Here is a 55,912-nt window from a genome sequence, read left to right on the forward strand (position 1 = left end):
CGCTATGAACTGATGCTGCCGCACCAGATCCGAAAGGCAATCGCCCAGAATTGGCCGGTCGCGCTGCCGCTCGGCGTGCTGGAATACCATGGCGAGCACATGGCCGTCGGCATGGATACGCTGGCAGTCATCAAGACGCTGGAGCTGTTCGAAAAAGAGAGCGATGTCGTCATCCTGCCGCCCTTCTACTATGGCGCGGCGAGTTACGCGGTGGCACCGCCGGAAGGCAGCGGCTCCGTCCAGGTCGGCGGCAATCAACTGGCGCCATTCGGCGAGGCGCTGTTCTACAGCCTGCTGCGCATTGGGTTTCGCAACATCCACGCCATCATTCATCACCAGACCGAGAATTTCGCCGCCGGCATGCCGACGGATCTCGCCTTCAAGACCGCAGGCAGACAGGCGATCTTCCGCTTCCTCGAGAAGCAGCGTGGCGAGGGCTGGTGGGGTTCAGAGACGATGGCCGACTATTATGCCGGACATGCCGAGGGCGAAAACTTCTTCAACTGGGTGCAGGTGCACCCGCTGATGCCGACCGCCATGAACGGCAAATATCCGTTCGACCATGCCGGCATCGGCGAGACATCGCTGATGCTGGCGCTATGCCCGGAAGCGGTGGACGCCGCGCATTTCGCGGACAACAAAAGCTGGTATACGGCAACTGCGGCGGAAGCCTCGGCAGCACTTGGACAGAAGGGCGTCGCCATGATCATGGATCATCTGCGCGCGATCCTGAAGGCTTAGATTAGCGCGACCTTTCTCCGACCGAGGGGAGGTGAAGACGCCCGGTCACTTCACCGCGCCAGCGGTCATGCCCATGATCAGGTAGCGCTCCAGGGCGATGCCGATGACCGCCAGTGGCGCGATTGCCGCCGTGGCAAGGGCTGCCATCGACCACCAGTTGATGCCCTGCGAGCCGGTCTGGCTCGCCACCATGACGGGAATTGTCTTGGCGTCCGTGGACGTCAAAAGGGCGGCGAAGAAGTACTCGTTCCAGCACAGCACCATCGCCAGGATGAAGGCGGCCACCATGCCCGGCAGCGCGATCGGCATGACGATACGGAAAAAGGCGCCCCAGATCGACAGGCCGTCGACGAGGGCTGCTTCCTCGAGTTCGACGGGGATGGAATTGAACTGGTCGCGCATGATCCAGATGACGATCGGCAGCACCATCAGCGTGTAGAGCAGGATCAGCCCGACGCGGGTATCGAGCAATCCGACTTCGCGGTAGAGCACCAGGAAGGGCAGGGCCAGCACCACCGGCGGCAGGATGAGCTGCGACAGGAAGAAGAAGGAGATGTCCTCGTTCTTGAACCAGGCGAAATGGTAGCGGTAGCGGGTCAGGCCATAGGCGGCGAGGCTGCCGATGATGATCGCCAGGCTCGACGCGCCAACCGAGGTGATGACCGAATTCATGAAGCGCTTGAGGAACTCGTCGCGCACCGTCGATGTCTGGAAGATCGAGTCCGGTGACAGGCCAAGCGATCGCCAGCCTTTCCAATCCGGCTGGAAGTCGACGAACGGGATCAGGTGGCCCTGGGTGACATCCACCGCCGTCTTGAACGATGTGGTGATGGTCCAATAGATCGGAAACAGGCAGATGAAGCCCCAGCAGGCGAGCGCGCCATAGATGAAGACGCGGCTGGCGAGGAAGCTCGCCGGCGAGCGGATTTCGGATGCGACGTAGTCGGTGGTCTGAACGCTCATCTCTACCTAATTCACATTGCGGACGAAACGACCGGCGAACTTCAACAGCCAGGTCACGAACACCACGATGATGACGAGATAGGCCATCGCCAGCATGGTGCCATAGCCAACATTCGAGCGGTCGCGGTATTCGCGGTAGATGAAGCTCGAGACCGAATCGGTGGCGCCGCCCGGACCGCCCGAGGTGACCGTGATGATGATGTCGGCAAGCTTCAGCTTGAAGATGATGCGCAGGATCACCGCCGTCACCGACACCGGCAGCATCAGCGGGAAAGTGACCTGCCAGAAGGTTTGCCAGGCCGTGGCGCCGTCGACACGTGCCGCCTCCAGCACCTCGCGCGACATCGCCTGCAGCCCCGCCAGCAGCATGATCATCATGAAGGGGATGAAGGTCCAGGCGTCCAGCAGCATGATCGAGATGCGGGCGGTGATCGGGTTCGAGAAGAAGGCCGGGTCTTCCCAGCCGAGATGGCGCGCCAGCGTGGCTGCCGGTCCAAAGCGGTATTCCATCAGCGACTTGCCGATCATCCACGACACCGCGACCGGCGACAGCATGAGGGGCATCAGGAACACCACCCGGAAGAACTTTCGAGCCCGGATCTGCGCGTTGAGGAGCAGTGCCAGGCCAAAGGCGATGACATATTCGACCAGCACCGCCAGCACATAGAGTACCATGTTGAACAGGGCGTTGCGGTAGTAGGGGTCGGCGAGCATCTGCCAGAAATTGTCCAGCCCGTTGAACCTGCGGCCGCTGAAGGAGGAGAGGTTCCAATCGGTAAGCGCGATGTAGAAGCCGAACAGGGTCGGGAAGATCACCATCGCAATGGTGAACAAAAGGGCCGGCAGCAGGAACAGCGCGCGCTGGCCGTCCTCGCCGCGTGTAAGAACCTGGCCGATGCCGATCGCCACACCCCACAGCACATAGGCGTAGACCACGGGCCGCCATGTCTCGAAGCCGATCGTATCGACCTCGGTCTTGTAGAGGATCTGCACCACGATCGTCGCCAGCAGGCCGAACGTGGCAATCGCCATCAGCGCCCATCCCAGACGCCTGCGGCCCGGCGGGATCAGATCATTGGGGGCGGCGTCTGCCGGCCACCGGGTCGCGGTCGAAGTCTGGTCAGTCACAAATCTCGCCCGTTTGGAAGGGAAGGCTGTGGCCCGGCGCTGCCGCCGGACCACGGTTCACAGGGCAGCCTACATGCCGAGCGAGGCCTTGTAGAGCTTGATCTGCTTGTCGCGGCCAATCTGGTCGGTCAGCTTCTCCCAGGCGGCTGCGATGGCATCGGCGCCTTCCTGCGCCTTCATCTTGCCGGCGAAGGTGTTGGCCAGGATATCCTCGGCGGCGCTGTAATACTGGAAGATGCCGGGGATGCGCGGCTCGATCGCCGCGTTGGGATGGTTGTAGCTGTCGCCTTCCGACTTCAGGTATGAGGTGATGAACGCCTCGTCGTAGCCGGCCGCCACCCACTCCGGAATGTCGAAGTGCGAATTGCGGTAGGGCTGGAAGCCCGACGGATACATCGCCGTCCAGATCGACAGGTCCTTGCCGCCGAGATGGGCGGCGGCCGACCATGCCGCCTTCTTCTTCTTTTCGTCGCTATCGACGCGGGCCATGACATAGACGCCCCAGCCGAGATAGGCGCAGTTGGGCGAATAGTTCGGGCCGCTGGCGAGCTTCTCCCACTTGCCGGTCTTGGAGTTGTAGACATCGTCGGAGCCCGGCAGGATCGAGAAGCCGGTGACATCGCCGATGACCGAGCTGTCATTGGTCTTGACGTTCGAGCCGACGTCGCCCCACCAGGGGATCATCGAGCCGGTGCCGGCCAGGAACTGCTGGAAGGCGGTGGTGTTCGGGTCGGCATTGATCTGGTCGGCCGGCTCCGACGGCAGGGCGTCGATGACGTCCTGGATGGCGCGTACCCAGGCCGGATTGTTGATGCGAGGCTTCATCGTGTCGGCGTCGAACAGCCAGGCCTTGTCGTCGGGATGCTTGGCGTAGGCGGTGGCACGGCTGCCCAGGAAATAGAAGCCGAACCCGCCCCAGGGCTTGGGCGCGTCGAGGTAGCCGTAGACATCCTGGCCCTTGAACTTCTTGCCTTTCAGGAACTTGGTCACGGCCTGAACCTCTTGCCAGGTCTTAGGCACGCCCCATTCGCTCGTCGCCCCGCCATCCTTCCACTGCTTGGCGAGGTCGGCATCGGCAAACACGTCGGTGCGGTAGTTGAAATTGTGCGCGTCGCCGTCGATGGTGACCCGGTACTGCTTGCCATCCCACGTGCCGACGGGCGGCTTGAGGTAGTTGACGAGATCGTCGAAGTCGATCTGCTTCTTGACCCAGTCGGGCATCTCCGAAGTCAGGCCTTTGCCGCAGACGTCGCCCTCGAACGGCGCGCCCATCTCGATAATGTCGAAGTCGACGGTGCCGGTGGCGATCGACTGCTGCAGGCGGGCGTTGTAGTCGGCCTGCGCCAGGTCGATCCAGCTGATCTTGGCGCCGGTATAGGTCTCCCATGGCTTCAGGAAACCACGGAACAGCACATTGTGCAGGTTCTGGTTGTTGAGTCCCATGAAGGTGAGCTCGACGCCGGCGAACTCGCCTTCCTTGACATTGGCCTTGGTCGCCTCCAGGCAAAGCTCGCCGACCTTCTGGAAGTCGGCGTCTGTCGGCTGGCCTTTGCCAACCCCGGGGATCTGCAGGATTTTCGAGCGCAGTTCGCTTGCGGCGGAAGCCGGGCGCGTCAGCGCGCCAAGTCCGGCGCCGGATGCGGCGGCGATCGCGGCCATCGAGGCCGCGCCCTTCAATATGTCGCGCCTTGTGGCGCCGGCACGTACCAGTTTGTCGTAAAGACCTACTCGCATGGACTATTTCCTCCCAGAACGTTAGTCGTGAATCGAAAGTGCCAATCGTGCCGGGCGCTGGCCTTTTTAGAAGCGAAATCAGGACCCCGACCTGCGTCGCTTCGCGTTCCGTTTTTTCGGGTAGAGTACCGGCGTTCGGATTGGCGCTCGTCACTATTCTCACAACCAAACGCCGTGTCAACGAGGACGGGTTTTTATCTATAAGAGACCGACTTGCCCTGACCGGTCGCGTTGGTTAGCTTCTGCGCCTACGGCCAGTGGAGCCGATGGGGGAACGATGGCTCAAGTCGCGATCAGCAATGTGGCCAAGGCGTTTGGAACCGTCAAGGTTCTGCACGAAGTCAGCGTCGACATTGCCGATGGCCAGTTCGTCGTGCTTGTCGGCCCGTCCGGTTGCGGAAAGTCCACGCTGCTCAGGATGGTGGCCGGGCTGGAGACCGTCTCCGGCGGCACGATCGCCATCGGTGACCGTGTCGTCAATCACCTGCCGCCCGCAAAACGCGACATCGCCATGGTGTTCCAGAACTATGCGCTCTACCCGCACAAGACGGTCGAGCAGAACATGGCCTTCGCCCTCAAGCTGCGCAAGACCGATCCGGCCGTGGTTGCCGAGCGGGTCAAGCGCGCCGCCGACATCCTCGACCTCAGCCCCTATCTGAAGCGCTACCCGCGCCAGCTTTCCGGCGGCCAGCGTCAGCGCGTCGCCATGGGGCGCGCCATCGTGCGCAATCCGCAGGTATTCCTGTTCGACGAGCCGCTTTCGAATCTCGACGCCAAGCTGCGCGTCCAGATGCGCACCGAGATCAAGGAACTGCACCAGCGGCTGAAGACCACCACCATCTATGTCACCCACGACCAGATCGAGGCCATGACGATGGCCGACAAGATCGTCGTCATGCGCGATGGCCGCATCGAACAGGTCGGCGCGCCGCTGGAGCTTTTCGACAGGCCGGCGAACCTTTTCGTTGCCGGCTTCATTGGCTCGCCGTCGATGAACCTGCTCAAGGGTACCGGGCGCAAGGGCGGCGTCGAGATTGCCGGAACGCTATTCCCGGTCGCTCCGAACAACACCGTCGAGGAAGGGCGCTCCGTCGTCTATGGTGTGCGCCCCGAACATCTCGAAATCCATCCCGAAGGCGTGCCGGCGAAGATTTCCGTGGTCGAGCCGACCGGCTCGGAAACCCTGGTGTTCCTCCGCTTCGGCGACGGCGAGATGGTGGCGCTGTTTCGCGAGCGCCATGACTTCAAGCCCGGCGATACGCTGAAGCTCCGGCCAAGGCTCGACCATATCCATCTGTTCGATGCCGAGACCGGCAAGCGTCTCTGATCTCAAACGCACTCCACGAGGACCATCATGCTCAAAGGGATCGATCCGTTGCTCAATGCCGACGTGCTCCAGGCATTGCGGGCGATGGGGCATGGCGACGACCTGATCATCGCCGACACCAACTTCCCGTCCGATTCGGTGGCGCGCCAGACGGCACTCGGTCGGGTGCTCCGCATCGATGCGCCGGCGGCGCGAGTGGTCAAGGCGGTGCTGTCGCTCTACCCGCTGGACACGTTCGTCGATGATTCCGCCGCCCGAATGGAGATCGTCGGAAAGCCGGACGAGATCCCAGCCGTGCAGAAGGAAGTGCAGAAAGAGATCGACGCCGCGGAGGGCAAGTTCTGGCCGATGGTGCCGGTCGAGCGTTACGCCTTCTACGAGCGCGCCAAGCAGGCCTATTGCGTCATCCAGACCGGCGAACGCCGCTTCTACGGCTGCTTTGCCTTCCGCAAGGGCGTCGTGCCGCCGGATGCGGAGTAGCGGCATGGCCTCGGGCAAGCCGGTCGTCATCCTCGGTGTGTTTGTCGCCGACACGGCCTACAGGGCCCAGCGCCAGCCGCGCATGGGCGAAACGATCCTTGGCAATTCCTTCAAGCTGGGGCCAGGCGGCAAGGGGTCGAACCAGGCCGTGGCCGCTGGCAAGCTGGGGGCCGACGTCGCGTTCCTGACCCGCCTCGGTGTCGATGCCTTCGCCGACATGGCCAAGCGGACCTGGAAGGATGCCGGCGTGAAGAGCGCCGCCATCGACACGCCGGACAGCTACACCGGCGCCGCCTATATCTTCGTCGAGGAGGGGAGCGGCAACAATGCCATCATCGTCAGCCCCGGCGCTGCCATGCTGATCACGCCCGAGGACATCGAAGCCAATGCCGACCTTATCAGGGGGGCCGGAGTTTTCGTGACGCAGCTCGAACAGCCGATCGATGCCGCGATGCGGGCGTTGGAGATCGCGCGCGGGGCCGGGGTGGCGACCATCCTCAACCCGGCACCGGCGGCAAAGCTTCCCGATCGCACCTACACACTGTGCGACTATCTCACACCGAACGAGACAGAGACGGAGGAATTGACCGGGCTGAAAGTTTCTTCGGTCGACGAGGCCCGCGCCGCCGCCGGCAAGCTGCTCGAAAAGGGCGTCGGCACGGTCATCGTCACGCTGGGCGAAAAGGGCGCGCTCCTGCACACGAAGGATCGCTCCGAGCATGTTTCCGCCATCAGTGCCGGCCCTGTCGTCGAAACCACCGGCGCGGGGGACGCCTTCAACGGCGGCTTGGCCGCAGCACTTTCGCGCGGCGTGGAGCCGCTGGAGGCGGTGCGCTTCGCCTGCGCCGTGGCCGGCATTTCGGTGACCCGTCCAGGCACGGCACCGTCTATGCCGATATTGCAGGAGGTCGAGGCGTTGCTGGCCAAGCGCTAAGGCTGCCCAAAGCCCGCGGAGCCCCCGGAGCCCAGACCGTTCTGGCCTCCGGGTCAGTGGGCGTTGAGAAGCTACTGCATGACGTAGCAGCGCTTTCCCTGGTCGGGAGCGGGATCGCCGAATGCATCGTTGTCGCATTGGACGCCATTGCGGAACACGTCCTGCGTGAACCGGCCGCGGGCGCCATACCTGACCACCTTGCGGCCATAGAAATCGCAGAATTCGCCTTCCTCGGCGCAGACCGCCCACTTCTCGCGGCGTGGCTGATCGTAGTCGTCGTTCGACTCGTCACGGTCGCGCTTCACGATGAAGCAGAACTTTTCCTTGCCCGGCGCGGGATCGCCGAAAACGCGGTTCGAACAGGGTACCGCGTTGCGCTCGATGTAACGCGAGGTCGTGCGGCCCCTGGCGCCGTAGACGACCTCGGCGGGATAGGGCAGGCGGCAGATCTCACCCTCGCGAGCGCATCGCTGCAGCCGGTCGGCCGACGCGGCGGCGGGAAAAAGGACGGATGCGGCCGTCGTCGCGCCACCCAGGCAAATCAGCGTGAATATCGTGCGCGTGGAAATGTTCGGTGCAATTGACATTACGTCCTCCATGCCATTCCGGCAGCATACTGCAATGTGGCTGCCTGCGGCATGAATCGAGCGTTTTGTGGGCGGTTGCGCAAGCAGATTCGCAACGACCAAGTCGTCCGCTGTCCGCAGGGCCTCTTCGTCCGTTGCTTGGCGACCCACACGAATCGCGTCGTGGATTCCAAGGCATCGCTCATGCAAGGGCGATTTTGGAGCCGAGAAGAACGGGGCCGAAGAAGGTCTTCGGACGCTGTTCCTGGAGAGGTCTTTGACAATTTTGTCGGCATTTCCCCGGAGCCAAGGATCATCGTCCTTGAGGGGAAATGGCGCGAGTGACGGGGCTCGAACCCGCGACCTCCGGCGTGACAGGCCGGCACTCTAACCAACTGAGCTACACCCGCGCATTGACGAGCACGTGTCAGCCGTGTTCGTCGTTGGGGCGCTGGATAAGGGGTTCGCTACCGGGTGTCAAGCGCACCAAACCATCATAACGCCAAACAGGAGAAGGTTTTTTGACAGCCGGCATTTTGTTCGCAAATCCGGCCTGCGAACAGGGCATCCCGCACTCATTTGGCCTTGCGAAGCAGGTCCCGACCGCTTAAAGGTCCGGCCCGGAGCGGGCGATTAGCTCAGTTGGTAGAGCGCTTCGTTTACACCGAAGATGTCGGCGGTTCGAGCCCGTCATCGCCCACCATTCAAACTCACATTTCAAGTCAGCTGAGACCCGGCCGCTGGCGCGTCGGGTATCACGGCGGCACCATACGGAAATCCTTGCCCTCGGGCAGCAATTGCCCGCCATCGACCACGATGGTCGTTCCCGTGATGTAGCTCGCATCGTCCGAGGCGAGGAACAGGAAGGCGTTGGCCACGTCGCGTGGGCTGCCGAGCCGGCCGAGTGGGATCGAATCCTCCATGTTCTTGATATAGGCGGCGCCGCGATGCTCCTGGATGGCTTCGGTGAGGATATTGCCGGGTTCGACGCCGTTGACGGTGATGCCGTAGCCGGAGAATTCCAGCGCTGCGGCGCGAATGAAGCCGTTGATGCCTGCTTTCGTCGCCGAATAGTGGCCATGGCCGGGGCTGGTGACATGCGGGCCGGTGATGGAGGAGGTGTAGAGCATGCGGCCAAAGCGCTGCGCCTTCATCGGCACCAGGGCTGCGCGGCTGGCGTTGAAGGTGCCGCGCAAATTGACCGCCATGACGCGGTCCCAGTCGTCGGCGCTGGTGTTCTCGATCAACTGCCAGGGATAGATGCCGGCATTCTGGACGATGATGTCGAGGCGGCCATGGTGTTTCAGCGAAAGCGCCACGGCGGCCTCGGCGTCGCTCATTTGCGAGATGTCGGTGCGGATGAAGGGAACGCCAAGCTCATCCGCACTTGCCCGCCCGGCCTCGGTCTCGGAGTCGGCGAGCACCAGCCTTGCACCTTCCTCGGCGAAGCGCAGCGCGATGCCCTTACCGATGCCGCGCGCGCCGCCGATGATCAGCGCCACCTTGCCTTCCAGTCGTCCTGTCATGCGAGCCGTCCTGTCACGCCAATCCCCGTCTCACGCCAATCGTTGGCGAATGGTTTGCTTGAATGCATCGAGCAGCACGGCCGCCAGCACCAGCAGGCCATGGATGACCTGGGTGAAGTTGGCGGGCAGGCCCATCAGGTTGATCGCCGTGTTGATGGCAGAAAGCAGGAGCACGCCGGCGTAGACGCCGGGCAAGGTGCCGACGCCGCCCTTCAGGCTGACGCCGCCGATAACCACGGCCGCGAAGGCGTTGAACAGAAGGCCGACGCCCAGATTGGCGGTGGCGCCCGAGGTGCGGATCGCCAGCAGCCAGCCGGCCAGCCCTGCGATGGCGCCGGCGAGCACGAAGGCGATGATCAGGTTGCGGTTCACCCGGATGCCGGCACGGAAGGTCGCGGTTTCATTGCCGCCGATCATCACCAGGTGCCTGCCGAACGGGGTCTTGGCCATGATCAGCGAGAACACGACGAAACAGGCCACCGCGATCCAGGCGGTAAGCGGCAGGCCGACCAGGCGCTGGATGCCGAACCAGCGGATGGCGGGTGCCAGATCCTGCGCCGAGCGGCCGCCCGAAATGACCAGCACCAGGCCGCGCACCCAAATGTAGGAGGCGAGCGTGATGATAAAAGCGCTCATCTTGACCTTGACCACGAGATAGCCGTTGAAGGCGCCGATGAGGCCGCCGACGGCCAGCGCCAGCAGCAGCGAGACCGGAACCATCAGCCATTCCGGGTGCAACTGCACGCCGAGGCCGATGCCCGAGGAACAAAACAGGATGCCCACCGCCATGGCGCTGAGCGCGGCGACGGATTCGACCGACAGGTCCATGTGCCCGGCAATGATGACCAGCGCCAGGCCGATCGACATCACACCGAGCACGCTCGACGCCTCGATGATGTTGGCGAAGATGCCGAGCTGGAAATAGTTCGGGATGAACAGCGAGAAGACGACCAGGACAAAAAGCAGCATGAACCAGACGAGGTTGTCGAGGACGAACTCCAGGGCGTGGCGTGTGCGAGGGTTCATGTGTCGATCCGGTTGGCGTGCGGGATCAAGGCCGCGGCAGGTTGCCTGCGTCTCGTTTCATGCGGGCAGGGCAGGGCTCCGGGCCTGGTATGGCCCGGAGCGGTCGGGCCGCCTGTCTATTCGACCGGCTTGACGGTATCCGTCGGCGGCTTCTGGTTGCCCCAGAAAGCCGGGTTGTCGACGTTTTCCTTGGTGATGGCGGCACCCGGGATCTTGATGTTGGGGCCCCAGGCTTCCTTGGTGAGGGTCGATTTCAGGCCAAGCACATCGTATTCGCCGGGCTTGATCTCTTCCTTCTTGACGACCTTGTCCATGAACATGGCGACGGCGGCGGCCTGTGCGTAAAGCGGCTGCTCGACTTCGACGTTGAGCCAGCCCTTGCGGATCAGGTCGAGGCCGACCGGTGCGCCGTTCGAGCTCATCAGCATGACGTCGCCCGGCTTCTTGCCGGCGGCCTCGAGCGAGGCGACGGCGGCGACCGACAGGTGTGCGGCATGGCTGAAGATCAGGTCGATGTCGGGGTTGGCCAGCATCTGGTCGGCAACGATGGTGCCGGCGTTGCTGGCCTCCCACTGCATGGCCGGCAGCGAGATGATCTTGACGTCCGGGAACGCCTTCATCTTCTCCTCGAAACCCTTCTGGATGTCCAGCGTGTAGGGATCGCCGGGATCGCCAAGCACCTGCAGGACCTTGCCCTTCACCGAGCCGTTCTTGGCTTTCAGAAGCTTTTCGGCCTGCTCGGCGGCGACGTAGCCGATCTCGACGGTGCCCGCGACCGACGTGAAGTCGGACGGTGTCGACGTGATCTGGCGGTCGAACTCGACCACCGGAATGCCGGCCGCGCGCGCGGCCTCGATCGATGGTTTCAGCGCATTGAAATCGACGGCGGCCAGGATGATCGCCGCCGGCTTCAGCGCGATAACGTCGTTCATCTGCGATTGCTGCGCGTCGGTCTTGTTGTCGGCGTTCAGCGTCTTCATCTCGTAGCCGGTCTGTTTCAGGAACAGCTCCAGCGCGCTCACCGAGCCGGTCTGGAATTCGTCGAGCAATGTCGGCACCATGTAGTAGACGATACCCTTGGACTGGGCGAATGCCGGCGTAAGCGTGGCAAAGGCCAGTGCCAGGATACCGAAGACAGCAAGAAGTATTCGCTTCATGTCGTTGGCTCCCTGTTAAGCCGGACCCCTCTTTGTCCCTCAGCCCGCCGGTCCGGCACCGGCAAGCGTCTCTCCGGTGATCATGTTGATCACCGCATCGGGACTTGTCTTGTTGCGGGCGACATCGCCCGCCACGACGCCTTGCCGGATGACCACGATCCGGTCGGCGACCTGAAAAGCCTGCTGCATGATATGGGTGATGATGACGACGCCGATGCCCTGGCTCGCCACCTGGCGGATCATTTCGAGACCGCGCCGGGTTTGCTCGACGCCAAGTGCGGCGAACGGCTCGTCGAGAAGCACCAGCTTGCCGCCCCAATGCACGAAGCGGTTCAGCTCGATGGCCTGCCGCTGGCCGCCCGAGAGATGCTCGACATTGGTGCGCAGTGAAGGAATGCGGGTCCCGGCGCTGGCCAGCGCCTTGCCGACGACGGCTTCCATGGCGCGCTCGTCGAGCACCGGAATGCCGAGCACCTTTCTGGTGATCTCGCGGCCCATGAAGAAATTGGCCACCACATCGACATTGGTGCACAGCGACAGGTCCTGGTAGACGGTCTCGATGCCTGCCGCCTTGGCTTCCGCCGGGGACCGGGCCAGGAATTCCTTGCCCTCGAACAGCATGCGGCCGGAGGTCGGTTCGAGACCGCCAGCTATGATCTTGACCAGCGTCGACTTGCCGGCGCCGTTGTCGCCGAGCAGCGCCACCACTTCGCCCTTGCCGATGGAAAAGCTGATCCCCTTCAGCGCTTCGATCGCGCCGTAGTTCTTGGTCACGTTGTCGAGCACCAGCAGGGGTTCGCTCATGCGGCAATCTCCCTGCCCGAAAGTATGTCGCGGCCGCGCTCGCGTTCGGCGGCGAACATCTGCCCGAAGCGTGGCGACAACACCCCTGAAACGGCGAGCGCCGCCGCGCCGCGCAGCACGGCATGCTGGCCGCCGCTGGCGACGATGACGCGCGGCGTCTTGCGGTCCGCGCGGGCCGAAACCGAATTGTGCAGCGGTTCGGCCGCGTCCGCCAGGCGCTCGAGCAGTTCCGATGCCGCCAGGCCGCCGAGCACGACCGTCTCTGGATCGAAGAGGTTTTCGATGATGGCGATGGTGTTGCGGAAGATCGGGCCGACTTGCGCCACCCAATCGGCGTCGCTGCCGGCCCGGCGGCCCCGCGCCTCGAGCGAGAGATAGCGCTCGAGGCAGCCTCGGTTGCCGCAGGGGCAAAGCTCGCCATCGGGGACCACGGGAATGTGGCCGATCTCGCCCGCATTGCCCCAGGCGCCGCGCAGAACGCTGCCGTCATGCATCATCGCGCCGCCAAGCCCGACGCCGAAATAGAGATAGTAATAGTCGGAATGGCGGGCTCCGATGCCATAGAGCCGCTCGCCCATCGCGGCCGCGGCCATGTCGCTCTCGAAGAACGCCGGCAATCCTGTCGCGGCCGTCAGCCGCTCACGCAGCGCCACATGCTTCCAGCCGGTCATCGTGGTCGGGCCGACAAAGCTCATGGAGTCCACATCGAACGGGCCGGGAAGCGCCATGCCGACGCCGATGACGCGGCCGCCGGGCCGCTTGCCCGTCAGGTCGCGGACCATGGCGCCGATCTGGTCGAACGCGTGATCGGGCGTCGCGTTGGACGCTTCGCGGCGTGAACTCTCGATAACGTCGCCGCTGAGATTGATCAGCGCGGCGTCTATTCCAAGCGGCGTCAGGTGGATGCCGACGGCATAGCCGCCTTCCGGGTTGATGCGCAGCGTTGCCGGTGGCAGACCACGCCCCTTCGGCTCTTCGCGCACGGACAGGATGTAGCCCTGTTCCTCCAGTTCGCGAACGATGGTCGACACGGTCTGCACGGTGAGCCCGACGTGCCTGGCGATGTCGCCGCGTGCAATCGGGCCATGACGGCGGATGGACTCAAGCACGATGCGCCGATTGTATGGCCGCCCGAACTCCTGATTGGTCCCCCGCAATGCCATGCCTTGCGCCCCCACTTGACGTAAGGTTCGCATCAAATATTTATTCAGTCAAATGGAATTCAAAAATAATCCGGAAGCTGAGGAGCCGCGATCCTATGGCGGTTTACGGCGTGCGGGATATCGCATGACGGGGAGAGGTGTGCTCGACCGGGACCGACGGCTCCGGATTCAGCAAGCGAGCGGCTGATCTTGCTAGAGATACTGGGCGACTTTCTTGCCGACGGTCAGGAAGCGCAGCGGATCGATCGCCTCGCCATTGTGACGCACTTCATAGTGCAGATGCGGGCCGGTCGAGCGCCCACTGCTGCCGGTCTTGCCGATGACGGCGCCGGCGTCCACTTTCTCGCCTACCGTCACGTCGATCTCGCTGAGATGTCCGTAACGCGTGGCAAAGCCATTGCCATGGTCGATCTCGACCATGCGGCCATAGCCGCCATTCCAGCCGGCCTTGGTGACGATGCCGGGCGCGGTGACCTTGGCCGCCATGCCGATCGGCGCCCTGAAATCCATGCCCGAATGCAACGCGGCCGTGCCGAGAATGGGATCGGTGCGCACGCCGAACGGACTGGTGACGGAGTGGCCAGGGGCAGGGTTTGCAAGCGGCAACCGGCGCGCTTCCTTCTTGAGGTGATCGAGCGTATCCAGCGCCTCGTCCAGTTCCTTGACCTTGCTGTCGAAGATCATCGACGAGTCGAGCGGAATCAGCGGTCCGCCGACATCGCTTTCGTTCTTGCCGAAATCACTGTCGACCGGCAGTCCGGCCGTCTGCAGCGCCTGCTGGATGGCATCGGCGCTTTTGTAGGCGTTGTCCGCGAGCGTGTTGATGCGGCTGAGCTGTTCATTCTCGATGGATTTCAGCGACTGGTTGATCGAGACGAACAGCCTGTCGGCGCGATCGGCGGCTGAGTCGCTGGGCAGCGGATCGGTGCGGGTCGACCACAAGGAGAAGGGCCTTGTGTCGGCGGTGCCGAGGTCCGCGCCCAGGCTGGCAACCGCGTAGTTCCGCGCTGGCTGGCTGATGCTGCCGGTCACCTCGGCGCGCTTGTCCGGCTTGGCGGGCGCGGCCGGATCTTCGGCGGGCACCGTTCCGACATCACCTTCGGCGCGTTCGAGCAGTGGGCCGAGACGGCCATGCCGCTGGCTGAGCTGCGTCTGGCGCTCGAGCAATTCGCTGACTTTGGTCTCCATCAGTTGCTGGTCGAGCAACTGCCTGCTGGTGATGCGGTCGACCTGGGCGCGAAGCGCCGAAATGCGGTCCTCGTAGGCCTGCTGCATGCGCGCCTGGCGCGCCGTGGTGGCGCCGATCAGGTCGTCGCGCAGCACGAGATAGGATGTGGCCAGGAGGTAGCCGATGGCAATGGCGGCGAGTGCTGAACCGATGAATGCCGCCAGCCAGGGACGGATCGTGAAGTGCCTGATCTCGTTGCCCCGGGCGATGATGATCGTGTGCGGTTCCTTGCGCCTGCCGAAGACTGCGGACTGACCGGTTGCGTTCACGGGACCAAGCTTTCGTTACGACACCACGACCGCCTGATTACACATTATTAGGGTTAACAAAGGCTTGCCGTATCGGCAGCGCGACGCCGAATGCACGCAATGCAGGCGAGAGGTTGCATGGAAATCGCCAGCTACGGCCGCTACGTCGCGAAATCGTTGGCGAGGAGCACCAATGTTCCGCCAGCAGCGGTCAGTCACGCGCTGAGCAAGCTCCAGGTTTCTTAACTGTATTCGATTGCATTTAATTGACTCTTTTCGAGTAAAGACCTGCTGGTATTTCGGATTCACCGTGGCGGTAGGAATGCTGGACGACCTGGTTGGCAAGATCCTCGACAAGATTTCGGGCACCAGTCTGCTGGCGACCGGGCTTTTGCTGCTGACGACCCTTGTCAGCGCGCTCGTGGCCTATTGGCGCACGGTCGAGGAGAAGAGCTGGAAGGAATTTTTCGAGTTCGTCGTCCCCCATGAGGTCATCACCCATCCCTCCGCGAAGGCCGACCTGCTGTTCTGGGTCACCAGGAAGGCCCTGATGCCTTTCCTGATGCTGCCCGCCGGAATTGTCTTCGTCACGGCGGTGGGCTACGGGACCAACTGGCTGTTTTCGACACTGTTCCAGTTTCAGCCGCCTCTGATCGAGGGGCCGGCAGGACCGGTGACGGTGCTGATCTTCACCATCAGCATGCTGCTCGCCTACGACATTTCCTATTATCTCTATCACGTCGCCCAGCATCGCTACCCCCTGCTTTGGGAACTGCACAAGGTGCATCACTCGGCCGAGGTGCTGGTCGGGATCACCAAGGACCGGGTCCATCCGCTCGACGAGTTGATGAACCGAGCCTGGGACGGGCTTATCGTGGGGCTGTGCTTCGGCATCTGGTCGCTGATTTCGCTGAACCTTGTCGAACTGACCGTCTTTGGCGTTAACGTCTATGTCATGCGGAACATCCTGATGATGGATTTCGTCAGGCACACGCATTTCAAGATCTCGTTCGGCCCGCTCAACAACTTGATCCTGTGTCCTCATTGGCACCAGCTGCATCACAGCGTCGATCCGCGCCACTACGACAAGAATTTCGGGCTGCTCTTCTCGTTCTGGGACCGGCTCTTCGGAACATTGTGCGTGCCGAGGCCCGACGAGGACTTCAAGTTCGGACTGGTCGACCGCGATGTGCGCGACTACCAGTCGCTCGCCGGCCTTTATGTCATGCCGCTGAAGCGGATGTGGGGTCATGTTGCCAGGCGCATCCGGCCTGGAAAGCGACAGCCACGGACTGCGCGACCATCGGAAGGGACACGGCCATGAACGCTCCCGTCACGCTCTCCATCCCGCGGACACGCACCTTCGAAATCGTGACATCGGCGGTGCGCCTGGCCGAGATCGCACCGGCCTGGAGCGCGCTCTGGCAGCGGGCTGGCGGGCTTGTCTTCCAGCATCCCGACTGGATCGCGGCCTGGTGGCGCACCACCCCGCATCAGGAGCGGCGCGCCCTCAGGATTGGGCTTGCCTGGAACGGCGACCGGCTCGAGGGCGTGATAGCGCTCGCGACCTTCAGGCGCTCCGGCATCCGCATGCTCGAATGGGCGGCGAAGGATCACAGTGACTATGGCGACGCGCTGGTTGCACCCGACAGCGACCCGCAGGCGATCTCCCGCCTTTGGCAGCATGTCTTCGATCAGGGCGGCTTCGACCTGATCTACCTCAACCGTCTGCTGCCGGATGCCGGGGTTCATGCCCTGCTGCACCCGGCCCATGGCAAAGCGCTTCGGCCCAACCACCGCGGTGAAATCAGCTATCGTGTCACTGGTCCCTGGCAGAGTGGGGCGGAATGGTTCGAGACGTTGTCGAAAAAGGGCCGGCAGAACTATCGTCGCGGCCGCAAATTCATGGAAGAGAGCGGCGCATTGCGTTTCCGCCTCCTGGATGCGGATGACCCGCGCGAGCCGGTGCTCGAGCGGGTCGCGACGCTGAAGCGGCTCTGGCTCGTTCGGCATGGCCGCGCTTCGGATCTGTTCGATGAGGGCTCGCCGGTTCTCGCCGCGCTTATTTCCGTGCTGGCCGACCTCGGGCTGTTGCGCATTTTCGTGCTGGAGCTTGACGACACGATCATCGCGGTCTCGATCAACTTCGAGCAGCACGGCACGATGATGGCTTTCGTCACCACCTACGATCCCGAACACGAGCGCGCCTCGCCGGGTATGGTGCTGATGATGGACTATATCCAGTGGTCGCTCGACCGTGGCCTTGCCACGATTGATTTTCTCTGCGGCGGCGAGGATTTCAAGCGCCGCTTCGCCACGCAATCAGTCGCGCTGTCGTCGATGATGGGTGCGCGCGGCTTGCGCGGTCATCTCGCCGCACTGGCCGATCATGTGGACCATGTTTCGAAGTCCTGGAAGACCCGGCGGCAGCCGAAAGCCGACGCGGTGCCTGACGAATAGCGCCACGATCGTCGTTTGCGTCGTGTGCTTTGGCGACGCTCAAAGCGCGCGAACGGCTTCCAGAACGGCCTCGGCATGGCCCTTGACCCGGACCTTGCGCCAGATCTTGGCGATCCGTCCGTCACGGCCGATCAAGAATGTCGCGCGCTCGACGCCCATGTATTTGCGGCCATACATCGATTTCTCGACCCACAGGCGGTAGGCCTCGATCACCTTGCGCTCCTCGTCGGCGGCAAGATCGATGGTTAGATCGTATTTCGATTTGAACTTGTCGTGTTTCTTGGCGCTGTCTGGCGACAGGCCGATGACGACAGCGCCGGCCTTCTCGAATTCCGGCTTCAGCCGCGAGAAGCTGATCGCCTCTTGCGTGCAGCTTGTCGTGTCATCCTGAGGATAGAAATAGAGCACGACTGGCTTGCCGGCGGATGCGGCCAGGCTGAGCGATCCGCCGCCGTCCCGCGGCAGATCGAATTGCGGCGCGGGATCGCCTACTTCGAGGTCAGCCATATCGATGCCCTTGTTTGAGGTTACGCGCGAAGCCACACCGATATAGTGTCGACCGGGGATTCGTCCACGAGCGAGTTTGTACAACGGAAGATTGCGTGGATCAGGAGCAACCGCAGCACGAGAAGATCCGGTTCAGGCGGGACGAAATCACCGACCTGGGCGCCCTGCCGTCCGCGTGCCGCGTCCCGCCTCTTGGCCAGGCGGCGATCGGCCGCGGCTTTCGCATCCTTTCGCGCGTGTTTGCCGGCGTGGTCGCGTTCATGCTGCTGGCCGCGACGGCGGTCTATCTCATCGGCCTTTCCGGCATTGGTTCTGACCGGCTGCGCGTCGAGGCGGAGAGCGCCATCGAGAGGCTGGCGGGCGTCGACGTCAATGTCGCTGTCGGGCCCGCCCGCATCACGCTCGACAGTTCGAGCTTCGTGGCGCTGCAGGTGAGCGATGTCAGCCTGAAGACATCGGACGGCAAACCCATGGCCGATGCCGGGCGTGTGCGCTTCGGCATCCGCCTGGTGCCGCTTTTGTGGGGCGAGGTGCGGCTGACCAGCGCCAGGATCTCCGATGCCCGCATCGTCATGGCGGCGATGCCGTCCGGCGGCGACTGGACGGCGGCACTGCGCAACGAGAACGGCCTCGTCGATCCGGAGAAGCTGTCGGACGCGGTGTTCGGCTACATCCATCGTGCGCTCGACGCCGTGCGGGAAGATTCGATGCGCCGGATCGATCTCAGCAATGTCGAGTTCGTGTTGCCCGACGCTGGATCGATCAAGCTGGTCAAGATCGCCGACGCCACCGTGGTTCAGTCGGGGCCGGGCGGCATGGAGTTCACCTCCGACGCGGACGTCGACGGCAGGACAGTCACCGTTGTAGCTTCCGCCACCCGTAACATCGCGGCGCATCGGGTGACGGCGTTGGATGCCAGCATCAATCTGGCGGATGCCGGCGCCACCGCTGCCGGCTCCGGCAAGCTTGGTGCCGTCGCGCTGAAGTTGACAGGATCGGAAGGGTCAGGTGCCACCGCATCACGCTTGACCGCCGCCCTTTCGTCCACCGGGTCCGTGCTGGATCTTGGCACACGCGGGCTGCTGCCGGCGGATGCCGATGTCAATGCGACGCTTGTCTATGGCTCCAACAAGATCCAGGTCGACAGGCTGCTCTTGAAAACCGGCAGGTCTTCATTCGATTTCGGCGGCTCGATCGGGCCAAAACCAGCAACCGGGGTGGCTGGTGAGGAACCCTCCTACCGTTACGATCTGACCAGCGACGGTTCGACCCTGGCGCCATCGGAATCGCCTGAGCCCGCGCTGATGTTCCTGGCGCGCATCGCCGGCGTCTACCAGCCGCAAAGCCATAAACTGGTGGCCGAGCAGATCGCGGTTCGGTCCGCCGGGAGCAGCGAGGTGCTTGGGACCGCGGCTGTGGAATTCGTCGAGGGCAAGGCTCCCGGGGTCAATCTGGCGCTCAACATCCATGACATGCCGGTCTCGCACGTCAAACAGCTGTGGCCGTGGTTTTCGGCGCGCAATGCGCGGCTCTGGGTGCTGAACAATCTGTTCGGCGGCCGCGTGGTCGACGCCAGCCTCCAGTTCCAGGTGGTGCCGGATCGCCTCGGCAATGGCGTGCCGCTTTCCGCCGACGAGGTCTTCGGCCGTTTCCAGATCGAAGGCGCGCGTTTCGACACTGCCGGCCGCATCCCACCGATCCGCGACGCGGTGGGCGTGGTCGGATTCCACGGCAACGACGTCGACGTATCCTTGTCGTCGGGCACCGTCTTCATGCCGAGTGGCCGCACGGTGGCGGCCAGCAATGGCACGCTGACGGTCAAGGCCGCCAACCGTCCGCCGGTCATCGGCGCACTCGACATCGATGTCGAGGGGGAGGCGCCGGCCGTCGCCGAGCTTGCCTCCTACGAACCGATCAACGCCATGCGCCATGTCGGCATCCTGCCTGAGGATCTTTCCGGCAGCGTCACCGGCCACGTCAAGGCGGATATTCCGCTGCAGTCGGGCGTCGATACGGCGAAGCTCGATTGGCTGGTGTCGCTCGACTACACCGGCCTGTCCCTGGCCAAGCCGTTCGAGGGGCAGGCCGTGACGGACGCGGACGGCTCGATCACGGTCGACCCGCAAAAGGCTGTCATTTCGGCCAAGGCATCGCTGAACGGCATTCCGGCCGAACTCGATCTCGTCGAGCCGTTGGTGGATGACGGGCCGGCGCGCAGCCGCAAAGTCGCCCTTGTGCTCGACGACAAGATCCGCGCCGCCGCCATGCCCGGCCTGACGCCGCTGCTTGGTGGAACGGTGAAGGTCGCGATCGACAAGAGCGGCAGCGGCAACCAGAACGTTTCGGTCGACCTGACCAATGCCAGGCTGGACATTCCCTGGGCCGGCTGGAGCAAGGGGGCGGGGGTTCCCGCCAGCGCCACCTTCGTCATGACCAAGGCCGGCGACACCACGACGCTGTCCGACTTCGACCTCGGTGGCAAGACATTCTCCATCGATGGCGGCATCGTGCTGGTCAACGGCGCGCTGTCGTCGGCCAAGTTCAGCAGGGTCACCCTGAACCGGGGCGATGATGTTTCCGTGTCGGTGAAGCGATCGGGCAAGGGCTATGCGGTCGGCATCAATGGCAATGCGCTTGATGCTCGTTCGTTGATCAAGCAGTTCACGTCCGATGTGGACACCGCGACCAAAACGACAGGAACAGACAATATTTTAGTCAGTGCGGACGTCAATCAGCTCACCGGTTTCCACGACGAGCAGCTCTCCAACCTGAAGCTCGACTACAGTGCGGCCGGTTCGCGAGTGAACGGACTGAAGGTCAGCGCGACGGCAAGTTCGGGTGCCGCCATCGCCATCAGCAACACCACCGGCGACGGCAGGCGTTCGCTCAATGTGCAGTCGGCGGACGCCGGCGCCATCCTGCGGTTCCTCAACATCTATGAGCACATGGAAGGCGGATCGATCACGCTGGCGCTGACCGGGGCCAACGACGGGCCGATGAAGGGCAAGGTCGACACCAGCAACTTCTTCATCGTCAACGAACCCAAGCTCGCCTCCATCGTCTCGACCACGCCGGCCGGCGACAGCCGCAGCCTCAACCAGGCGGTGAAGGGCAAGCTCGACACGTCGCGGGTGAAGTTCGAGCGCGGCTATGCCGAAATCGACAAGGGCAGCGGTTATCTGCGGCTGACCAATGGCGTGCTGCGCGGCCCGCGCATCGGCACGACCTTCCAGGGCATCCTCTACGACCAGAACAACAATATGGATATGACCGGCACCTTCATGCCTGCCTACGGTCTCAACCGCATCTTTGGCGAATTGCCCATCGTCGGCGCGCTTCTGGGCAATGGCCGCGACCGCGGCCTGATCGGCGTCACCTACCGCCTCAGGGGCAATGCCAACAAGCCCGTGCTCGACGTCAATCCGCTGTCGGTGATCGCTCCGGGGATATTCAGGTCGATCTTCGAGTATCGCTAGAGCGAAACGGTTTTCCGCCCGGAATTGCCTCAAGACAAATAGTTGGAGCCGTTTCCGGGAAACGGCTCCAAGGGCCTTAGGCCGGCCTGACCAGGATGTGTTTTTTCCTGCCCAATGAAAGCTTTATAACGTTTTCCGGACTCAGATCCTGAAGCGTCACCAGCCGGCGGTCGTCGCCGACCGGCTGGTCGTTCAGGCGCACGGCGCCGCCCTGGATGTGCCGCCGTGCCTCGCCATTGGATGATGCCAGCCCGGCGCTGACCAACAGCGACAGGATGCCGACACCGGCTTCGAGCGCGGCCTTGTCCGCCTCGACGGCCGGCAAAGTGTCGGCGAGAGCGCCTTCCTCGAAAGTCTTTCGCGCCGTCTCGCTGGCCTGTTCGGCGGCCGCGCGGCCATGCAGATGGGCGGTAATCTCGGTCGCGAGGATCTTCTTTGCCTCGTTGATCTCGGAGCCGCCCAGCCGCTCGAGCCGTGCGACCTCGTCCAGCGGCAATGTGGTGTAGAGTTTCAGGAACCGGGCAACGTCGGCATCCTCGGTGTTGCGCCAGTACTGCCAGAACTCGTAAGGGCTCAGCATCTGCGGATCGAGCCAGACCGCACCCGACGCCGACTTGCCCATCTTGGCGCCGGACGAGGTGGTGAGCAGCGGCGTGGTCAGCGCATAGAGTTGCGCATCTTCCATACGGCGGCCGAGATCGATGCCGTTGATGATGTTGCCCCATTGGTCGGAGCCGCCCATCTGCAGGCGGCAGCCGAGGCGCTTGTAGAGTTCGACGAAATCATAGGCCTGCAGGATCATGTAGTTGAATTCGAGGAACGAAAGCGATTGCTCGCGATCGAGCCGCAACTTGACGGAATCGAACGCAAGCATGCGGTTGACGGAAAAGTGCCGGCCGACATCACGCAGGAAATTGACGTAGTTGATCTCCATCAGCCAGTCGGCATTGTTGACCATGACCGCGTCGTTCGGACCACTGCCGAATTTGAGGTAGGGCATGAAGTTGCGGCGGATGCCGGCAAGATTGCCGTCGATGTCTTGCGGCGTGAGCAGCTTGCGCGCCTCGTCCTTGAAGGAGGGGTCGCCGATCATCGAGGTGCCGCCGCCCATCAGCGCGATCGGCCGATGGCCGGTCTGCTGCAGCCAGTGCAGCATCATGATCTGGATCAGCGAGCCGGCATGCAGGCTCCTGGCGGTGGCGTCGAAGCCGATATAGGCCGTCACCGTCTCCTTGGCGAAGAGTTGATCGAGACCGGCATCATCCGAGGTCTGGTGGATGAAACCGCGCTCGCTCATCGTGCGCAGGAAATCGGATTTGAAGGCAGGCATGGTTTTTTCCCGAAAGCGTGTGCCCGTCCAGCGCGGGCATATGTGAACGCGCGCGTTTAGCACCCAAGCGCGATCAGCAAAAGTGGAATCCGGTTTTGCGTCGGATCGCGCGCCAACAAGGAGTCCGCGATCAGCAAAAGTGGAATCCGGTTTTGCGCCTGATCGCGCGCCAAAGAGGAGTCTACGATCAGCAAAAGTGGATTCCGGTTTTGCGGCCGGCGCGGATGGCATTTGCGAATCCTTGCCTCATCCATGCCGCTGGCGTAATGAGGCGCCGCGCAAGGGCAGCGCCCGCACGCCGCGACGGGGTCGTCCCGCAGATCAGATCCGGAAAGCTCCCGCGATGAACAGAAACTACCTCTTCCTCTTTCTGTTCAGCTTGGTCATGAGTTTCAGCGGCTTGGCGAGCCTTCCGCCGATCGACCGCGACGAGTCCCGCTTTGTCCAGGCGACCAAGCAGATGGTCGAAACCGGCGACTATATCGACATCCGCTTCCAGGATGTCTCGCGCTACAAGAAGCCGATCGGCATCTACTGGCTGCAATCGGCTGCCGTCGCATTGAGCGGCGAGGGCGCGGCCGCACCGATCTGGGTGTACCGCCTTGTCTCGATGCTCGGAATCGCGCTCGCTGTCCTGGGCATCGGCTGGACGGGCACAAAATTGTTCGGCGCCAATGCCGGCCTTGCCGCCGGCCTGATGATGGCGGCGATCTTCGCAACCGCGTTCGAGGGACGCGACGCCAAAACCGACGCCATGCTTCTGGCCTGCTGCGTGGCCGCGCAGGGCGCGCTGGCGCAAGTCTACCTGGCGTCGCGCCGCAACGAGCCGGTGGCCGGCCATCTGCCGTGGATATTCTGGTTCGCGCAAGGCGTCGGGATCCTCATCAAGGGACCCGTGGCCCCGCTTCTGTCACTGCTGACGGCGGCCGCGCTGTTTGCTTTCGAACGCGACTGGCGCTGGCTTTTGAAGCTGAAGCTCGTGCGCGGCGTCGCGCTCGTTTTGCTCATCGTGCTGCCCTGGGTCGCTTTTATCGGCTGGAAGAGCGGCGGCGCCTTTTTTCAGGAAGCCGTCGGCAAGGATATGCTGAACAAGGTCGCATCCGGAGAGGAATCGCACGGCCTGCCGCCCGGCTTCTACATGCTGACCTATTCGCTGTTCATGTGGCCGTTCGGCCTGATCGCGGTCGGCGCCGGCCTGCAGGCCCTCAATCGTGTGCGCGACGATTTCAGGCTGCGCTTTTGCCTGGCATGGTACATTCCGTTCTGGCTGGTGTTCGAACTCATCCCGACCAAACTGCCGCATTACGTCCTGCCGGCCTATCCCGGCATGGCGCTGCTGATCGGCTGGCTGCTGACGTTGTCGCCGCAGGACGCCAATGCGCCGCTCAAGCGCTGGCAGCAGTGGTTGTGGTGGTCGACCGCGTTCGGCCTGGTGGTGGTAAGCCTCGGGCTGGCGGCGGTCTGTATCGGGGCGCCGATCTACCTTACGCACAGTTTCTCGTGGTGGAGCATTCCTGCGGCAGCGTCAGCGCTGGGCGCCGGTTATCTCGCATTCTCCAGGCAGTTGCAGGTGCCGCTGCCTCGCATTGGAGCCACCGCCGCCTGCGCGGGCATCACCTATGCCTTGCTGTTCGGGGTCATCGCGCCGTCGCTGAAGCCGATGTGGCTGAGCCCGGCGATCAGGCAAGCCGTGCTTGCCAACCAGGCATGCGACACAACGGTGCTGGCCTCGGCGCGGTATCAGGAGCCGAGCCTGGTGTTTCTGGTCGGCACGAAAACGGTGCTGACCGATGTCGGAGGCGTGGCGGAGCACCTGCTCGCCGATCCTGCCTGTGCCTTGGGGCTGGCCCCGATCGGGGATGAGCAGAAGCTGAATGGCATGCTGTCGGCCCGAGGCAAATCGGTGAGCCGCGTCGCTGAAATCGATGGCCTCAACTATTCGTCGGGAGACAAACTGTCGCTTGGCCTTTATCGTGTGGCCCAATGACGGCTGGGTCGATGACAGAGTCCAGTTTCCAATGCTCGTGAAATCACGCCCGCCAGTTACCAGCTCCCCCCTCGGGATAGGACGCCGGTCCCTCGGCAATTTTCGCGACACCCTGCGGATCGCAAGGCGGCGCCTCGCCGTTCGGCCCGCTCGCTATCCCAACATCTCATGGTGGGCTTGGGGACTGGTCTGGGTCTTTCTGACGGCAGCCGCCTTTGTTCGTCTCGATACGCCGGCGGGGGTAGCTCATGGCCAATGGTCGGCGGGTGCTGCCAGGCTTGCCGAATTCTTCACGCAGTTCGGACTGGGCGGCTGGTATCTCATCCCGTCCGCGCTTCTGCTTGTCGCGGCCAATCTGACAGATTGGCGAAGCCTTTCGCGGCGCGCGCTGATGCTGGTCTACAGTTGGACTTGTCTGGCTTTTCTGGTGCTGAGCGCCGTTGGCCTGTCGGGCCTGACCGTCAATGTCTTGAAATACGCCATTGGCAGGGCGCGCCCGCTCTACTTCCAGGATTTTGGCGTCCTTGCACTGCACCCCTTTGCCTTCGATGCGCGCTTTGCCGGCTTTCCGTCCGGCCACGCCACGACGATGGGCGCCGTCTTCGGTATCCTGCTGCTTTTGTTTCCGCGGCGTTGGTATATCGCCCTTGTGGTGACGGGCTGCATCGCCTCGACCAGGGTCTTCGTCGGCGCGCACTATCCAAGCGACACCGTCGCCGGCTTCGGCCTTGGCTGTGCCTTCGCGCTGGCGTGCGGACTGGTCTTTGCCAGGCTCGGTTTCATCTTCCGGCCGGCAGCTTCAGGATTGCCGGTCCGCAAATCATCCTTCCGGCTTATCGCCCCGGAAAAATAAGCTGCCGGACCGTACCGCAGCATATGGCGAGGCGGACATTGCCCGCTCATAGCCCCACGAACACGCCTGGCCAGATGTCTTAACGCAGCCGCTTCGGCCTCGGATCGGACAATTCTCCCGCCAGCCGTCGATCGAGATAATCGGAGCATTCCTCGATCAAGAGATCGGCGTCGTTGGCGAAAAAGTGGTTGGCGCCGGGCAGGGTCTTCTGCGTGATGGTGATGCCCTTCTGCGTATGCAGCTTGTCGACCAGGCCCTGCACATCCTTCGGCGGCGCCACCTTGTCGGCGTCGCCATGAATGATCAGGCCCGAAGACGGGCAGGGCGCCAGGAAGGAAAAATCATAGGTGTTGGGCTGCGGTGCGATCGAGATGAAGCCCTCGATCTCGGGCCGGCGCATCAGCAGCTGCATGCCGATCCACGAACCGAAGGAATAGCCGGCGACCCAGCAGCTCTTGGAATCCGGATGCAGCGACTGCACCCAGTCGAGTGCCGCCGCCGCGTCCGACAACTCGCCGGTGCCATGGTCGAACTCGCCCTGGCTGCGGCCGATGCCGCGAAAATTGAAGCGCAGCGTGGTGAAATCACGCTTCTGGAACATGTAGAAGAGGTCGTAGACGATCTTGTTGTTCATCGTGCCGCCGAACTGCGGGTGCGGATGCAACACGATGGCAATCGGCGCGCTCTTTTCCCGCGAGGGCTGGTAGCGTCCCTCCAGGCGGCCGGCCGGACCGGTGAAAATGACCTCAGGCATGAAATACTCCACGTGACATACAAGTGCGCGGTGCCCGGAAAACTGTTCCTCTGGCCGCGCTTCCACAGACCTTGACGCAGGGCGAGCGTCTTCATAGAAGCTAGTTTAGAATTGTTCAAAACTGGGTGGCCGAAACGCAATCGCCCGGTCGCCCTCGCCGCAAGCCGCGTAAATAGGACGGCTTGCCTTGGAATTTCAAGGAAATAACGCCATACGTCGGCGGAATGGCTTCTGACGGGAAGAACTGGACAAAAATGGCCGCGAGACGCGCCTATCTCGACTATAATGCCAGTGCGCCGCTGCTTTCAGCGGCGCGCGAGGCCATGGTCGCGGCGTTTGATGCGGCCAACCCTTCTTCGGTCCATGCCGAGGGGCGCGCCGCGCGTAGGCTCGTCGACAATGCCAGGCGCGACGTGGCGGCACTGGTCAACGGCAAGGCCGAACATGTCGTCTTCACTTCGGGTGCGACCGAGGCCGCCTCGGCGCTTCTGACGCCGGACTGGCGGATGGGGCGCGGCGCCATTCGCATGAGCCGGCTCTACGTGTGCGAGGCCGACCATCCGTGCCTGCTGAATGGCGGACGTTTCCCGGCAAGCCAGGTAACGCGGATCGGTGTCGACGCCGATGGCATCGTCAACCTCGACGCCTTGACCGCGCCGCTCGCCGGCCACGACAAGGCCGATGGTCTGCCGCTGGTGGCGATCCATGCCGCCAACAACGAAACCGGCGTCATCCAGCCGATTGGTCGCATTGCCGAAATCGTCAAGGCGGCGGGCGGCATTCTTGTCGTCGATGCCGTGCAGGCCGCTGGCCGGGTTTCGATCGACATGGCGGCTGGATACGCCGACTATGCGATTGTGTCCTCACACAAGATCGGCGGCCCCAAGGGCGCCGGCGCCATCGTCGCCGCGGCCGACCTGATGATGCCGACGCCGCTGATCAATGGCGGCGGCCAGGAAAAAGGCCACCGTGGCGGCACCGAGAACCTGCCTGGCATTGCCGGGTTTGGCGCCGCTGCACGAGAAGCCCTGGCCGGACTGAAGGCCGTCGGTGCCGTGCGGCAGCGTCGCGATGAGACCGAAGCCATCCTGAAGACGCTGGTGCCGGACGTGGAAATCTTCGGAACGGGCGCGCCAAGGCTTGCCAACACGACATTCTTCGCTATTCCCGGCGTGAAAGCCGAAACCGCCCAGATCGCCTTCGATCTGGCAGGCGTGGCGCTTTCCGCCGGATCCGCCTGCTCGTCGGGCAAGGTCGGGCCGAGCCATGTGCTGAAAGCCATGGGGCACGGCGACAGCCTTGGCGCCCTGCGCGTCTCGGTCGGTGCCGCGACCGCCGCCGAGGACATCGAACTGTTCCGCACCGCGCTGGCAAGCATTGCCGCGCGTCGGGCGAGTAGAGAGAAGGCCGCCTAGCGGTTGGAGCATCGGACCGGAGAATCCGATGCTTGAGAAAAACGGATTTGGGCCTTTCGGCCTGGTAGAGCCGTGCGTTTCATGCTGGCCGGGTGAATTTCCGGTGGAGGCGCACTATATTGAACTTACGCTGCCGCGGATGCTGCTCGGGCGTCCATTTGGCGGTGCCATAGTTTGAAAACTGTCGGGCCTTGACCCCGGCGTGGATGGAGAACGCTTATGCCTGCTGTGCAGGACACGATCGATCGGGTCCGAAAGATCGACGTCGACCAATACAAATACGGATTCCAGACCGAGATCGCCGTCGACAAGGCTCCCAAGGGCCTGAGCGAAGACATTATCCGTTTCATCTCGGCCAAGAAGGACGAACCGTCCTGGATGCTGGAATGGCGCCTCGAAGCCTATCGGCGCTGGCTGACGCTGGAAGAGCCGACCTGGGCGCGCGTCAACTACCCCAAGATCGACTTCCAGGACATCTACTATTACGCGGCGCCCAAGAGCACGCCCGGACCGACTTCGCTCAGCGACGTCGATCCTGAGATCTTGAAAGTCTACGAGAAACTCGGCATTCCGTTGAAGGAGCAGGAGATCCTCGCAGGCGTCCAGAAGACCGACGCCTCGGAGTTCGAGGAAGCCAGCGACAACGTCTACAAGTCGGGCCGCGTCGCCGTCGACGCCGTGTTCGATTCCGTGTCCGTCGTCACCACCTTCAAAAAGGAACTGGCGCAGGCCGGGGTCATCTTCTGCTCGATCTCCGAAGCCATCCGCGAGCATCCCGAACTGGTGCAGAAATATCTCGGCTCTGTCGTGCCGACCTCCGACAATTACTACGCCACACTGAATTCGGCCGTATTCACGGACGGGTCCTTCGTCTTCGTGCCGAAGGGGGTGCGCTGCCCGATGGAGCTGTCGACCTATTTCCGCATGAACGAGAAGAACACCGGACAGTTCGAGCGCACGCTGATCATCGCCGAGGAGGGGGCCTACGTCTCCTATCTCGAGGGCTGTACGGCGCCGCAACGCGACGAGAACCAGCTTCATGCGGCGGTGGTCGAACTGGTCGCGCTCGACGATGCCGAGATCAAATATTCGACGGTACAGAACTGGTACCCCGGCGACGCCGAGGGCAAGGGCGGCATCTACAATTTCGTGACCAAGCGCGGCGACTGCCGTGGCGACCGTTCGAAGATTTCGTGGACCCAGGTCGAGACCGGCTCGGCAATCACCTGGAAGTATCCAAGCTGCATCCTTCGCGGCGACGATTCCTCGGGCGAATTCTATTCGATCGCGGTGTCGAACGGCTACCAGCAGGTCGATAGCGGCACCAAGATGATCCATCTCGGCAAGAACACGTCGAGCCGCATCATCTCCAAGGGCATCGCCGCCGGCTTCTCGCAGAACACCTATCGCGGTCAGGTCTCAGCGCACCGCAAGGCGACCAATGCCCGCAATTTCACCAACTGCGACAGCCTGCTGATCGGCGACCAGTGCGGCGCCCACACCGTGCCCTACATGGAAGCCAAGAACTCGACGGCGCAGTTCGAGCATGAGGCGACGACGTCGAAGATTTCCGAGGACCAGAAATTCTACGTCATGCAGCGCGGCATCCCCGAGGAGGAAGCCATCGCGCTGATCGTCAACGGCTTCGTCAAGGACGTCATCCAGCAACTGCCGATGGAGTTCGCTGTCGAGGCGCAGAAGCTGATCGGCATCTCGTTGGAAGGCTCGGTGGGCTGACCAGCCCAGATAAATATTCAGGAAACAAAGAATGCTTGAGATCAAGAACCTGCATGCTCGCATCGTCGATGACGGCACCGAGATCATCCGCGGCCTGAACCTGACGGTGAAAGCCGGCGAGGTCGCCGCGATCATGGGCCCGAACGGCTCGGGCAAGTCGACCCTGTCCTACATCCTTGCCGGCCGCGAGGACTATGAGGTGACCGAGGGCGACATCCTCTACAACGGCCAGTCGATCCTCGAAATGGATCCGGCCGAGCGCGCTACGTCAGGAATTTTCCTCGCTTTCCAGTATCCGATGGAGATACCGGGCGTCGCGACCATGGAATTTCTCAAGGTGGCCATGAACGAGCAGCGCAAGGCGCGTGGTGAAGAGCCGCTGAAAATCCCGGAATTCCTCAAGCGCGTGAAGGAAGCCGCCGCCTCGCTCAGCATGGACATGGCGATGCTGAAGCGGCCGCTCAATGTCGGCTTCTCCGGCGGCGAGAAGAAGCGTGCCGAGATCCTGCAGATGAAGCTGCTGGAGCCGAAACTCTGCGTGCTCGACGAGACCGATTCCGGCCTCGACATCGATGCGCTGAAGATCGTCTCCGATGGCGTCAACGCGCTGCGCGCGCCGGACCGGGCGTTCCTGGTCATCACCCACTACCAGCGCCTGCTCGAGCACATCGTGCCCGACAGCGTGCACGTGCTCTACAAGGGCCAGGTCATCAAGTCGGGCGACAAGTCGCTGGCGCTCGACCTTGAAGCCAATGGCTATGCCGGCGTGATCGGCGAAGCCGCGTGAGATGCCAGGTCATTTTGTGCCAAAAGACGGGACAAAGCTGATGAATATGCACACACAACCGCAGCGCACACCGGCCGAGACAGCGTTGATCGACGCGTTCGGCGACCGGCTGTCGCTGTTGCCGGGGGACGGCGCGGTGATGCTGAAGCGCGACGATGCCATCGAAGCGATCAAGCACGGCTTGCCGACGCGACGCATCGAATCCTGGCATTATACCGACCTGCGCCGCCTTTTGAACGCGGTGCCGGAGTTCGACCCGGCCGCCACGGCGAAAGCCATTGCGCCAATCGTCGACGGTTCGACGGTTCTAAGCTTGTTGAACGGCGTATCGAGTGCCAAGGCGCCAGTTGTCGAGGGCGTCAGCGTCCAGCGCCTGTCGGAAAAGCTGATTGACGGCAGCATCGCGCCGGGCCTCGATCCCTATGGCAATGACGATGCCATCGGTGCGCTGAACACGGCTTTCGTCGCCGACGGCTACTTTGTCGACATCGCCGATGGCGCCGAACTGGAAAAACCGATCGAGTTGCAGAATTTACAGGCCGGCGGCCAGACCCATGTGCGCTTGGCCGTTCGCGTCGGCGCCGGCGCCAAGGCCGTCATCGTCGAGCGTCAGGCGGGCGAGGGCGCGGCGCTGACCAGTTCGGTCAGCCAACTCGTGCTCGGCGAAGGTGCTGAGGTAACGTGGCTGATCGTGCAGGAGCAGCCGGAGACGGCGACGCATCTGGCACAGTTAAAGGCCCATATCGGCAAGAACGCGAAACTGACGCTGTTCGTCATGAACGCCGGCGGCAAGCTTGTGCGCCAGGAGATTATGGTCAGGACGACAGGTGAGGGCGCCGACTTCCAATTGCGCGGCATCAACCTGCTCGCCGGCGACACCCACACCGACGTGACCATGGTGCTCGACCACGCCGTGCCGCACACGACCTCGACGGAGATCGTCCGCAACGTGGTGACGGGCAAGGCACGTGGCGTCTTCCAGGGCCGCATCAACGTCCATCAATATGCGCAGAAGACCAACGCCAAGATGGCCTGCAACACGCTGTTGCTGTCCGACGATGGCGAGTTCTCGACCAAGCCGGAGCTCGAAATCTTCGCCGATGACGTCGTCTGCGGCCACGGCGCGACGGTGACCGAGATCGACCACGACCATCTGTTCTACCTGATGGCGCGCGGCGTCGACGAAAAGAGCGCACGCGGTCTGCTGGTCAAAGCCTTCGTCGCCGAGGTGATCGAGGAACTGGACGACGAGACGATTGTCGAGGCGCTGGAAGCGAAGCTCGACGAGTGGTTTGTGACGCACGGGTGAAGCTGATGAACGCACCGGGCAAGATTGGAGATTTCTACGACGTCGAGGCCATCCGCCGCGACTTCCCGATCCTGTCGCGCGAAGTCTACGGCAAGAAGCTGGTCTATCTCGACAATGGCGCCTCGGCGCAGAAGCCGCGGGTGGTGTTGGACACGATCCAGCACGCCTATTCCCAGGAATACGCCAACGTCCATCGCGGCCTGCATTTCCTTTCCAATGCCGCAACCGACGCTTACGAAAAGGCGCGGGAAACGGTGCGCCGCTTTCTCAATGCGCCAAGCACCGACAACATCGTCTTCACCTCCAACACCACCTCGGCGATCAACACCGTCGCCTATGGCTATGGCATGCCCAATATCGGCGAGGGCGACGAGATCGTGCTGTCGATCATGGAGCACCACTCCAACATCGTGCCCTGGCACTTCATCCGCGAGCGGCAGGGCGCCAAGCTGGTCTGGGTGCCGGTCGACGATCTCGGCGTCTTCCATATCGAGGAATTCGAAAAGCGGCTGACCGATCGCACTAAACTCGTGGCTATCACGCAAATGTCGAACGCGCTGGGCACGGTGACACCGATCAAGGAGATCGTGCGCATCGCGCATGCGCGTGGAATTCCCGTGCTCGTCGACGGCAGCCAGAGCGCGGTGCACATGCCGATCGACGTGCAGGATCTCGACTGCGATTTCTTCGTCTTCACCGGCCACAAGGTCTATGGCCCCTCGGGCATCGGTGTCCTCTACGGCAAGAAGGATAGTCTCGCCGGCATGCGGCCTTTCATGGGCGGCGGCGAGATGATCGAGGAGGTGACGGAAGACATCGTCACCTACAACGAGCCGCCGCATCGCTTCGAGGCCGGCACGCCGCCGATCGTCCAGGCGATCGGACTGGGCGCCGCGCTCGACTATATGGACGCTGTCGGTCGTGAGCGCATCGCCGCGCATGAGGAAGACTTGAAGACCTACGCCCACGAGCGCCTGCGCGCCATCAACTCGCTGCGCATCTTCGGCGATGCGCCCGGCAAGGGCGCCATCATCTCCTTCGAGCTGCAAGGCATTCATGCCCATGACGTGTCGATGGTGATAGACAGGCAAGGCGTGGCGGTCCGTGCCGGCACCCATTGCGCCCAGCCGCTGTTGAAACGTTTCGGCGTAACCTCCACATGCAGGGCATCGTTCGGCATGTATAATACCAGGGCGGAAGTCGACGCTTTGGCCGAGGCGCTTGAAAAAGCGCGCAAATTCTTCGGATGACGATTTTTTTCGGGTGACGACCATGGATGATGTGAGCACCACCACCGAAGCTACGCCGGAAAACTCCGGTAACGGCGTCGTTTCCGCCTCGGCCATTCCCGCCGATGAACTGGCGCGGCTGACCGACGACATCGTCTCGGCGCTGAAGACGGTCTACGACCCGGAAATCCCGGCCGATATCTACGAGCTTGGCCTCGTCTACAAGATCGACGTCGAGGACGACCGCTCGGTCAAGATCGACATGACGCTGACCGCGCCTGGCTGCCCGGTGGCCGGCGAAATGCCCGGCTGGGTGGAAAATGCCGTCGGTGCCGTCGAGGGCGTCTCCGGCGTCGAGGTCAACATGACTTTCGATCCGCCCTGGACGCCCGACCGCATGTCCGAAGAGGCGCAGGTGGCGGTGGGCTGGTACTAGCGCCGCACCTGGCACACTTGCGCCAGTGGTAAAACTTCACCATTTTAGGTGAGGAATCATTCGGCAGGCCTTTAACCTGCATGGAATGGAGAAGGAAAAAACATGGGACGCTTTGCCGTCATCACGATGACCGATAAGGCCGCCGAGCGGGTGCGCGAGATCGTCGCCACGCGCGAAAACGCGCATGGCATCCGCCTTGGCATCAAGAAGGGCGGCTGCGCCGGCATGGAATACACGGTCGATCTGGTGACCGAGCCCAACACCAAGGACGACCATATCGAGCGCGACGGCGCCCATGTCTATGTCGCGCCGGAAGCCGCCCTGTTTCTGTTCGGCACCGAGATGGATTTCGAGCAGACGACGCTGCGCACCGGTTTCACCTTCCACAACCCGAACCAGAGTTCGGCCTGCGGCTGTGGCGAATCGGTCGAACTGAAGCCGGCCGATCTCAAGGCGCTGGCCGAGGCACGCGCTTCAGCCTGATCTTTCTTCGCCCCGTAGACGGGGCGAAGAAAGCTACTCCACCCACATACCCGTCCGCTTGTGCCAGTCCGCGATCGATTCCTCGGGATAGACGTCGAACGTCTTGTCGCCTTTGCCGATCTCAGGCTCGACCCAGTTCGCCTTGTATTTCAGCATCAGATGCACTTTTTCGGGTGGTTTCGGCAGGTCGCTGTCGATCGCCGAGGCGAAGGGATGCACCAGCTCCGGCCAGGTTGGGTCGTAGAGCCAGAGCGCCGACCCGCATTTGCGGCAAAAATTGCGCTCCCCGGTCGAGATCTCGCAGTGGGGATGCTCGTCATCCTCGATCTCGGCGCGATAGACGCCGAGATTGCTCTTGCCCCTGATGTTCAGCGTCTCGTAGGCGGCGCCGAGATTGATGGCGAAACCGCCGCCGCCCTGCTGCTTGCGGCAGATCGAGCAGTAGCACAGCATGAACGGCACAGGCGTGTGGCTTTCCACCTCGAAACGCACGGCGTTGCAGCGACAGGACCCCTTGAGCAGCACAGGCATGGCAAAAACTCCGACAGGATAGCCACAACCTGTCAGCATGATTTTGGTTGCGGCGATGACAAGGCCAAATGCCGGTGACATGATCGCGGCATGGACAATGAGCGCATCGCGGAACTGTTCGAGGGCCTCGGTCCGGTCAGCATCCGAAAGCTATTCGGCGGCAAAGGCATCTATTTCGATGGCGTCATCGTCGCCATCGTGCTGCGCGGCGAATTGCTGCTGAAAGCCGACGCGCAGAGCGCATCGGAGTTCGAAGCCGCGGGCTGCCGGCAATGGACCTACACCGGCTCTCGCCACGGCAAGCTTGTCGCCATGCCCTATTGGAGCATTCCCGACAGCGCTTTCGACGATCCCGACGAAATGACGGTGTGGGCGCGACGCGCCTACGAAGCTGGGCGGCGGGCGGGGAAGTAGGGTCCCGCCAGCGCGAGGCCACCCCTCATCCGGCCGCTTCGCGGCCGCCTTTTCCCCGGCGGGGAGAAGAGGTTTGCGTTGAGGCCGCAAGTTCCTCTCCCCTCGGGGAGAGGTCGGATTGCCCCGAATTGCTCTTTGCAATTCGGTCTTGGTAATCCGGGTGAGGGGGACTTTCTTGGCAGTCCCTACAGCGCCTTGGCGATCTCAGCCGCCAGCCTTGCATTGTTCTCGACCAGCGCGATGTTGGTCTTCAGGCTGCGGCCGCCGGTGAGTTCGAGGATTTTTCCCAGCAGGAACGGCGTCACGGCCTTGCCGGTGACGTTGAGGGCTTCGGCCGCCTTTTGGGCGGCTTCGATATAGCCCGCCATTTCTTCAGCGGGGATTTCGTGGGATTCCGGCACGGGATTGGCAATCAGCATGCCGCCGCCCAAGCCCAGAGCCAGGCGTGTCCGGTAGAAATGCGCGATATCTTCCGGTCCGTGCAAGGTCAATGGCGCCCGGAACGGTGACTGCCGCGACCAGAAGGCCGGCATCGTCTCGCAGCCATGGCCGACCACGGGCACGCCGCGCGTCTCCAGCACTTCCAGCGTCTTTTCGATATCGAGGATCGCCTTGGCGCCGGCCGAGACGACGATCACCGGTGTACGCGCCAATTCATCGAGGTCGGCCGAGATGTCGAAGCTCTTTTCCGCCCCCTTGTGCACGCCGCCAATGCCGCCGGTGGCGAACACTTTTATCCCGACCATGTCAGCCGCGATCATGGTGGCGGCGACCGTGGTGCCACCGGTGCGGCCCTGCGCGACGGCGAAGCCGAGATCGGCGCGCGACAGCTTCATGGCGTCACCGGTCATCGCCAGCGATTCGCGTTCGCCGTCCGAAAGCCCGATCTTGATGCGGCCGTTCACCACCGCGATGGTTGCCGGCACGGCGCCGCCGTCAGCGATGATCTTTTCGACGTTGGCCGCCATGGCGCCATTGTCGGGATAGGGCATGCCATGGGTGATGATGGTGCTTTCGAGCGCCACCACCGGGCGCCCGGCGGCCAGGGCCTGCGCCACCGGTGCGTGGATATCGATGAAGGGGCGGGCGGTGTCTGGCGTCATCTCTGATCTCCAATCCGGAGTGCGGCGCATCCATCAGGAAAGCGTAGCTTCACCGCGCGTTATGAACTTGCCGGGTCTCATGCCACTTCCCTGGCATCCGGCACAAGGGCCAGCGCTTCCGCGAAGCTCGCCGCGGTGAATTCGGGCACCGCGTCGGCGCTTTCGATGGCCAGCGTTGCCGCGGCGACGCCCTCGCGCACGGCGTGGCGCAGCGGCTGGCCCCGCAGCAGTGCTGCGACCGTCGCACCTGCCAGCGCGTCGCCGGCGCCGGTGACATCGGCGACTTTTCTGGGGGCAGGCGGCAGGATCGAAAAGGCGCCTGTCTCATCGAAACCCAGCACAGGGCCGCTGCCGGCCGTGACCACGCCGCTGGCAAGGCCGCTGCACCGCAACCCGTCGACCATTTCCCGCTCGGCGGCCGCTGCATTGACACCGGCCAGCACGACGGCCTCTCGCCGGTTCATGAAGAGCTGGGCCAGCCCGCCGAGAACCGGTATCAGCCGCGTTACCTTCGCCGGCGAAATCGCGATGGCGAAAACCGGTTTGTCGGCGGCGAGCGACAGCAGCCGCTCCAGGGCGGCCGACGGCAAATTGGCGTCGCACAGGATGGCATCGGCGGCGGCCACCTCCTGGCGTATCTTGGAACGCCTGATCTGCTTGGGAAAAGCCAGGTCGTACAGTGCCATGTCGGCAAAGCCGACGATCAATTCGCCCTCGCGATCGATCAATGCCGTGTAGCTCGGCGTGGTACGGTCGAGGAACACCGCCGAAAGATCGGCGATGCCTGCCTCGGCGATGGCCCGTGAAACCGTATCGGCCGACGCATCGCCGCCCCGCATCGACACCAGGGAGGCCGACACGCCGCGCCGCACCATGCTGCGCAACGCATTGAAGACGCCGCCGCCGATATCCTCGCGCATCGTGCCGGGATTGGAGGCTGCCGGCACGTAGGGACCGTACACCTGGCCACGCCGGTCGATATGGGCGCCGCCCACGGCCAGGATCTTCGGAGATTCCACCATGGTGGCGATATGACCTTTGTTGTTGCGGCCGCACAAGCGCTAGAGTGCGCGACAGAGCTTCGCATGCTGGTCGGCGATTCGGTCGAGCGATACGATCGAGCCGTCTGGCCCAATGCGGAGCCCGTTCGTGCCAGGGTTTGCGAGACAAAAAAAGAACAAACCGCGATATCCTTTGTTTTTCAGTTGGTTGTCACCCCTTGCGAAATGAGAACAAAAAAGGTACAAAATGGCAGGGATCACGGATTGTCCGGCCTTCATTGACGACCAAGGGGTGATGTATCATGGCTCAGAATTCTTTGCGGCTGGTAGAGGATAAGGCAGTGGACAAATCAAAGGCTCTGGATGCGGCGCTGTCGCAAATCGAGCGGGCTTTCGGCAAGGGCTCGATCATGCGGCTCGGCGCCAACGAGCAGGTCGTCGAGATCGAAACGGTGCCGACCGGCTCGCTCGGCCTCGACATCGCGCTCGGCGTCGGTGGCTTGCCGCGCGGCCGTATCATCGAGATTTACGGGCCGGAAAGCTCCGGCAAGACGACCCTGGCCCTGCACACCGTGGCTGAAGCCCAGAAGAAGGGCGGCATCTGCGCCTTCGTCGATGCCGAGCACGCGCTCGATCCGGTCTACGCCCGCAAGCTCGGCGTCGATCTTGAGAACCTGCTGATCTCGCAGCCCGACACCGGCGAGCAGGCGCTGGAGATTTGCGACACGCTGGTGCGTTCCGGCGCCATCGACGTGCTGGTGGTCGATTCGGTGGCGGCGCTGACGCCGCGTGCCGAGATCGAGGGCGAGATGGGCGATTCGCTGCCGGGTCTGCAGGCCCGCCTGATGAGCCAGGCGCTGCGCAAGCTGACCGCGTCGATCTCGCGCTCCAACACCATGGTCATCTTCATCAACCAGATCCGCATGAAGATCGGCGTCATGTTCGGTTCGCCCGAAACCACGACCGGCGGCAACGCGCTGAAATTCTACGCTTCGGTTCGCCTCGACATCCGCCGTATCGGCTCGGTCAAGGATCGTGACGAGGTCGTCGGCAACCAAACCCGCGTCAAGGTGGTCAAGAACAAGTTGGCGCCGCCCTTCAAGGTGGTCGAGTTCGACATCATGTATGGCGAGGGCGTCTCCAAGACCGGCGAACTGGTCGACCTCGGCGTCAAGGCCGGCGTGGTCGAGAAATCGGGCGCCTGGTTCTCCTATAATTCGCAGCGTCTCGGCCAGGGCCGCGAGAATGCGAAACTGTTCCTGCGCGACAATCCCGATACCGCGCGCGAGATCGAGCTGGCGCTCAGGCAGAATGCCGGATTGATCGCCGAAAAGTTCCTCGAAAATGGTGGCTCCGAGGGCAATGGCGAAGACGGTTTTGAGGACGAAGCCGGCGCGATGTAGGCAACGGTCAGAATTTGGCCATAAATCCAGACTATTAGTCAATGCTTAAGTAACAGAGTTCTGTAGTACCGCGTTCCAGACCGCCGGCCTTCGCGCCGGCGGTTTTCGTTTGGGCGGCCCCGCAAGTGCCGGTGCAAAGCGCGAATTGGCCCAATTCCGTGTTTCTGGACAGGGTCAAGAGCTACGGCTAAAAGGCCAGCTCCATCTTCTAGAAAATACAGAGCCATCTCCCGCCGGTCCGGCCGGCGGCTCTCTTGAAAAGGCAGTATCCATGAGTGGCGTCAACGAGATCCGGTCGACCTTTCTCGACTATTTCCGCAAGGAAGGCCACGAGGTCGTGGCCTCGAGCCCGCTCGTGCCGCGCAACGATCCGACATTGATGTTCACCAATGCCGGCATGGTGCAGTTCAAGAATGTCTTCACCGGTTTGGAGAAGCGGCCCTATTCGCGCGCCACCACAGCCCAGAAAAGCGTCCGCGCCGGCGGCAAGCACAACGATCTCGACAATGTCGGCTATACCGCGCGCCACCTGACCTTTTTCGAGATGCTCGGCAATTTCTCCTTCGGTGACTATTTCAAGGAGCGCGCCATCGAGCTTGCCTGGAACCTCATCACCAGGGAGTTCGGGCTGAAGAAGGACAAGCTGCTGGTCACCGTCTATCACACGGACGACGAGGCGGCTGGCTTCTGGAAGAAGATCGCCGGTTTCTCCGACGATCGCATCATCCGCATCCCGACCTCGGACAATTTCTGGGCGATGGGCGACACCGGTCCTTGCGGACCATGCTCGGAAATCTTCATCGATCGTGGCGAGCACATCTGGGGTGGACCTCCCGGCAGTCCCGAGGAAGACGGCGATCGCTTCCTCGAATTCTGGAACCTGGTGTTCATGCAGTATGAGCAGGTGACGAAAGAGGAGCGCGTCGACCTGCCGCGCCCGTCGATCGACACCGGCATGGGCCTGGAGCGCATGGCGTCCATCCTGCAAGGGGTGGAGAGCGTCTTCGAGACCGACCTGTTCCGTCATCTGATCGATGCGGCGTCCTCGGCACTTGGGCGCGCGCCCGACGCCGAAACGGTTGCGTCCTATCGCGTCATTGCCGATCATCTGCGCTCGTCCTCCTTCCTGGTCGCTGACGGCGTGCTGCCGTCGAACGAAGGCCGCGGCTATGTGCTGCGCCGCATCATGCGCCGCGCCATGCGCCATGCGCAGTTGCTGGGGGCGAACGAGCCGCTGATGTGGAAGCTGGTGCCGGCGCTGGTGCGCGAGATGGGCCAGGCCTATCCCGAACTGGCACGCGGCGAAACGATGATCGCCGAGACCCTGAAACTCGAGGAGACCCGTTTCCGCAAGACGCTGGTGCGCGGCCTCGGGCTGCTGTCCGAGGCGACGGAGAAGCTCGGCGCCGGCGACATGCTCGATGGCGAAACGGCATTCAAGCTCTACGACACCTATGGCTTCCCGCTCGACCTGACGCAGGACGCGCTGCGGCAGCGCAGCATCTCGGTCGACCTTGCCGGCTTCACCAATGCGATGGAGCAGCAGAAGGCGGAGGCGCGCAAGCACTGGGCCGGGTCCGGCGAGGCCGCCACCGAGACGGTTTGGTTCTCCGTGCGTGAAAAGACCGGCGCCACCGAATTCCTCGGCTACGAAACCGAGCAGGCGGAAGGCCTCATCGAGGCGCTGGTCAAGGACGGCAAGACCGTCGACAGCGCCGGCAAGGGCGATGCGGTCGCCGTGGTCGTCAACCAGACGCCGTTCTACGGCGAGTCCGGCGGCCAGATGGGTGACACCGGCATAATCTCGGGCGAGGGCTTCTCGATCGAGATTTCCGACACGCAAAAGAAGGCCGATGGCCTCTTCGTGCATCTCGGCAAGGTGGTCGCCGGCACGGTCAGGCCGGGTGCCGCGGTCGAACTTAAGGTCGATCATGCCAGGCGCTCCCGGCTGCGCGCCAACCACTCGGCGACGCACCTGATCCACGAGGCGTTGCGCGAGGTGCTGGGCACCCATGTCGCGCAGAAGGGTTCGCTGGTCGCACCCGAGCGTCTGCGCTTCGACATCTCGCACAACAAGCCGATCTCCGCGCAGGAGCTCGAAGAGGTCGAGCGCATGGCCAACGAGATCGTCGTGCAGAACGGCCCGGTGACCACGCGCCTGATGTCGGTCGATGACGCCATTGCCGAGGGCGCGATGGCGCTGTTCGGCGAGAAATACGGCGATGAGGTGCGCGTCGTGTCGATGGGCACGGGCCTGCATGGCGCCAAGGCCAACCGCCCTTATTCGGTCGAGCTCTGCGGCGGCACGCATGTCAAGGCGACCGGCGATATCGGCCTGGTGCGCATCGTCTCGGATGGTGCTGTCGCCGCCGGCGTGCGCCGCATCGAGGCGTTGACCGGCGAGGCCGCGCGCAGGCATCTCGATGAGCAGGACCGACGCCTGAAGACCACGGCGGCAACGCTTAAGATTTCGCCCGCAGATGTGCCAGCGCGCGTCGAAGCGCTGCTCGAAGAGCGCAAGAAGCTCGAAAAGGACCTGGCCGAAGCGCGCAAGAAACTGGCGCTGGGCGGTGGGTCGCCTGCTGATGCTCCTGCCGCCAACGAGATCGTCGCTGGCGTCGGCTTTCTCGGCAAGGCGGTGTCAGGTGTCTCGCCAAAGGACCTGAAGCCGCTGGCCGATGCCGGCAAGACTTCGTTGGGTTCTGGCGTCGTCGTGTTCGTTGGCGCCGGAGAAGACAACAAGGCGAGCGTCGTGGTCGCTGTCACCGATGATCTCGTCGGCCGTTTCAGCGCTGTCGACCTTGTTCGCGTGGCCTCCGCCGCATTGGGCGGGCAGGGCGGCGGCGGCCGCCCCGACATGGCGCAGGCCGGCGGCCCGGATGCGTCGAGGGCCGATGATGCGATCGCGGCGGTGAGGGCGGCGCTCGAGGCAGCGTAGCTACCATGCGTGGGGCCAGGCGGGATCCTTTCTCTTGGGGCAGCGCTGCCCCTCATCTGGCTGCCGCCATTTTCTCCCCGTAGAACGGGGAGAAGGGCGCTTTCGTCGCGCCCTTCGCCAATCGCCCTCGTTGCAGAGGAGCGCCGACAACGCGACCAGCCTCTTTCTCCCCGTTCACGGGGAGAAATGCCCGGCAGGGCAGGGGCGGCGCGACGTCGAGGAAGCTCACCTCGAGTTATACGCTTTTTCGGTACGCACGAAGCTCGGGCGGCCAGCCATTCGCAAATACAAATCCCAGATGCCAGCAAACTGCGTCAGCAAGTTGCGCCCTTCGGCAACCTTGGCGAAGTAGGCGATGATCGGTGCCGCGTGCAGATCGGCCAGGGTCAGCTGGTCGCCGAGCAGCCAGGGTCCATCTTGCTTCAGCGAAGTCAGCACCTTCAGCACCGTCTCTGCCTGCCGCAGGCCATCCGCGATCAAGCTCTCGTCGGGCACTTCTTTCTCCAGACGCTCGACCGCGACATCCCAGACCATGGCCCTATAGCCATAGGCGTCGAGCATGCCGATGATCTGGTTCATCCGCGCGCGGCCGCGCGTGTCGGCGGGCTGCAGCGCCGGCCCGTCGAAAGCCTCGTCCACGTAGCGAGCGATCGCGCTCGCCTCGAACAGCCGGAAATTGTCATGCTCGAAGGCTGGGATGCGGCCGAAGGGATGGTGTTTGCCGTACCATGCCGGCGCGCCACCTTCTGCAAAGATGTCGACCGGCACGAGATCGTAGGCGATGCCTTTCTCCTCGAGCGCAAGCCGGACGATGCGTACATAGACGCTGTAATCCGCGCCGTAGACGACCGGCTTGCCCATTTGTCCGCGAGGCGGTTACGCCATCGCCTTCTGCAAATTCTCGTCGATCTTGTCGAGGAAGCCGGTGGTCGAGAGCCAGGGCTGGTCGGGGCCGATCAAGAGCGACAGGTCCTTGGTCATGAAGCCGCTCTCGACAGTCTGGATGCAGACCTTTTCCAGCGTCTCGGAAAAACGCTTCAGTTCGGCGTTGTCGTCAAGCTTGGCGCGGTGCGCGAGGCCTCGCGTCCAGGCGAAGATCGACGCGATCGAATTGGTCGAGGTTTCCTCGCCCTTCTGATGCTGGCGATAGTGACGGGTCACGGTGCCGTGCGCGGCTTCCGCTTCGACGGTCTTGCCGTCGGGCGTCATCAGCACCGAGGTCATCAGGCCGAGCGAACCGAACCCTTGCGCCACCGTGTCGGACTGGACGTCGCCGTCATAGTTCTTGCAGGCCCAGACATAGCCACCCGACCATTTCAAGCTCGACGCCACCATGTCGTCGATCAGGCGGTGCTCGTACCAGAGCTTCTTCGACTTGAACTCAGCCTCGAATTCAGCCTCGTAGACTTCCTGGAAAATATCCTTGAAGCGGCCGTCATAGGCCTTGAGGATGGTGTTCTTGGTCGACAGGTAGACCGGATAGTTGCGCAGCAGGCCGTAGTTCAGCGACGCCCGGGCGAATTCGCGGATGGACTCGTCGAGATTGTACATGGCCATGGCGACACCGGCGCCGGGCGCATCGAACACGTCGTGCTCGATGACTTGGCCGTCCTCGCCGACGAACTTGATCGTCAGCTTGCCCTTGCCGGGAAAGCGGAAATCGGTGGCGCGATACTGGTCGCCGAAGGCGTGGCGGCCGACGATGATCGGCTTGGTCCAGCCAGGCACCAGGCGCGGCACGTTCTTCATGATGATCGGCTCGCGAAAGATGGTGCCGCCCAAAATGTTGCGGATGGTGCCGTTAGGCGATTTCCACATCTTCTTCAGCTTGAATTCCTCGACGCGCTGCTCGTCGGGGGTGATGGTCGCGCATTTCACGCCGACGCCGTATTTCTTGATGGCGTTGGCCGAATCGATGGTCACCTGGTCGTTGGTGGCGTCGCGATGCTCGATGCCCAGGTCGTAATATTCGAGCTTGAGGTCGAGATAAGGGTGGATCAGCTTATCCTTGATGAACTGCCAGATGATGCGGGTCATCTCGTCGCCGTCGAGTTCGACGACCGGGTTCGCCACCTTGATCTTCGCCATGGAAAGAATGCCTCGTTGCTGGGAATGGGACGGCCTTGCCCGCGTGGCGTCGGCCGGGGATGCCGCCCGTATATCAAAGCGCTTTTGGCCACGCAAACGGCGATCGGTCACGAATGTGAGCCCACGGCGCCGTCATTTGCGAATGCTTCATTTTCGCGGCCGAATATGGCAGGGGACGCTGAAATGCCGCAAACAGCAGTTCATTGACAATCATGCCCATTACCAAAGACCCCGATAATACCGCAGCCGGCCCGGCGATCATCCTTGTCGAGCCGCAGCTCGGCGAGAATATCGGCATGGTCGCCCGCGCCATGGCCAATTTCGGACTGTCGGAACTGCGTCTGGTCAATCCGCGCGATGGCTGGCCGAGCGAGAAGGCGCGTGCCGCCGCCAGCCGTGCCGACCACGTAATCGATGCCGTCAAGGTTTTCGACGATCTGGCCTCGGCACTTGCCGACCTGAACTTCGTCTTCGCCACCACCGCCAGGCAGCGCGACGGCTTCAAATCCGTGCGCGGCCCAGTGGAAGCGGGCAGGATGCTGCGCGCCCGTCACGCAATGGGGCAACGCACCGGCATCCTGTTCGGTCGCGAGCGCTTCGGCCTCTACAATGACGAGGTTGGCCTCGCCGACGAGATCGTCACTTTCCCGGTCGATCCTGATTTCTCCTCGCTCAACATCGCCCAGGCGGCCTTGCTGATGTCCTACGAGTGGATGAAGTCGGGCCTGGAGGATGAGACCAAGACGAACTTTACCGGCCCTGACATGAAGCCGGCCAGCAAGGAAGAATTGCATGGCCTGTTCGCCTATCTCGAAGGCGCGCTCGAGGCGCGCGGTTATTTCCGCCCTGCACCGAAGAAGCCAAAAATGGTCGACAACCTCCGCGCCGTGCTGACAAGGGCCGGTTTTGCGGAACCGGAGCTCAAGGTGCTGCGCGGCATCATCTCTTCGCTCGACCGGTTCTCGCCGGCGATGCCGCGCGGCGATGGGTCACCTGGCGATGACCCGAGGCGTTTGCCCGCGGCGGCGGCGCGCGCCCGCAAGGCGGAGGCGACTGGTCGGGCGCCGGACGCTAGCGGCGACGACACGGACACGCCACTGCTCGGCGGCAAGGGAACCGACAATGACTGACCAGCCGATCCTGATGTTCGATTCCGGCGTCGGCGGTCTGACCGTGTTGCGCGAGGCACGCGTCCTGATGCCGGACCGACGCTTCATCTATGTCGCCGACGATGCGGCTTTTCCTTTTGGCGCCTGGGAGGAGCCGGCCCTAAGGGAGCATATACTCGGACTGTTCGCCAAACTGCTCGACCGCTTCGCGCCGGCCATCTCCGTTATCGCCTGCAACACCGCCTCGACACTGGTGATCGACGCGCTGCGCGAAAGATTTCCCGGCCATCCCTTCGTCGGCACGGTGCCGGCGGTCAAGCCGGCGGCCGAGCGCACGCGCTCCGGGCTGGTCTCGGTGCTGGCGACGCCGGGCACGGTGAAGCGCCAGTACACGCGCGACCTGATCAGCAAATGGGCGCAGAAATGCCATGTCCGCCTGGTCGGCAGCGACAGGCTGGCTGGCCTGTCCGAAGCCTATATGCGCCAGGGCTTCGTCGACGAAGAGGCCGTGCGCGCCGAGATCGAGCCATGCTTCATCGAGCGCGACGGCATGCGCACCGACATCGTCGTGCTGGCCTGCACGCACTATCCCTTTCTGGTCAATCGCATGCGCAAGACCGCTCCCTGGCCGGTCGACTGGATCGATCCGGCCGAGGCGATCGCACGGCGCGCCCTTTCGCTGCTGCCGCCCCTTGATGGGGCGCTGTCGCAAGCCGAGCCTGATATCGCGGTTTTCACCTCGGGCAAGGCGGATTTCGCCGTCAGCCGCCTGATGCAGGGTTTCGGGCTGACCGTTCACTTGGACAGTGGCAAAACCGCCCGCCACTCAAACAGGTTCGAAGACGATGCTGCGTTGATCCGGATCGGCCAGGACCAGCCTTAGCGTCAGACCATCACCCTGTCTGAGCCCCGAGGCCTTCACGGTGGCAACGACCGCCATGTCGGCAAGCTGAATGCGCACGCCATGGTCGACGAAGTCGGTGACGACGGCTTTGAACGTCTCGCCCTCGCGCCCCTCCAGCATTACCGCCTCGGCAAGGTCGATGGCCGCGTGGTTGATCTGGGAAGCGCGGCTATCCGCACGTCCCATCGCCTTCGGCAACCTGGCGAACGCGTCGGCAACAGCCTGGGGCACGGGTTGGCCGTTGGCGATAGCCAGCGCACAGCGCACGACATAGCGATCAGCAAGGCGCCTCAGTGGCGCCGTTGCATGGGCATAGGTCGCGGCCATCGCCTCATGCCATGGGACAACGCCGTCCTGATACGGTTGATAGGATGCGCCGGGGCTTGCATGGCGGATTTCCAGCATCAGCGCCGCCTGATGCGGATCGGTCGGATCGAGGGTTCGCTGATACTCCCGCAAGCTGGTCGAGGCCGGCCAGGACAGTCCGAGAGCCTGTGCCGCGTTGCGCAGCCTTTGAACCTTGAAGGTATCCGGCCCCGACATCACCCGAAACAGGCCGGTATGATGCGCAAGCATGGCATCGGCAACCGCCATGTTGGCGGCCAGCGAAAGCGCGGCGTTGTCCTGCTCGGATTGCAGCAGCGGCCTGAACGAAAGCCGGAATGTGCCGTCGGCAAGCCTTTCCACCTCCTGCTCGGGTGGGTCGACGCGGGAAGCCCCACGGCGCCGCTCATTCGCCGCCATGCGCCGCGCCATTTCGGCGAAGCCGGCCGGGACATCGGAGGCCTTCACGCTGTCATAGGCGAGCTTCGCGCGGCTTTGAATGATTGCCCGCTCCGCGCCGTCCAACTTCGTCGCGCCGTCCTGCGCAACCCGAACCGTGAAGATAGCAGCTGGACGGGGTCCATCCGGCAACAGGCTCGCCGCACCCTCGGCAATTACCGGCGGATAGAGCCCGGCCTTGCCGTCCGGCAAGTAAAGCGTCTCGCCCCGCGTCCAGGCTTCGCGATCGATCGCGTCGCCGTCCTCGACGAACCAGGCCACCTCGGCGATGGCGTAATGCAGCAGAAGATCGCCACCGCTCGCCTCGATCGAGAACGCCTGATCGAGATCGGTGGAAGCAGCCGGATCGAGCGTGACGAACGGCATTTCAGTTCGATCGGCATGCTGGTTGGGCACACGTTTGGCCGCCGCCTCCGCCGCGGCAAGCACATCGGCCGGAAATCCGTCCGGCACGTGGAATTCGGCGCGGATTTTCGCCAGTCCCGCGGAGAGAACCTGTGAGGGATCGGTCAGGGATTTCATTCAGCCGTCCTACACTGGGGTTCCGGACACGAGAAGGCTGCCGACGAAAATCGCCGAGCGCGGCCAAGGGTTGGCACCAGGCGGACCGGGAGCCGCGCCACTGGCGCTGGAACCGGCGCCGAAGCGTGGCGTTTCTCCTGACAGCAAAGGAGACCCGCCATGCCAGCCACTTCGAAAGCCCAGCAGAAAGCCGCCGGCGCCGCACTCTCCGCCAAACGCGGCGAGACCAAGAAAAGCGAACTCAAGGGCGCCTCCAAGGGCATGTATGAATCGATGAATGAAAAGCAGCTCGAGGAATTCGCCGAGACGAAGCGCAAGGGATTGCCGGAGAAAAAATCCTAAGGATTGAGCGCTCGAGCCAGACTACCTTGGAATGAAAAAGGGCCAGCGACGTTCGCTGGCCCGGGAATTGTGGCGTTGAACAGTCTTACCAGCGGCAGCGCCGTACTCTCTCGACGATCACCCTGCGATGGCCATGCCGCCACACCACTCGCTTCTTCACGATGATGCGGCAGACCTGCTTGTGGCCGTGCCAATGACGCGCCATGGCCGGCTCAGGGGCCGCCGCCATCGACCCGGCAAGCACCGCGGCCCCTGCCAGGGTAAGGAAAAACTTCTTCATGCAATTAAGCTCCTCTAGCTCCAGTCCCTTCCTGGTGCCGCTGGCGCAAACCTCCCGCCACATCGGCATCGCATCAACGCCTTGGACGCTATACGGTTGCGTTGCGCCGCGCCACTCACAAGCTTGACACCGGTTAAATCTCGGTTTAACCAGCCGCCAACGCCGGGCAGCGATGTCCGGTGTTTGTTTTGCATACGCAAGATCTGTCACGACAATCGTTTCCGATCTTGTTTGAACTGACGTGTCCCGTGGGTTTTCCGCCGCGTTGCGTGGGAAAACCCTGTCAGGTCTCGAAAACAGAGGCCAGAGGAGGGCGCGTTTCCTTCACCCGGACCATGAGGTGCCGGGTGTGTTGTCTTTGAAAGGGAATGCGATGAGCAAGCGCGAATCCGCGAAATACAAGATCGACCGCCGTCTCGGCGAAAATATCTGGGGCCGCCCTAAGTCCCCGGTCAACAAGCGTGAATACGGCCCCGGCCAGCATGGCCAGCGCCGCAAGGGCAAGCTTTCCGACTTCGGCCTGCAGCTCCGTGCCAAGCAGAAGCTGAAGGGCCACTACGGCGACGTGTCGGAAAAGCAGTTCCGCAAGGTCTATGAAGAGGCCGATCGCCGCAAGGGCGACACCTCGGAGAACCTGATCGGCCTGCTCGAATCGCGTCTCGACGCGGTTGTCTACCGCTCCAAGTTCGTGCCGACCATTTTCGCCGCCCGTCAGTTCGTCAATCACGGCCACGTCAACGTCAACGGCAAGCGCGTCAACATCGGCTCGTATCGCTGCAAGCCGGGCGATGTCGTCGAAGTGCGCGAAAAGTCGAAGCAGCTGGTGATCGTCCTGGAATCGGTTGGCCTCGCCGAGCGCGACGTGCCCGACTACATCGAAGCCGATCACAACAAGATGACCGCGACCTTCTCGCGCATCCCGGGCCTGGCGGACGTTCCGTTCGCCGTGCAGATGGAACCGAACCTGGTCGTCGAATTCTACTCGCGCTAAGCGAACGCTTTTTTTGCGATACCGGAAAGGCCGCCCTCAAGGCGGCCTTTTTGTTTCGGGCACCCGCTTTGCGGTGTGTCGTTAAAATCAATTTCGATTTTCCAGACAATGCGCTAAGCCGGGCGGAAGTCACATCCGGGGCCGTCGCGCCATGAACATGCAGCCAGACATCGAAACACTAGAACCGGCCGCCGAAGGCGGCTCTCACCCGCTGTTCGCCGATGTACCGTCCTCGGTCGAGTTCAACAAGCTGCGCAAGCGACTGCTGCGGCTGACCCGCCAGGCGATCGAGGATTTTTCGATGGTGAAGCCGGGCGAGCGCTGGCTGGTCGCGCTATCGGGCGGCAAGGATTCCTACGGTCTGCTGGCCATGTTGCTTGATCTCAAATGGCGCGGGATGCTGCCAGTCGAGTTGCTGGCCTGCAATCTCGACCAGGGCCAGCCGAATTTCCCCAAACATATCCTGCCCGACTATCTCGACACCAACGGCATAGCGCACCGTATCGAATACCGGGACACCTATTCGGTCGTGACCGACAAGCTCCCCGAAGGCAGCACCTATTGCTCACTCTGCTCGCGGCTGCGGCGCGGCCATCTCTACAGGATCGCGCGCGAGGAAGGCTGCTCGGCCCTGGTCCTCGGCCATCATCGCGAGGACATCCTCGAAACCTTCTTCATGAACCTGTTCCACGGCGGGCGGCTTGCCGCCATGCCGCCGAAACTGCTCAACGACGAAGGCGACGTGGTGGTGTTGCGGCCGCTGAGCTACTGCGCCGAAATCGATCTGGAGAAATTCGCTGCCGCGATGCGGTTCCCAATCATCCCTTGCGATCTCTGCGGCAGCCAGGAAGGGCTGCAGCGCAACGCCATGAAAGCGATGCTCGAGGACATCGAAAAGCGCATGCCCGGCCGCAAGGACACCATGATTCGCGCTCTGTCCAACACCAGGCCGTCGCATTTGCTCGACCGAAAGCTGTTCGATTTCGCCGCCCTCAATGAAACCCTCGCGATCAGGCAAGACATTTCCGATGACATTTGACGACACCGCGATCGACTGGCTGGCCGGCATTCTGGCCGAGGCAGCCCAAGCCGAAATCATGCCGCGCTTTCGCCGACTGGGCGACGGCGACATCAGGCAGAAGACTTCCGCCGCCGACCTGGTGACGGAGGCCGATGTCAACGCCGAGCGGCTGATCACCGCCAGGCTGCGCGATCGCTATCCCTCTGCCATGGTGGTGGGCGAGGAGGCCTGCTCCGAAGATCCGGCGCTGCTCGACGGCTTGGGCGATGCCGAACTGGCGTTCACCGTCGATCCGGTGGACGGCACCTTCAATTTCGCGTCCGGCGTGCCGCTGTTCGGCGTCATGCTGGCGGTCGTGGTCAGGGGGGAGACGGTCGCGGGCATCATTCATGATCCGGTGGGCAAGGACTGGCTCATCGCCGCCAGGGGTGCCGGCAGTCATATCAGGCATGCCCATGGCAACCTGGAGAAAGTGCATGTGGCGGCGCCCGTGCCGATCTCGCAGATGACCGGCGCGGTGTCCTGGCAATATCTCGACGAACCGGAGCGCTCACGCCTGGCGCGCAACCAGACCAAGGCACTGTCGCAGTTCGCCTATCGCTGCGCTGCTCACGAATATCGCCTGCTGGCGAGCGGGCATGCGCATTTTGTCGTCTACAACAAGCTGATGCCCTGGGATCATCTGCCCGGCGTGCTGATCCATCAGGAGGCCGGCGGCCATGCCGCTCGCATCGACGGCAGCGCCTATCTGCCCTCGCATGTCGATGGCGGTCTGCTTGTCGCGCCGGACCAGGACAGCTGGCAGGAACTGCGCCGCGAGTTGTGGGCGGAATAGGACCAATTCCTGTCGCTTAAACCGTTGTATGATCGAGTCGGGCGTTTTGGCGGAGGCTCTCGGATGAAACCTCGGTTCGCAATTTTTGCGGCGGCTCTTGCCGTGGTGCTGTTTGCGAACTCCAGCGCGGCAATCGCGCAAGAACGCCCCTGTCACAGTTCCGATCCCATCGACACCATCAAGGAGATGTCGGACGCTATCTATGCCTGCTGGAAACCGCCACCCGGAACCGCGGGCATGTCCTTGACCATGCAGTTCTCGCTCCGTCGCAACGGGACGCTGATCGGGACGCCTCGCGCCTCCTATTCCGATCTGGGGGCCGATCCGCGGCTCAGCCGAGCCTTCGTGGCGTCCATCCTCAAGGCGCTCGACGACGCTCTTCCATTGCCCTTTTCAAACGGCATGGGCGGAGCGATCGCGGGGCGGATGCTCTCTCCTCGCTTCACGGCGGCGCTTGAACGCGCATCCTGACGCCACCAGCAGACGGCAATCAGTGCAGGTCGGTGACGTGGCCTGAAACGGGGGCGTTCTGCGGCTGGAACATCTTGCCGCGCTCCGCAAACAGGATCATCAGCAGCGCGGCCACCGAGACGCTGCAGAAACCGGCGGCCAGCGGCGTCACCGTGCCGTTGAAAGCCTGGCCGATCAGCGTGCCGAGAATGCCGCCGAGAAAAGTCTGCATGAAACCCAGGATCGATGACGCCGTGCCGGCCAGCTGGCCAAGCGGCTCCATGGCCAACGCATTGAAATTGGCTCCAAGACAGCCAAACGGCAGCATGGCACTGGCAAAGAAGGTGATGAACAGCCAGAGCGGCATCTTCGTTTCCAGTGAAACCACCAGCCAGGCCAGGCTGATCACCAGAAACAGCAACAGCGCGCTTTGCGACAGGCGGCGCATGCCGACGCGGCCGACGAGGCGCGAGTTCAGATAGTTGGAGAAGGCGAGTACGCCCGCGACACCGGCGAAGATGACGGGAAACATCTCGCCGACGTCGAAGACGCCGACGTAGATCTGCTGCGCCGAGGCGATAAAGCCGAACATGGCGCCGAAGATGAAGGTGCTGGCGAAGGCATAGCAGAGCGCGATGCGGTTGGTGAGCACGATGCGGAAGCCGCCGAGGATGGATGAAACCGTCAGTGGCCGGCGATATTCGGGATGCAGTGTCTCGGGCAGGCGCAGCAGCGACCACGCCGAGACGATCATAGCTCCGACGGCCATTGTGACGAATATCCAATGCCAGGTCGCGAACAGCATGATGAACTGGCCGATGCCTGGAGCCACGACCGGGATCGCCATGAACACCATGAAGATCAGCGACATGACTTCGGCCATACGCCGGCCGTCGAATGTATCGCGCACGATCGAGACCGCTATGACGCGCGTGGCGGCCGCGCCAAGGCCTTGCACGGCGCGGCATATCAAGAGCGTTTCAAAGCTCGGGGCGATAGCGGCCGCCGCGGCCGCCGCCACATAGATGATAAGGCCGGCGACGAGCGGCGAGCGGCGCCCGAACCGGTCCGAGATCGGCCCGAAAAACAGTTGGCCGCCGCCGAAACCCAGTATGTAGGCGGTGACCACATATTGCCGATGATTTTCGTTCTCGACCCCGAGCGAGGCACCGATCTGCTGCAGCGCCGGCAGCATGATGTCGATGGCCAGCGAATTGAGCGCCATCAGTGCCGCGCAGAGCGCGATGAACTCCCAGCGCGGAATCGGCAATTGGCTTGCCCGGGACACGGTGCTTGCCCCTTGCGGCGCTGATTTCTGCTGGTCCACGGCAAGTCCGATCTCTCAAACGAAAACGCGCCGGCGGGCCGGCGCATTTGGCTCGTCCTGGTCCCGGGATCCGGGCTTGTAAAATTGCCGAGGTGGGGCCGCCCCGGTGGCTTGGGCATGTCGATACCGACACGCCCAAAACTGAAGTCAGGCGGCGCCTTTGACGCTCACGCCCTTCTCGACCAGAAAGGTCTGCAATTCGCCGGCCTGGAACATTTCGCGGATGATATCGCAGCCGCCGACGAATTCGCCCTTGACGTAGAGCTGCGGGATCGTCGGCCAGTTGGAATAGTCCTTGATGCCCTGGCGCAGTTCGGCGGAGTCCAGAACGTTCACGCCTTTGTAGTCGGCGCCGATATAGTCGAGGATCTGGACGACCTGGCCGGAAAATCCGCATTGCGGGAAGCCGGGCGTGCCCTTCATGAAAAGGACGACGTCGTTGCCCTTCACTTCATTGTCGATGTAGTCGTTGATGCCGCTCATGGAATATCCTTTCACGCCTGTGGGAGTCAGGCTCGAAACATGTCCCTCAAATAAACCCATAGGTTGCCCGAAACAAGACTTTAGCCATGCCATCACCCGAATGGCGCAAAGAATGGGCGGCTTTGGGCCAAGCGTGTCGGGTGGAATGCCTCAGTCGGGAACGCTGGTCTGCAGCGCCAGCGCGTGCAGCACGCCGCCCATATTGCCCTTCAGCGCGTCATAGACCATCTGATGCTGCTGGACCCGGCTTTTTCCGCGAAAGCTCTCGGCCACGACCTCAGCGGCGTAGTGGTCGCCGTCACCGGCGAGGTCGCGAATCGTCACACGGGCATCCGGTATGCCGTCCTTGATCAGTTTTTCGATGTCGTGGGCGTCCATTGCCATTGCGGAAATTCCTGTTTCGGAAGGGCGGCGGTGCGGCGGCCCATATGATGAGAGTCGGGCAAGCCTAAAGCCTTTCCAATCCGGATTGAAGCGGTTCTGTCCGGTGTCCGTTCTGTTGGTGTTCAGGCGATGGTTTCATCCGGCCCCTGCGCCGGCTCATCCTCGCGCATCGAGAAGGCGCGGCCAAGGCTGAAGACCAGCACGTAGAGCGGGAGGTTGACCGCCATGTTGGCGATCGGCAGATAGCTGGTCATTCGCCAGGCGGGCGAGAAGAACGGCTGGCCGTAACCATCGCAGACAAGCGAAGAGCCGTACTCCCACAAGGCCCCCAAGACGGCCGAGACGGCGAAAAGCTTGATGCAGGTGACGACGTGTCTTGTCCGCGCCTGGTCCGGCAGAAGCCGGTTCCAAAGCAGCAGGCAGACGATCGGAACCGCATAGATGAGGTTCTGCAGGACAAGCATCGGAATCGTGCCGTTGGCCGCGGCGAGGAATTCTCCGCGCGTTTCCAGCCTGGGACAAACCTCGCTCGATGTTGTCGAGAGCAGGAAGAAGACGAACGGCCCGAGACACCAGAAGAAGAACAGCGACGGCCAGAAGACCACTGCAAGCAGCGCCCGGACGGCCAGTTTCTTATGATTGAGCAGGATCTCTGGACAAAACGGTTTTCCCTTTGTCCGAGAAAACCGGTTTCCACCTTTCAGGATCATGCCCTGGTCAACTGGCCTGATCCATGAAGCGCGGGAACCAGCCTTCATGGGCGGCGGTCAAGTCGCTGACCGGGATTGCCCTGGCATCGCCGAGCTTCAACGCGGCGCCCCCGGTCGAGCCGATCCACGGCGCGAAAATGCCGAGTTCACCCTGCTGCTTGCGGATGGCGTCCCATTCATCGCCATGCGGATCGATCGACAGCGTCAGCAGATAGCGGCCCTGGTCTTCGCCGAACCAGACCGGGATCGGATCGGTACCGACAAGCCCGGGAACGGTCGCGCCGATGCCCGACGCCATCGCCATTTCGGCCAGCGCCACCGCAATGCCGCCATCTGAGACGTCATGCGCGGCCGTGACGATGCCGGCAGCGATCAACGAGCGTACATGGTCGCCGACACGCTTCTCGTGTTCGAGGTCGACCGGCGGCGGCGGGCCGTCGCTGCGGCCGTGGATATCCCTGAAATAGACGGACTGGCCAAGATGCGTTCCCCAGGAAGCCGGTGCGCCGACCAGCAGGATCATCTGGCCTTCCGCGGCGAAACCGATCCGCGCCATCTTCGACCAGTCTGATATCAGGCCGACGCCGCCGATGGTCGGTGTTGGCAGGATGCCCTGGCCGTTGGTCTCGTTGTAGAGCGAGACATTGCCCGACACGATCGGGAAACCAAGCGCCCGGCAGGCGTCGCCGATGCCTTTCACCGCGCCCACCAACTGGCCCATGATCTCAGGCCGTTCGGGATTGCCGAAATTGAGATTGTCGGTGGCGGCGAGCGGCAGCGCGCCGGTGGCGGTCAGGTTGCGCCAGCATTCGGCCACCGCCTGCTTGCCGCCCTCGTAGGGGTCGGCTTCGCAATAGCGCGGCGTCACATCGGAGGAGAAGGCCAGCGCCTTGGTCGGATGGCCCTCGACCCGCACCACGCCGGCGTCACCGCCCGGAAGCTGCAGCGAATTGCCCTGGATCAGCGTGTCGTATTGTTCCCACACCCAGCGGCGCGAAGACAGGTCCGGTCCGCCAAGCAGCTTCAGCAGCGCATCGGCGAGGTCGGCCTGCGGGATATCGTTGGCGGCAAGCGGCGCCGGCTTCTTCGGCTCGACCCAAGGGCGATCGTATTCGGGAGCCTTGTCACCGAGATCCTTGATCGGCAGGTTGGCGACCTCGTTCCCCTGGTGCCGCACGCGGAAGCGCAGATCGTCGGTGGTCTTGCCGACGATGGCGAAGTCGAGGCCCCATTTGTGAAAGATCGCCTCGGCCTCCTTCTCTTTTTCAGGGCGCAGCACCATCAGCATGCGCTCCTGGCTTTCCGACAGCATCATCTCGTAGGCGCTCATGCGCTCCTCGCGCACCGGCACCTTGTCGAGGTCGAGTTCGATGCCGAGGTCGCCCTTGGCGCCCATTTCGACCGCCGAACAGGTGAGGCCGGCAGCACCCATGTCCTGGATGGCGATCACGGCGCCCGAAGCCATCAGTTCGAGAGAGGCCTCCAGCAGGCATTTTTCGGTGAAGGGATCGCCGACCTGCACGGTCGGGCGCTTCTCGTCGATCTTGTCGTCGAATTCGGCCGAGGCCATGGTGGCGCCGCCGACGCCGTCGCGGCCGGTCTTGGCGCCCAGATAGACGACCGGCAGGCCGACGCCCTTAGCCTCGGACAGGAAGATGGCATCGGTCTTGGCAAGGCCCGCGGCAAAGGCATTGACCAGGATGTTGCCGTTGTAGCGGGCGTCGAAATTGACCTCGCCGCCGACCGTCGGCACGCCGAAGGCATTGCCGTAGCCGCCGACGCCGGAAACCACGCCCGCGACCAGATGCCTGGTCTTGGGATGGTCGGGCGCGCCGAAGCGCAGCGCGTTCATCGCCGCGATCGGCCGCGCGCCCATGGTGAAGACGTCGCGCAAGATGCCGCCGACGCCCGTCGCCGCACCCTGGTAGGGCTCGATGAAGGAGGGATGGTTGTGGCTTTCCATCTTGAAGACGACGCAGTCGCCGTCACCGATGTCGACCACGCCGGCATTCTCGCCCGGGCCCTGGATGACTTGCGGGCCGGTGGTCGGCAAGGTGCGCAGCCATTTCTTCGAGGACTTGTAGGAGCAGTGCTCGTTCCACATCGCCGAGAAGATGCCGAGTTCGGTGAAGCTCGGCTCGCGACCGACCAGGTCCAATATGCGCTGATACTCATCGGGCTTCAGCCCATGCGAGGCGATGAGGTCTGATGTGATCGGGACGGAATTGGAAGTGGTCATGGGCGTCGATTTATGTCCATGGAGCAGGGATTTTGAGTCTCCTCTTATCGCAAGCCTTGCGGCCGATACACCCGTCGGCTGAGGAAAAAGGCAGAAAGCTACAGGGGTGATGACCATGATGGTTGCGGCCAGGCCTTTTGGTGAGCAGTGAAAGGCGTCCACCCAGCTTTCAAGTCCCCGCAAAACCAAAATGGGGAACGCTCCGATGCCCCGGTCGTTAGGTCCCTATCACCGAGGAGACAGAATCATGGCTACCAAGCAAGGCA

The 55,912-nt window shown here is 63.0% G+C and carries 53 protein-coding genes and 2 tRNA genes (2 of these 55 cut by a window edge); 29 read left to right on the forward strand and 26 right to left on the reverse strand.

The genetic code is table 11. From position 1 onward, the window contains the following. Positions 1-741 carry the 3' portion of a creatininase family protein gene (locus FJ936_RS18325; protein WP_140617022.1) on the forward strand. 3 nt of this gene lie to the left of the window's left edge, so the window shows 741 of its 744 coding nt (coding positions 4-744); the start codon falls outside the window, past its left edge; it ends in the stop codon at positions 739-741. Positions 742-786: 45 nt separating this feature from the next. On the opposite strand, the gene FJ936_RS18330 is transcribed toward FJ936_RS18325, so the two are convergent. The 3 genes from FJ936_RS18330 to FJ936_RS18340 form a co-directional block, all read right to left on the reverse strand. Further along, positions 787-1,704 carry a carbohydrate ABC transporter permease gene (locus FJ936_RS18330; RefSeq protein ID WP_023773222.1) on the reverse strand — a complete coding sequence of 306 codons (918 nt, stop codon included), beginning with the start codon at positions 1,702-1,704 and terminating at the stop codon, positions 787-789. Between the two features lie 6 nt (positions 1,705-1,710). Continuing rightward, positions 1,711-2,832 carry a sugar ABC transporter permease gene (locus FJ936_RS18335; RefSeq protein WP_140720722.1) on the reverse strand — a complete coding sequence of 374 codons (1,122 nt, stop codon included), beginning with the start codon at positions 2,830-2,832 and terminating at the stop codon, positions 1,711-1,713. Positions 2,833-2,901: 69 nt separating this feature from the next. Further along, positions 2,902-4,566, reverse strand: coding sequence for a sugar ABC transporter substrate-binding protein (locus FJ936_RS18340; RefSeq protein ID WP_015318190.1), 1,665 nt, complete (start codon positions 4,564-4,566; stop codon positions 2,902-2,904). 277 nt (positions 4,567-4,843) lie between these two features. On the opposite strand from FJ936_RS18340, the gene ugpC reads away from it, so the two are divergent. From ugpC to rbsK, 3 genes are read left to right on the forward strand one after another with little or no spacing between them, the layout of a single operon-like run. Beyond that, positions 4,844-5,893, forward strand: coding sequence for a sn-glycerol-3-phosphate ABC transporter ATP-binding protein UgpC (gene ugpC, locus FJ936_RS18345; RefSeq protein ID WP_140717504.1), 1,050 nt, complete (start codon positions 4,844-4,846; stop codon positions 5,891-5,893). A gap of 27 nt (positions 5,894-5,920) precedes the next feature. Beyond that, positions 5,921-6,373 (forward strand): RbsD/FucU family protein, encoded by a 453-nt coding sequence (locus FJ936_RS18350; protein ID WP_140787592.1) that lies wholly within the window; start codon positions 5,921-5,923, stop codon positions 6,371-6,373. 4 nt (positions 6,374-6,377) lie between these two features. Continuing rightward, the gene (rbsK, locus tag FJ936_RS18355; protein ID WP_140787590.1) at positions 6,378-7,307 is read left to right on the forward strand and encodes a ribokinase; all 930 of its coding nucleotides are present in this window, start codon (positions 6,378-6,380) and stop codon (positions 7,305-7,307) included. Between the two features lie 71 nt (positions 7,308-7,378). Here rbsK and FJ936_RS18360 read toward each other — a convergent pair whose 3' ends face one another. Together FJ936_RS18360 and FJ936_RS18365 are read right to left on the reverse strand one after the other, a co-directional pair. Further along, positions 7,379-7,894 (reverse strand): hypothetical protein, encoded by a 516-nt coding sequence (locus tag FJ936_RS18360; protein WP_015318186.1) that lies wholly within the window; start codon positions 7,892-7,894, stop codon positions 7,379-7,381. 312 nt (positions 7,895-8,206) lie between these two features. Further along, a tRNA-Asp gene (locus FJ936_RS18365) sits at positions 8,207-8,283 on the reverse strand. Between the two features lie 217 nt (positions 8,284-8,500). On the opposite strand from FJ936_RS18365, the gene FJ936_RS18370 reads away from it, so the two are divergent. Continuing rightward, positions 8,501-8,576, forward strand: a tRNA-Val gene (locus FJ936_RS18370). 52 nt (positions 8,577-8,628) lie between these two features. Here the strand turns inward: FJ936_RS18370 and FJ936_RS18375 are convergent. From FJ936_RS18375 to FJ936_RS18400, 6 genes are all read right to left on the reverse strand, one after another. Further along, a complete protein-coding gene (locus tag FJ936_RS18375; protein ID WP_140787586.1) occupies positions 8,629-9,399 on the reverse strand; it encodes an SDR family NAD(P)-dependent oxidoreductase in 771 nt (256 codons plus the stop codon). 30 nt (positions 9,400-9,429) lie between these two features. After that, positions 9,430-10,425, reverse strand: a complete 996-nt coding sequence (locus FJ936_RS18380; RefSeq protein WP_015318184.1) for an ABC transporter permease — start codon at positions 10,423-10,425, stop codon at positions 9,430-9,432. A 116-nt stretch (positions 10,426-10,541) separates the two neighbouring features. Beyond that, entirely contained in the window at positions 10,542-11,582 is a 1,041-nt protein-coding gene (locus FJ936_RS18385) for a sugar ABC transporter substrate-binding protein (RefSeq protein WP_015318183.1), read from the reverse strand. A 39-nt stretch (positions 11,583-11,621) separates the two neighbouring features. Continuing rightward, the gene (locus FJ936_RS18390; RefSeq protein ID WP_015318182.1) at positions 11,622-12,386 is read right to left on the reverse strand and encodes an ATP-binding cassette domain-containing protein; all 765 of its coding nucleotides are present in this window, start codon (positions 12,384-12,386) and stop codon (positions 11,622-11,624) included. Next, on the reverse strand, positions 12,383-13,549 hold the full coding sequence (locus FJ936_RS18395) for an ROK family transcriptional regulator (protein WP_140717488.1): 1,167 nt from the start codon (positions 13,547-13,549) through the stop codon (positions 12,383-12,385). The genes FJ936_RS18390 and FJ936_RS18395 overlap by 4 nt, the downstream gene beginning before the upstream one ends. Positions 13,550-13,741: 192 nt before the next feature. Next, positions 13,742-15,046, reverse strand: coding sequence for a M23 family metallopeptidase (locus FJ936_RS18400; protein WP_140617014.1), 1,305 nt, complete (start codon positions 15,044-15,046; stop codon positions 13,742-13,744). Positions 15,047-15,347: 301 nt separating this feature from the next. On the opposite strand from FJ936_RS18400, the gene FJ936_RS18405 reads away from it, so the two are divergent. Both FJ936_RS18405 and FJ936_RS18410 read left to right on the forward strand, forming a co-directional pair. Then, on the forward strand, positions 15,348-16,349 hold the full coding sequence (locus tag FJ936_RS18405) for a sterol desaturase family protein (RefSeq protein WP_141906845.1): 1,002 nt from the start codon (positions 15,348-15,350) through the stop codon (positions 16,347-16,349). After that, on the forward strand, positions 16,346-17,485 hold the full coding sequence (locus FJ936_RS18410; RefSeq protein WP_015318178.1) for a GNAT family N-acetyltransferase: 1,140 nt from the start codon (positions 16,346-16,348) through the stop codon (positions 17,483-17,485). Before FJ936_RS18405 ends, FJ936_RS18410 begins: the two co-directional genes overlap by 4 nt. A 39-nt stretch (positions 17,486-17,524) precedes the next feature. Here the strand turns inward: FJ936_RS18410 and FJ936_RS18415 are convergent, their stop codons facing one another. Continuing rightward, positions 17,525-17,992 (reverse strand): peroxiredoxin, encoded by a 468-nt coding sequence (locus FJ936_RS18415; protein ID WP_015318177.1) that lies wholly within the window; start codon positions 17,990-17,992, stop codon positions 17,525-17,527. A 95-nt stretch (positions 17,993-18,087) separates the two neighbouring features. On the opposite strand from FJ936_RS18415, the gene FJ936_RS18420 reads away from it, so the two are divergent. Beyond that, positions 18,088-21,468 carry a DUF3971 domain-containing protein gene (locus FJ936_RS18420; protein WP_140787584.1) on the forward strand — a complete coding sequence of 1,127 codons (3,381 nt, stop codon included), beginning with the start codon at positions 18,088-18,090 and terminating at the stop codon, positions 21,466-21,468. 76 nt (positions 21,469-21,544) lie between these two features. Here the strand turns inward: FJ936_RS18420 and tyrS are convergent, their stop codons facing one another. Next, positions 21,545-22,798 (reverse strand): tyrosine--tRNA ligase, encoded by a 1,254-nt coding sequence (tyrS, locus tag FJ936_RS18425; protein ID WP_140787582.1) that lies wholly within the window; start codon positions 22,796-22,798, stop codon positions 21,545-21,547. 343 nt (positions 22,799-23,141) lie between these two features. Here tyrS and FJ936_RS18430 point away from each other — a divergent pair, with 343 nt between their 5' ends. Continuing rightward, entirely contained in the window at positions 23,142-24,785 is a 1,644-nt protein-coding gene (locus tag FJ936_RS18430; RefSeq protein ID WP_140787580.1) for a glycosyltransferase family 39 protein, read from the forward strand. 31 nt (positions 24,786-24,816) lie between these two features. Further along, positions 24,817-25,638: a phosphatase PAP2 family protein gene (locus FJ936_RS18435; RefSeq protein WP_140787578.1), complete on the forward strand. Its 822-nt coding sequence runs from the start codon at positions 24,817-24,819 to the stop codon at positions 25,636-25,638. Positions 25,639-25,717: 79 nt separating this feature from the next. Here the strand turns inward: FJ936_RS18435 and FJ936_RS18440 are convergent, their stop codons facing one another. After that, positions 25,718-26,392: an alpha/beta hydrolase gene (locus FJ936_RS18440; protein ID WP_015318172.1), complete on the reverse strand. Its 675-nt coding sequence runs from the start codon at positions 26,390-26,392 to the stop codon at positions 25,718-25,720. Between the two features lie 254 nt (positions 26,393-26,646). On the opposite strand from FJ936_RS18440, the gene FJ936_RS18445 reads away from it, so the two are divergent. From FJ936_RS18445 to sufA, 8 genes are all read left to right on the forward strand, one after another. Further along, entirely contained in the window at positions 26,647-27,807 is a 1,161-nt protein-coding gene (locus FJ936_RS18445) for a cysteine desulfurase family protein (protein ID WP_140787576.1), read from the forward strand. Between the two features lie 28 nt (positions 27,808-27,835). Next, positions 27,836-27,985: a hypothetical protein gene (locus FJ936_RS30530; protein ID WP_181171053.1), complete on the forward strand. Its 150-nt coding sequence runs from the start codon at positions 27,836-27,838 to the stop codon at positions 27,983-27,985. Positions 27,986-28,026: 41 nt separating this feature from the next. Beyond that, positions 28,027-29,544 carry a Fe-S cluster assembly protein SufB gene (gene sufB, locus FJ936_RS18450; RefSeq protein ID WP_140617008.1) on the forward strand — a complete coding sequence of 506 codons (1,518 nt, stop codon included), beginning with the start codon at positions 28,027-28,029 and terminating at the stop codon, positions 29,542-29,544. 31 nt (positions 29,545-29,575) lie between these two features. Continuing rightward, positions 29,576-30,331, forward strand: a complete 756-nt coding sequence (sufC, locus tag FJ936_RS18455) for a Fe-S cluster assembly ATPase SufC (protein WP_015318168.1) — start codon at positions 29,576-29,578, stop codon at positions 30,329-30,331. Positions 30,332-30,371: 40 nt separating this feature from the next. Next, the gene (gene sufD / locus FJ936_RS18460; protein WP_140787572.1) at positions 30,372-31,640 is read left to right on the forward strand and encodes a Fe-S cluster assembly protein SufD; all 1,269 of its coding nucleotides are present in this window, start codon (positions 30,372-30,374) and stop codon (positions 31,638-31,640) included. A 5-nt stretch (positions 31,641-31,645) separates the two neighbouring features. Further along, on the forward strand, positions 31,646-32,890 hold the full coding sequence (locus FJ936_RS18465) for a cysteine desulfurase (RefSeq protein ID WP_140787567.1): 1,245 nt from the start codon (positions 31,646-31,648) through the stop codon (positions 32,888-32,890). Positions 32,891-32,912: 22 nt separating this feature from the next. Next, a complete protein-coding gene (locus FJ936_RS18470) occupies positions 32,913-33,305 on the forward strand; it encodes an SUF system Fe-S cluster assembly protein (protein ID WP_140787565.1) in 393 nt (130 codons plus the stop codon). Positions 33,306-33,407: 102 nt separating this feature from the next. Next, the gene (gene sufA, locus FJ936_RS18475) at positions 33,408-33,788 is read left to right on the forward strand and encodes a Fe-S cluster assembly scaffold SufA (RefSeq protein WP_140787563.1); all 381 of its coding nucleotides are present in this window, start codon (positions 33,408-33,410) and stop codon (positions 33,786-33,788) included. A gap of 33 nt (positions 33,789-33,821) precedes the next feature. Here sufA and FJ936_RS18480 read toward each other — a convergent pair whose 3' ends face one another. Further along, complete coding sequence (locus FJ936_RS18480; RefSeq protein WP_015318163.1) at positions 33,822-34,319, reverse strand: GFA family protein; 498 nt, start codon at positions 34,317-34,319, stop codon at positions 33,822-33,824. Between the two features lie 90 nt (positions 34,320-34,409). On the opposite strand from FJ936_RS18480, the gene FJ936_RS18485 reads away from it, so the two are divergent. Next, the gene (locus tag FJ936_RS18485; protein ID WP_015318162.1) at positions 34,410-34,733 is read left to right on the forward strand and encodes a TfoX/Sxy family protein; all 324 of its coding nucleotides are present in this window, start codon (positions 34,410-34,412) and stop codon (positions 34,731-34,733) included. A gap of 185 nt (positions 34,734-34,918) precedes the next feature. Here the strand turns inward: FJ936_RS18485 and FJ936_RS18490 are convergent, their stop codons facing one another. After that, positions 34,919-35,836, reverse strand: coding sequence for a pseudouridine-5'-phosphate glycosidase (locus FJ936_RS18490; RefSeq protein ID WP_140787560.1), 918 nt, complete (start codon positions 35,834-35,836; stop codon positions 34,919-34,921). Between the two features lie 77 nt (positions 35,837-35,913). Continuing rightward, the gene (locus FJ936_RS18495; RefSeq protein ID WP_141906846.1) at positions 35,914-36,858 is read right to left on the reverse strand and encodes a carbohydrate kinase family protein; all 945 of its coding nucleotides are present in this window, start codon (positions 36,856-36,858) and stop codon (positions 35,914-35,916) included. 281 nt (positions 36,859-37,139) lie between these two features. Between FJ936_RS18495 and recA the strand changes: the two genes are divergently transcribed. Both recA and alaS read left to right on the forward strand, forming a co-directional pair. After that, on the forward strand, positions 37,140-38,240 hold the full coding sequence (gene recA / locus FJ936_RS18500; protein WP_140787554.1) for a recombinase RecA: 1,101 nt from the start codon (positions 37,140-37,142) through the stop codon (positions 38,238-38,240). Between the two features lie 271 nt (positions 38,241-38,511). Further along, positions 38,512-41,178, forward strand: a complete 2,667-nt coding sequence (gene alaS / locus FJ936_RS18505) for an alanine--tRNA ligase (RefSeq protein ID WP_140787553.1) — start codon at positions 38,512-38,514, stop codon at positions 41,176-41,178. A gap of 225 nt (positions 41,179-41,403) precedes the next feature. On the opposite strand, the gene FJ936_RS18510 is transcribed toward alaS, so the two are convergent. Together FJ936_RS18510 and FJ936_RS18515 are read right to left on the reverse strand one after the other, a co-directional pair. Continuing rightward, entirely contained in the window at positions 41,404-42,039 is a 636-nt protein-coding gene (locus FJ936_RS18510) for a glutathione S-transferase family protein (protein ID WP_140787551.1), read from the reverse strand. Between the two features lie 15 nt (positions 42,040-42,054). After that, on the reverse strand, positions 42,055-43,266 hold the full coding sequence (locus tag FJ936_RS18515) for an NADP-dependent isocitrate dehydrogenase (protein WP_140617002.1): 1,212 nt from the start codon (positions 43,264-43,266) through the stop codon (positions 42,055-42,057). A 212-nt stretch (positions 43,267-43,478) separates the two neighbouring features. Here FJ936_RS18515 and FJ936_RS18520 point away from each other — a divergent pair, with 212 nt between their 5' ends. Continuing rightward, entirely contained in the window at positions 43,479-44,396 is a 918-nt protein-coding gene (locus tag FJ936_RS18520; protein ID WP_140787549.1) for an RNA methyltransferase, read from the forward strand. Then, complete coding sequence (gene murI, locus FJ936_RS18525; RefSeq protein ID WP_140787547.1) at positions 44,389-45,258, forward strand: glutamate racemase; 870 nt, start codon at positions 44,389-44,391, stop codon at positions 45,256-45,258. Before FJ936_RS18520 ends, murI begins: the two co-directional genes overlap by 8 nt. Here murI and FJ936_RS18530 read toward each other — a convergent pair. After that, a complete protein-coding gene (locus FJ936_RS18530; protein ID WP_140787545.1) occupies positions 45,202-46,584 on the reverse strand; it encodes an RNB domain-containing ribonuclease in 1,383 nt (460 codons plus the stop codon). The two genes, murI and FJ936_RS18530, sit on opposite strands and share 57 nt — an antisense overlap. A 159-nt stretch (positions 46,585-46,743) precedes the next feature. On the opposite strand from FJ936_RS18530, the gene FJ936_RS18535 reads away from it, so the two are divergent. Further along, on the forward strand, positions 46,744-46,926 hold the full coding sequence (locus tag FJ936_RS18535) for a DUF3008 family protein (protein ID WP_015318153.1): 183 nt from the start codon (positions 46,744-46,746) through the stop codon (positions 46,924-46,926). 85 nt (positions 46,927-47,011) lie between these two features. Here the strand turns inward: FJ936_RS18535 and FJ936_RS18540 are convergent, their stop codons facing one another. Next, positions 47,012-47,206: a hypothetical protein gene (locus tag FJ936_RS18540; protein WP_140787543.1), complete on the reverse strand. Its 195-nt coding sequence runs from the start codon at positions 47,204-47,206 to the stop codon at positions 47,012-47,014. Positions 47,207-47,579: 373 nt separating this feature from the next. Here FJ936_RS18540 and rpsD point away from each other — a divergent pair, with 373 nt between their 5' ends. The 4 genes from rpsD (at position 47,580) to FJ936_RS18560 (ending at position 50,524) form a co-directional block, all read left to right on the forward strand. Beyond that, positions 47,580-48,197: a 30S ribosomal protein S4 gene (rpsD, locus tag FJ936_RS18545; protein ID WP_015318151.1), complete on the forward strand. Its 618-nt coding sequence runs from the start codon at positions 47,580-47,582 to the stop codon at positions 48,195-48,197. Positions 48,198-48,348: 151 nt separating this feature from the next. Next, positions 48,349-49,236: a tRNA 2-thiocytidine(32) synthetase TtcA gene (ttcA, locus tag FJ936_RS18550; protein ID WP_140787541.1), complete on the forward strand. Its 888-nt coding sequence runs from the start codon at positions 48,349-48,351 to the stop codon at positions 49,234-49,236. Next, the gene (locus tag FJ936_RS18555) at positions 49,226-50,053 is read left to right on the forward strand and encodes an inositol monophosphatase family protein (RefSeq protein ID WP_140787539.1); all 828 of its coding nucleotides are present in this window, start codon (positions 49,226-49,228) and stop codon (positions 50,051-50,053) included. The genes ttcA and FJ936_RS18555 overlap by 11 nt, the downstream gene beginning before the upstream one ends. Before the next feature lie 63 nt (positions 50,054-50,116). Beyond that, a complete protein-coding gene (locus FJ936_RS18560; RefSeq protein ID WP_140787537.1) occupies positions 50,117-50,524 on the forward strand; it encodes a TonB C-terminal domain-containing protein in 408 nt (135 codons plus the stop codon). A gap of 19 nt (positions 50,525-50,543) precedes the next feature. Here FJ936_RS18560 and FJ936_RS18565 read toward each other — a convergent pair whose 3' ends face one another. The 5 genes from FJ936_RS18565 to purL form a co-directional block, all read right to left on the reverse strand. Next, on the reverse strand, positions 50,544-51,767 hold the full coding sequence (locus FJ936_RS18565; protein WP_167331159.1) for a multidrug effflux MFS transporter: 1,224 nt from the start codon (positions 51,765-51,767) through the stop codon (positions 50,544-50,546). Positions 51,768-51,977: 210 nt separating this feature from the next. Beyond that, positions 51,978-52,313 carry a Grx4 family monothiol glutaredoxin gene (grxD, locus tag FJ936_RS18570; protein ID WP_013895877.1) on the reverse strand — a complete coding sequence of 112 codons (336 nt, stop codon included), beginning with the start codon at positions 52,311-52,313 and terminating at the stop codon, positions 51,978-51,980. A gap of 150 nt (positions 52,314-52,463) precedes the next feature. Further along, positions 52,464-52,697, reverse strand: coding sequence for a BolA family transcriptional regulator (locus tag FJ936_RS18575; protein WP_015318146.1), 234 nt, complete (start codon positions 52,695-52,697; stop codon positions 52,464-52,466). Between the two features lie 122 nt (positions 52,698-52,819). Next, positions 52,820-53,407, reverse strand: a complete 588-nt coding sequence (locus tag FJ936_RS18580; protein ID WP_246677730.1) for a hypothetical protein — start codon at positions 53,405-53,407, stop codon at positions 52,820-52,822. Positions 53,408-53,414: 7 nt separating this feature from the next. After that, entirely contained in the window at positions 53,415-55,646 is a 2,232-nt protein-coding gene (purL, locus tag FJ936_RS18585) for a phosphoribosylformylglycinamidine synthase subunit PurL (protein ID WP_140787535.1), read from the reverse strand. A gap of 247 nt (positions 55,647-55,893) precedes the next feature. Between purL and FJ936_RS30535 the strand changes: the two genes are divergently transcribed. After that, a protein-coding gene (locus FJ936_RS30535) for a hypothetical protein (protein ID WP_015318143.1) crosses the window boundary here: on the forward strand, positions 55,894-55,912 show its 5' end (the start). 146 nt of this gene lie beyond the right edge of the window; only the first 19 of its 165 coding nucleotides appear in the window; its start codon is at positions 55,894-55,896; its stop codon lies off the right edge, out of view.

The organism is Mesorhizobium sp. B2-4-13 (genome assembly GCF_006658535.1).
GTDB lineage: Bacteria > Pseudomonadota > Alphaproteobacteria > Rhizobiales > Rhizobiaceae > Mesorhizobium > Mesorhizobium australicum.

Bases quoted from the DNA above. Each gene is read 5' to 3' on its own strand.
- FJ936_RS18330 (WP_023773222.1), bottom strand. From the start codon at position 1,704: ATGAGCGTTCAGACCACCGACTACGTCGCATCCGAAATCCGCTCGCCG.
- FJ936_RS18340 (WP_015318190.1), bottom strand. From the start codon at position 4,566: ATGCGAGTAGGTCTTTACGACAAACTGGTACGTGCCGGCGCCACAAGG.
- ugpC (WP_140717504.1), top strand. From the start codon at position 4,844: ATGGCTCAAGTCGCGATCAGCAATGTGGCCAAGGCGTTTGGAACCGTC.
- FJ936_RS18350 (WP_140787592.1), top strand. From the start codon at position 5,921: ATGCTCAAAGGGATCGATCCGTTGCTCAATGCCGACGTGCTCCAGGCA.
- rbsK (WP_140787590.1), top strand. From the start codon at position 6,378: ATGGCCTCGGGCAAGCCGGTCGTCATCCTCGGTGTGTTTGTCGCCGAC.
- FJ936_RS18360 (WP_015318186.1), bottom strand. From the start codon at position 7,894: ATGTCAATTGCACCGAACATTTCCACGCGCACGATATTCACGCTGATT.
- FJ936_RS18375 (WP_140787586.1), bottom strand. From the start codon at position 9,399: ATGACAGGACGACTGGAAGGCAAGGTGGCGCTGATCATCGGCGGCGCG.
- FJ936_RS18380 (WP_015318184.1), bottom strand. From the start codon at position 10,425: ATGAACCCTCGCACACGCCACGCCCTGGAGTTCGTCCTCGACAACCTC.
- FJ936_RS18385 (WP_015318183.1), bottom strand. From the start codon at position 11,582: ATGAAGCGAATACTTCTTGCTGTCTTCGGTATCCTGGCACTGGCCTTT.
- FJ936_RS18390 (WP_015318182.1), bottom strand. From the start codon at position 12,386: ATGAGCGAACCCCTGCTGGTGCTCGACAACGTGACCAAGAACTACGGC.
- FJ936_RS18395 (WP_140717488.1), bottom strand. From the start codon at position 13,549: ATGGCATTGCGGGGGACCAATCAGGAGTTCGGGCGGCCATACAATCGG.
- FJ936_RS18405 (WP_141906845.1), top strand. From the start codon at position 15,348: ATGCTGGACGACCTGGTTGGCAAGATCCTCGACAAGATTTCGGGCACC.
- FJ936_RS18410 (WP_015318178.1), top strand. From the start codon at position 16,346: ATGAACGCTCCCGTCACGCTCTCCATCCCGCGGACACGCACCTTCGAA.
- FJ936_RS18415 (WP_015318177.1), bottom strand. From the start codon at position 17,992: ATGGCTGACCTCGAAGTAGGCGATCCCGCGCCGCAATTCGATCTGCCG.
- tyrS (WP_140787582.1), bottom strand. From the start codon at position 22,798: ATGCCTGCCTTCAAATCCGATTTCCTGCGCACGATGAGCGAGCGCGGT.
- FJ936_RS18430 (WP_140787580.1), top strand. From the start codon at position 23,142: ATGAACAGAAACTACCTCTTCCTCTTTCTGTTCAGCTTGGTCATGAGT.
- FJ936_RS18435 (WP_140787578.1), top strand. From the start codon at position 24,817: ATGCTCGTGAAATCACGCCCGCCAGTTACCAGCTCCCCCCTCGGGATA.
- FJ936_RS18440 (WP_015318172.1), bottom strand. From the start codon at position 26,392: ATGCCTGAGGTCATTTTCACCGGTCCGGCCGGCCGCCTGGAGGGACGC.
- FJ936_RS18445 (WP_140787576.1), top strand. From the start codon at position 26,647: ATGGCCGCGAGACGCGCCTATCTCGACTATAATGCCAGTGCGCCGCTG.
- FJ936_RS30530 (WP_181171053.1), top strand. From the start codon at position 27,836: ATGCTTGAGAAAAACGGATTTGGGCCTTTCGGCCTGGTAGAGCCGTGC.
- sufB (WP_140617008.1), top strand. From the start codon at position 28,027: ATGCCTGCTGTGCAGGACACGATCGATCGGGTCCGAAAGATCGACGTC.
- sufC (WP_015318168.1), top strand. From the start codon at position 29,576: ATGCTTGAGATCAAGAACCTGCATGCTCGCATCGTCGATGACGGCACC.
- sufD (WP_140787572.1), top strand. From the start codon at position 30,372: ATGAATATGCACACACAACCGCAGCGCACACCGGCCGAGACAGCGTTG.
- FJ936_RS18465 (WP_140787567.1), top strand. From the start codon at position 31,646: ATGAACGCACCGGGCAAGATTGGAGATTTCTACGACGTCGAGGCCATC.
- FJ936_RS18470 (WP_140787565.1), top strand. From the start codon at position 32,913: ATGGATGATGTGAGCACCACCACCGAAGCTACGCCGGAAAACTCCGGT.
- sufA (WP_140787563.1), top strand. From the start codon at position 33,408: ATGGGACGCTTTGCCGTCATCACGATGACCGATAAGGCCGCCGAGCGG.
- FJ936_RS18480 (WP_015318163.1), bottom strand. From the start codon at position 34,319: ATGCCTGTGCTGCTCAAGGGGTCCTGTCGCTGCAACGCCGTGCGTTTC.
- FJ936_RS18485 (WP_015318162.1), top strand. From the start codon at position 34,410: ATGGACAATGAGCGCATCGCGGAACTGTTCGAGGGCCTCGGTCCGGTC.
- FJ936_RS18490 (WP_140787560.1), bottom strand. From the start codon at position 35,836: ATGACGCCAGACACCGCCCGCCCCTTCATCGATATCCACGCACCGGTG.
- FJ936_RS18495 (WP_141906846.1), bottom strand. From the start codon at position 36,858: ATGGTGGAATCTCCGAAGATCCTGGCCGTGGGCGGCGCCCATATCGAC.
- recA (WP_140787554.1), top strand. From the start codon at position 37,140: ATGGCTCAGAATTCTTTGCGGCTGGTAGAGGATAAGGCAGTGGACAAA.
- alaS (WP_140787553.1), top strand. From the start codon at position 38,512: ATGAGTGGCGTCAACGAGATCCGGTCGACCTTTCTCGACTATTTCCGC.
- FJ936_RS18510 (WP_140787551.1), bottom strand. From the start codon at position 42,039: ATGGGCAAGCCGGTCGTCTACGGCGCGGATTACAGCGTCTATGTACGC.
- FJ936_RS18515 (WP_140617002.1), bottom strand. From the start codon at position 43,266: ATGGCGAAGATCAAGGTGGCGAACCCGGTCGTCGAACTCGACGGCGAC.
- FJ936_RS18520 (WP_140787549.1), top strand. From the start codon at position 43,479: ATGCCCATTACCAAAGACCCCGATAATACCGCAGCCGGCCCGGCGATC.
- murI (WP_140787547.1), top strand. From the start codon at position 44,389: ATGACTGACCAGCCGATCCTGATGTTCGATTCCGGCGTCGGCGGTCTG.
- FJ936_RS18530 (WP_140787545.1), bottom strand. From the start codon at position 46,584: ATGAAATCCCTGACCGATCCCTCACAGGTTCTCTCCGCGGGACTGGCG.
- FJ936_RS18535 (WP_015318153.1), top strand. From the start codon at position 46,744: ATGCCAGCCACTTCGAAAGCCCAGCAGAAAGCCGCCGGCGCCGCACTC.
- FJ936_RS18540 (WP_140787543.1), bottom strand. From the start codon at position 47,206: ATGAAGAAGTTTTTCCTTACCCTGGCAGGGGCCGCGGTGCTTGCCGGG.
- rpsD (WP_015318151.1), top strand. From the start codon at position 47,580: ATGAGCAAGCGCGAATCCGCGAAATACAAGATCGACCGCCGTCTCGGC.
- ttcA (WP_140787541.1), top strand. From the start codon at position 48,349: ATGAACATGCAGCCAGACATCGAAACACTAGAACCGGCCGCCGAAGGC.
- FJ936_RS18555 (WP_140787539.1), top strand. From the start codon at position 49,226: ATGACATTTGACGACACCGCGATCGACTGGCTGGCCGGCATTCTGGCC.
- FJ936_RS18560 (WP_140787537.1), top strand. From the start codon at position 50,117: ATGAAACCTCGGTTCGCAATTTTTGCGGCGGCTCTTGCCGTGGTGCTG.
- grxD (WP_013895877.1), bottom strand. From the start codon at position 52,313: ATGAGCGGCATCAACGACTACATCGACAATGAAGTGAAGGGCAACGAC.
- FJ936_RS18575 (WP_015318146.1), bottom strand. From the start codon at position 52,697: ATGGCAATGGACGCCCACGACATCGAAAAACTGATCAAGGACGGCATA.
- FJ936_RS18580 (WP_246677730.1), bottom strand. From the start codon at position 53,407: ATGATCCTGAAAGGTGGAAACCGGTTTTCTCGGACAAAGGGAAAACCG.
- purL (WP_140787535.1), bottom strand. From the start codon at position 55,646: ATGACCACTTCCAATTCCGTCCCGATCACATCAGACCTCATCGCCTCG.